Source organism: Agrobacterium sp. 5Ca39 (assembly GCF_055382365.1).
Window position 1 is genome coordinate 1234087 of the sequence record NZ_AP026436.1, and the last position, 56614, is coordinate 1290700.

The window sequence follows — 56614 nt, forward strand, 5'->3', positions numbered from 1 at the left end:
CCACCATTCCATCGCCGCAAGGTGACAAGGCCCCAAAGCCCGCCGAGCAGCAGGCCGCAAAGCCGCCGGAACAACCTGTTCCTGAGCGCGACTATGACCCGAACGACACAAAAGTGCGCGTCATCGGGCCCAAATTCCTGCCGGACCAGACCGGCAAGATCGACCTGAAGAACCCGGCGCTGAAGGGTATCCAGCCACAGCAGTGAAATCTCTTCTGCACGCGGAATGGTGCGAGCGCGTGCCCCTTGTTTCTTCTCCCCGGCGGGGAGAAGTCCGCGGCAGCGGGATGAGGGGGCAAGCTCTCCGTAAATCTCTACCGTTGCCCCCTCATCCGACCCTTCGGGCCACCTTCTCCCCGGCGGGGAGAAGAAATGCGCGGCAACGTCCCGCCCTGTTCGCAGGCCTCCGGGTCTACACCCCACCCCAGCGGTTACGAAACACAAGCTCTTCCAGCGGCACGCGCTGCCGCCAGCCCTTCACCGCCAGTTCCGGTTCGGTATAAAGCGTATCGACACGACCGAGGCACAGCCAGGCGACAATCTCGATATGATCGGGGATATCCAGAATGGCCCTGATATCGCTGTCATGGAAAATACTGACCCAGCCGACGCCGACGCCTTCGGCGCGGGCCGCGAGCCAGAGGTTCTGGATGGCGCAGACGGTGGAATAGACATCCGTGCGTGCATTATGGGTGCGACCCAGCACCACCTTGCCACCCCGTGTCGGATCGCAGGTGACGCAGATGCTGAGCGGCGCCTTGCGGATGCCTTCGAGCTTCAGGCTGCGATAAAGCGCCTGCTTTTCACCCGTAAACATCGCCGCCGCCTCTTCATTGGCGCGGCTGAAGGCCACCCATGCCGCCTGGCGCACGGCGCCATCGGTGACGAGGGTGAAGTTCCACGGCTGCATGAAACCGACCGAGGGCGCCGAATGCGCCGCCCTCAAAAGGCGCTCGATGAGATCATCCGGCAGCGGGTCCGGCAGGAACTGGTCGCGCACATCGCGGCGGGTTTCGATGGCACGATAGACGGCCTCACGCTCCTCGCCGGAAAACGGGCGGGCGGGTGAAAGCGCGTGATCGAACGGGTTGGAGTCGGGCGGCATGGCGACGGGCGGTTCGGTCTGCATCGTTTATCCCTAACAATGCGGGGCGGGCCGGTGCCGAAACCATGGGAGGTTTGCAGCGACAACTCGCTTTCCAGCAACCTGCCGCCGTCCGCGCGGTTCGGTCCATCCTGCCAGGCCGGTCTTCTGACTAAGCTTCATCCGCCCCGTTTCGCCTTCCCGAATTGCTCCAGTGGCATGAGAAAAAGAGCATCCGCCTCACAGCGTTGGGCACGTTCCGGTTTTTCACCGGATTCCCGATTCTCCCGCCGAAGGGCGGGCACCTGACGGGTGAAGCTATGGGCAAAAAAGCTTGCGAACACAAGTGCCGTGCAGGTGGTGCGGCAATGTGGCCTGCCGCACCTTACCTTCATCATTCCACCGGAAAATATCTGATATAAGCGAACTCGTCGCCATCAGGTGACCAGTTGGGAGAGTTCATCGTGCCCTGCCCGCCAAACAGCTCGAAAAGCGTTTCGACATTGCCGCCATCCATATCCATCAGCCGCACCCGCACGTCGAGATCGCGGGGATGATCGAATACGTCGCCGTCATAGGAAATGAAGACAACCTTGTCCCCTCTTGGTGACGGGTGCGGAAACCAGTCGCCATAGGAGCTGTCGGTGATGCGCTCCACGGCTGAGCCATCCACCCGCACCCGCCAGATTTGCATCCGTCCGGTGCGGCTGGAATTGAAATAGATCCACGCGCCGTCAGGCGAATAATCCGGCCCGTCATTGCGGCCCTCACCATGGGTAAGGCGTGTCTCAACGCCGCTGTCTATGTCCATGGAATAGATATCGAAAATCTGATCGCGAATGCCGCAATAGGCGAAGCTTTTCCCATCCGGTGACCAGCCGTGCCAGTAGGAAGGAAGGTTCCTTGTCATTAGCCGCGGCGCGCCGCCCGCCGATGACAGGAGATAGATGGCGCTTTTGCCGAACTCCACCTTGTCTGAAATGGCATAAAGCGAACCGTCAGGCGAAATGCCGTGGTCATTGTTGCACTGGATTGCGAAACCCGTATCGACCTTTTGTGGCGACGCATCACCGGAAAGGGACAGGCGATAAAGCAGCCCATCGCTGTTCAACAGCAGATATTGTCCATCCGGCGACCAGTTCGGCGCTTCGAAAAGATCGGGCGTCTGCCACACCACCCGCATCTGCCGGGTGCGGATGTTGAAGATTTCGATGGAGCTGCGCATTCTGCCTCCCGGGCGGGTCCGTGTTCTCATTCATAGCGCTTGGTGACGCAGACATTCCGTTTGCATCCACCATTGCCTCGATTATGATCCTAGGGCGGCAGGCACCGTCCTGCAAATTCAAACCGGAAAAAACGCCAGCGCCCCGGCACCGTCCGCGGCCCGCCCCGTTTCTCCCAGATCAGAGGTTCCGCGATGAATACCATCGCCGATCACGGCATCCGCTTCGGGCGGATTGCCGCCATGCTTCCTGTCAAGAATATCGAAAAGGCCCATGATTTTTATGTCGGCGTGCTCGGCTTCGAAAAGACCTTCGCAAACGGCAACCCTGTGGGCTTCATGATCCTCAAACAGGGCAATGCCGAGCTGCACCTGACATTGCAGCCCAGCCACAAGGCAGCGCCCTTCAATGTGGCGCATATGATGGTGAGCGATGTGGACGCGCTGCATGCGCTCTGCAAGAGCCAGGGCTTGCGCATCATCAAGGGCCTGCAGGACAAGGATTATGGTCTGAGGGCCTTTGTGTTTGAAGACCCTGACGGCAATCGTATCGATGTGGGGCAGGTTATTTGAGGTGAGCGGCGCGGAGTTTTCCGCGCCAATCAAGACGCTCCGCTGTGGATCGAGCCCATGACACTTGTTTCTTCTCCCCGAGGGGGAGAAGTCCGCGGCAGCGGGATGAGGGGGCAAGCAAGCTTCGTGATATACGGAGGGGTTGCCCCCTCATCCGACCCTTCGGGCCACCTTCTCCCCGGTGGGGAGAAGAAATATGCCGCACCGCCTCACAATGCGCTTGCCCAATTCATTAAGCAGGGACGGCGTTAAACGCGCCTTTCCAAAACGCCCTACCGATCACGAAACCGGTTGGTGATCGGATAACGCCGGTCGCGCCCAAAGTTCTTCTTGGTGATCTTAACCCCCGGAGCCGATTGCCGGCGCTTGTACTCGGCGAGGTAAAGCAGATGCTCCACCCGGTGCACGGTCGCCACATCATGGCCGCGCGCCAGAATTTCCTCGACCGACATTTCCTTCTCGACAAGGCACTCAAGAATATCGTCCAGCACGGGATAAGGCGGCAGCGAATCCTGGTCGGTCTGGTTGGGGCGCAATTCGGCCGATGGAGCCTTGGCGATAATGTTGGCGGGGATCACTTCGCCGGAAGGGCCAAGCGCGCCCGGCGGCACATGGGCGTTGCGCCAGGCGGAAATGGCATAGACCTGCATCTTGTAGAGGTCCTTGATGGGGTTGAAACCACCATTCATGTCGCCATAAAGCGTCGCGTAACCCACCGACATCTCCGACTTGTTGCCCGTCGTCACCACCATGGATCCGAACTTGTTGGAAACGGCCATCAGGATGGTGCCGCGCGTGCGGCTCTGCAGGTTTTCTTCGGTAATGCCCTCTTCCGTGCCCTCGAAAAGTTCTGACAGCGCAGACAGGAAACCTTCCACCGGCTCCACGATCGGCACGATATCGTAACGGCAGCCGAGCGCTTTCGCACAATCGGCGGCGTCCTTCAGCGATTCTTCCGAGGTATAGCGGTAAGGCAGCATGATGCAGCGTACCCGCTCCTCGCCCAGCGCATCGACGGCAAGGGCGGCGCAGATCGCCGAATCGATGCCGCCGGAAAGGCCGAGAACCACGCTCTTGAAACCGTTCTTGTTGACGTAATCGCGAAAGCCCAGCATGCAGGCGCGGTAATCCGCCTCCTCACCCTCGGGAATCTTGGAAAATGGCCCGCTTTCGCAGCGCCAGCCATCCGCTGTGCGTTTCCAGTCGGTTACAGCAAGCGTGGCTTCGAACTGGCTCATCTGGAAGGCGAGCGTCTTGTCGGCATTGAAGCCAAAGCTCGCACCGTCGAACACCAGCTCGTCCTGCCCGCCCAGCTGGTTGGCGAAAACCAGCGGCAGGCCGCTTTCGATCACCTGCCGGAGTGCCACCTGATGGCGCACGTCCAGCTTGCCGCGGTAATAGGGCGAGCCGTTCGGCACCAGCAGGATTTCGGCGCCGCTTTCGGCCAGCGTCTCGCAGACGCCCATGTCGTTCCAGATTTCCTCGCAGATCGGAATGCCGATCCTCACGCCGCGGAAGTTATAGGGCCCGGAAATCGACCCTTCGGAGAAAACACGCTTCTCATCGAATTCGCCGTAATTCGGCAGGTCGATCTTGTCGCGCAGCGCAATGATCTTGCCGCCATCGAGAAGCGCCACGGAATTGTGCCGACCCGTCTCGCCCTGTCGCGGAAAACCGATAACGATACCCGGCCCGCCATCGGCGGTTTCCGCAGCCAGTTCTTCCACCGCTTTCAGACATGCTTTCAAAAAAGCAGGTTTCAGCACCAGATCCTCGGGCGGATAGCCTGAAATGAAGAGTTCGGTGAGAAGCAGAAGATCGGCGCCCTGCGTTGCCGCATCGGCCCTTGCCTCACGCGCCTTGGCGAGATTGCCCGCCACGTCGCCAACGGTGGGATTGAACTGCCCGACGGCAATCCGGAGATGGTTCTCTATATCGTGTCTGTCGCTCATAACCCTTCAATACCGCGCCCGTGATCGCTCCGCAACGCAGCAATTCCCACTTGCATTCATTCGTGCGCTTCTCGACACAGCCGCCCTCACGCGAAGGTTATCGCGCTTATATGCACATCCCATAAAGTTCATGTCGCGTTCATCGCGCTTATGTGACAGTTACATGACACTTTTGCGACACCCGATTCACCTCCCCGGATCGGTGCTGGCGCCTGAAATACCGGAGTATGGGTTTGAGAGATTCGGCGCCAAAAACAACGGCTTCCGAAAAGGCTGGTTTTGTCTTTTCGCCTGCATGGACAAGGAGCCTTTCGAAGTTTTCAGGCACGGCCTACACGCTTGCCAACCTGACGGTCGCGTCCGTCGTGCTCGTCGTGGCGCTGGAATGGGTCGTCCGCGGCTCGCTTCAGGATGTCGGCACTTTCATCACCTCCTCCGCGCGTCCGGGCATGACAACCATTGCCGCCGTGCTCGCCCTTCTCGTCGCGCTGGATGCGATCCTCGGCCGGCGTTATCTTTCGCTGATAGCGGTCGCGCCGCTCTGCGCACTGGTGGGGCTGATCTCAGCGCAGAAACAGACCTATCTTTCCGATCCGCTTTATCCCTCAGACCTGTTGTTCGGGCGGCAGATTCTCGAACTTTTGCCAACCATGCTGAAGGCGCAGCCTTTTACGGCGATGCTGGTGGGTGTCGGCCTCAGCGCCGCAATTGCCTCCCTCGCGGCTCTCTGGCTGCTGGCGCACCGTCATTCGCCGGTATTGCGCTGGCGTGAGCGCGCCGCCGGCCTTGCGCTGGCGCTGCCGCTTCTCGCCAGCCTCGCCTCGCTGATGGACTATTCGCATTATTCCTGGGTGCGCGATCGCCTCAACATCATCCCCATGATGTGGGATCAGCAGGAAAACTACCGCCACAACGGCTTCCTGATGGCCTTCGCCTTCAATATTCCCATGGCCAATGTCTCGGCGCCGGAGGGTTACGGCGAAAACAGCATCGCCGATCTCACCTCGGAACCGGCATCTTTCGCCGCCAACAAGGGTGATTACCCTGACGTCATCATGCTGATGAGCGAATCCCTGTGGGATCCGACCCGGCTTGAAAACGTGAATCTCTCGGCCGATCCCATGCCGACCATCCGCGCCAAACAGTCCGGCAACGTGTTTTCGCCCGAGTTCGGCGGCATGACGGCAAATGTGGAATTCGAGGCATTGACCGGCTTCTCGAACGCCTTCCTGCCCTATGGCAGCATTCCCTACCAGCAATATATCCGCCGCCCGGTGCCCTCGCTCGCCAGCTTCTTCCGCGGCGAAGGTTATTCCGCCATCGCAGTTCATCCGTTCCAGGAATGGTTCTGGAACCGCAAGCAGGTCTATAAAAATTTCGGCTTCGAGGAATTCCGCTCCGAAGAGACGCTACCGGCCATGGAAAAACGCGGCAATTTTGCCTCCGACGACGCGCTGATGGAAGAGATCATGGCGACGGCGGACCGGACGCAGAACCCGCTCTTCCTCTTTGCCGTCACCCTGCAGGGACACGGCCCCTATGAGACAAACCGTTACGCCGAAAACACCATCGGCATTGAGGGCGAACTCTCGGCTTCGGCCTCGCAGGCGCTCGCCACCTATTCTCAAGGGGTGGTGGAAGCGGACGAAGCGCTGCTGAAGCTGATGCGCTGGGCAAAGAAGCGCGATCGTGAGACCATCATCGTCCTCTTCGGCGATCATCTGCCGCCGCTCGGCCAGACCTTCGTGGAAAGCGGCTATATGCCGGGCATGGTGGCAAGCCGCCGCGCACCGCTTGAGGTAATGAAGAAGGAGCACGAGACGCCGCTCGTCGTGTGGTCTTCGAAGAAGGGCGTGCGTAAGAATATCGGCACCATCAGCCCGGCGCTTTTGCCCTATCACGTGCTGAAGACCGCAGGCTTTTCCGATCCTTTCTATACCGGCACGCTGGGTGAAGTTCAGCAGGCCTTTTCCGTCATCGACCGGCACATGCTGGTGACGGCCGGTGGCGATGCCCTGCCCGACTGGTCGATCGCGCCGAACGCGGTCCCTGACGTGGTGCGCAATTATCGCCTGCTGCAATTCGACATGATGTTCGGCAAGCAATATGGAAAAGAGCGCTTTTTCCCTGGCTTCAATTGGCTGCACGAGGGCGCGCCGTCGGTGTAATGAATTTCGGCGAGGGACGCCTGAACGCATGGTGGCGGAAAACGTTTGAATTCCGCCATCATGCGGGTTTATCTCGGGAAAGCTCCGCACCGCCAATCAGAACCGGAGACACGCCCGTGTCAGATATCTCCGACTATATCGTCTCTCATTTCAAGCGCTCCTCTCGTGAAATCGGCGAGGTGGAACGGCGCATTCTCGAGCTGGCGCACCAGAAAAAGCTGGTTTCGAGCGATATTAATGCGGAATTTTCCGCCGGCGCCAGTTTCGGCGACAGACTGGCAGACAAGATTGCCAGGGTCGGCGGTTCCTGGAGTTTCATTCTCGGCTTCTGCTTTTTCCTGATTTTCTGGGCTATCATCAACACCATCGTACTGACCACCCGCGCTTTCGATCCCTACCCCTTCATCTTCCTCAATCTGCTTCTTTCCATGCTGGCGGCCATTCAGGCGCCGATCATCATGATGTCGCAGAATCGTCAGGCCGCCCGCGACCGCTTCGAGGCCGCCAAGGATTATGAGGTGAATCTGAAGGCAGAACTGGAAGTGCTTTCACTGCATGAAAAGATCGATGTGAAAGTGCTGGCCGAACTGGCTGCGCTGCGGCAGGACCTTGCAGCACTTCACCGCCACGTCACCCGCAAGGAAGACTGACACCGGAAAAATTCACCCTCGCTTTTCCCCGCTCCGCGACAGGCTGTTATATTGGTCGCAGTCCTGCCGGGTGGACGCCAGACGTGGCGGAAACCAAAGGACGGTCCTGGTGGTGGAACGCTGGCAACGTTCGTGGAAAGGACCATGTCGCAGGGTGCAGTGCACGGTCCTTGCGAGATACGGCATGGTGAAAGACCCGGCTGCGCAACGCATCCGACCCACACCAAACCAAATCAAGGCGCAGCCGGGCAATCGCCCGACCTCTCTAGCGATCACCCGTTCGGCAGTGCCGTGCGGGATGAAGCTGTTGGGGTTTTAGGGGCATGTTCAGGAAAAGTGGACAGATGAGCGTGGGACTTCACCCCCCTCTGCCCTGCCGGGCATCTCCCCCTCAAGGGGGGAGATCGATATGCGGCTAGGTTTCGACTATCTCGAAGTTTGAGAATGAGCCGTGGGAGAGCCTCTTGCCGATCTCCCCCCTTGAGGGGGAGATGCCCGGCAGGGCAGAGGGGGGTAACGCCCCACGCACTTCGCCCCGTTGTGAATCAACCTCCGGAAAATCCCCACCCAGTTACGAATCCGTCAGATTCTTGCGCTACAGATTGACGCAGGCGTTTGTTGCATTGCACTCTAGCGGGCAAGGCAAACGGGGGAATCACTCCCCATCGTCAAAATGGCATCACGACCATTTCGCGGCGACGCCATGCCGGATGCGACATCCGGTATCGAAATGCATTCTATTCCGGGGTTTTTCATGCACCAGTTCGATCTGATTGTTGTCGGCAGCGGTCCGGCGGGAAGACGGGCCGCCATTCAGGCCGCCAAGCTCGAAAAGAAGGTTCTGGTCATCGAGAAAGGCAGCCGCGTCGGCGGCGTTTCGGTGCATACCGGCACCATCCCTTCCAAGACCCTGCGCGAAACGGCGCTCAACCTCACCGGCTGGCGCGAGCGCGGTTTTTACGGTCGCTCCTACCGCGTCAAGCAGGAGATCGACGCCGAGGACCTGCGCCGCCGCCTGCTCATCACCCTGGATCACGAAGTGGAAGTGCTGGAACACCAGTTCGCCCGCAACCGCGTGCAGCACATTCGCGGCACGGCAAGCTTCGTTGACGCCAACACCATGAAGGTGGTGAAGAACGACGGTGAGATCATGAATGTCACCGGCACTTCCATTCTGTTGACCATCGGCACCCGCCCCTACCGGCCGCCGCATATTCCCTTCGATGGCGAAGCGGTGCTCGATTCGGACGAGATTCTCGAAATCAAGGAACTGCCGCGCTCCATGATCGTGGTTGGCGCCGGCGTCATCGGCATCGAATATGCCACCATCTTCAGCGCGCTCGACACGCAGGTGACGGTGGTGGAACCGCGCGAAACCATGCTCGAATTCATCGACAAGGAAATCGTCGAGGATTTCGCCTATCAGCTGCGCGACCGCAACATGAAGCTGATCTTCGGCCAAAAGGCGGAAAAGGTGGAGCGCGACGAGAGCGGAAAGTGCCTCGTCTCGCTCGGCAATGGCCGCGTTCTGAAGGCCGAGACCGTCCTCTTCGCCGCCGGCCGTGTCGGCGCCACCGATACGCTCAACCTTTCGGCCTGCGGGCTGGAAGCCGACAGCCGCGGTCGCCTGAAAGTCGATCCTGAAACCTTCCAGACGTCCGTGCCGAACATCTATGCCGCCGGCGATATCATCGGTTTCCCGAGCCTTGCCTCCACGTCCATGGAACAGGGCCGCATCGCCGCCCGCCATGCCGTTGGCGCACCGGCCGGCGAACCGCCGCAGTTCTTCCCTTACGGCATCTATGCCGTGCCAGAGATCTCCACCTGCGGCCTGACGGAAGAAGAAGTCATCGAACGCAACATTCCCTATGAATGCGGTATCGCCCATTTTCGCGAGACCTCCCGCGGCCACATCATGGGTCTCGACAGCGGCCTCCTGAAGATGATCTTCTCGCTGAAAACCCGCCGCCTGCTCGGCGTCCATATCGTCGGCGAAGGCGCCACCGAACTGGTGCATATCGGCCAGGCGGTGCTGAACCTCAAAGGCACGGTGGAATATTTCGTCGAGAATACGTTCAACTACCCGACACTGGCGGAAGCCTACAAGATTGCCGGGCTTGATGCGTGGAACCGCATGGGTGAGATCAAGAAGGATTGAGGTTGCGCGGGGGCGGCTTTTGAGACGGCGGAGTTGCCGTAATCGGCCTTCTGAGAAAGCACAGCATCCCCATCCCGTCATCCCGGCCTTGAGCCGGGATCCAGCGCGATCAAGTCTTTGATAGCGAAAGGCTCTTTCACAGCGCCGACTCGCCGTCACTGGATGCCGGGTCAAGCCCGGCATGACGGAGGAAAGGTTTTCGCCCCTAAAGAGACTTTCTCACCTGCGAACTAACCGTATACAGCCAGCCCGCCCCCTCACCACCGAATACTGTACCGCGCACTTACCCCCGGCCGGAAATGATCCGCATAACCCTGATCCAGCGTCCCGCGCACCGTCAGGTGATCGCCCAGCTTCTGTTCCACCGCGACACCGCTGCTGAACTCGTTGAAACTGTTGCGGCTCGCCCCCGTCAGCACGAAGGCCGTGCCGGTTTCCGAGCGGGACAGGCGCAGCGATTGTGAGACATCAAGCCCGTTCCATTGCTGCGCCGTGCCGTCATACCGCACGGTGAAATTGCGGTTCGCCTCGATATCCAGCTCCGGCGTAACGATGCGCTTCTGCTGCGAGGTCATGGAAACGCTGCTCGACCCTGTCAGGGCGTTGAACATGACGCCGACATCCCGCGCAAGCGAGACGCCCGGCAGCTGTTCGGCCAGCAACGTGACATTACCCCACAGCCGCACCGGCGTATCCACCACCTGCCCCGTCTTTGAGGCATTCATGCCCATTTCCAGCCCGGCCCGGATCGGGGTATCGACCGGCAGTTTCGCGCCGATGCGCGCCGTATAGGACCGATCGGAATTCTTGACCGGCTTCCAGATCAGCCCCGCCTCATCGGCATGGGCGGCCGCGGCTGCGGTGAAAAACAATAATACAAGGGCAGAACCCGTTCGAAGCGACATACTTGTCCCCTGGCAAATTAAGGGCGCACCGGGAGAACCCGGCAAGCACGGTAAAAGCTAAGGCCAATGGTTTGGCTGCGATGAAGCCACATTCAAGCGGCGCAATGCCCGAACGGCCGCTTGATACGACCAGGCAAATCATGCTGCGCAGGGTGCCAGATGAACGGGAGATGAACAAGAGCATATGCAGCAAAAAATCATGCTGCACTGCATTGTGATCGGAACAAGGATGCGGGACGCCCGGTCGCTACTCTTTTTCAATCGTTGGCGCAACGCGCGAGAATATCATCCACGACAGCATTTAGAGATCGGGATGAATCGATGACCGTGGCGTAAGCGGGAATGTCTTCTTTCGTCGCATGGAGCTGCAGAACAAATTCCCGCTCCTCCGGCTCTCCGCCAAACTCGTCCCGGGGTCTCTCGATCAACCGTCTTCGCAGGGTCTCGCTATCGAGATCGAGAACGAAGACCTCAGCGAACACATCGATAAAACGCTGAAAATTCCTTGAGCCACCGCAGAAGAATGTGAGCGTCTGGCTGTGATCGGCGGCAATCCCCCGAACCTTTTCGACATCCCATATATGATGCCGGTGACGGAAACGCATATCCGCCGCATCGCCCTCCAGAGCTGGATCAAGGGCCGCGCCCGTTTCAGGGTCGCCCTTATATGCAAGTTCGCGGTCGCCATGGATCACATGATGGCCGCGTCGCTGAAGTTCTGTTGCAACCGATGTCTTGCCGACACCGGAGACACCCTCGATCAGGTAGTTTCTGACACCCATGGCGCTTCCATTGACTCCCCCGCTTTGGCCGGTGACGCATGAACTGGTGGCCATGGATTGGAAACATAATAACCAGGGATGACATAACCATGTCGGAAGACTGTGGATCGGGTGACTGTCGCACCCCACCAAAAAAGACGGCCAAACAAAAAGGCCGCAGCTTTCGCCACGGCCCTTCCATTCAAATCAGCTTGCACTGAAGAAGATTATTCGGCGTCGCCTTCAGCGGCCTTCTTCTTGGCCGGAGCCTTCTTCTTCGGAGCGGCTTCTTCGCCTTCAGCGGCGTCGTCAGCCTTGGCAGCAGCCTTTTTCTTGGCAGGCGCCTTCTTCTTGGTTTCCGTGGCTTCTTCGCCGTCGTCAGCCAGCAGCTCTTCCTTGGAAACGGTCTTGTCCGTTACCGAGATTTCGGTGAGCAGCTTGTCGATGACCTTTTCTTCGAAGATCGGAGCGCGCAGCGAAGCGGAAGCGCCGGGGGTGTTGCGGAAGAAATCGAGGATTTCCTTCTGCTGGCCCGGGAACTGCTGCAGCTGCTGGAACAGCGCGCGCTGCATTTCCTCTTCGGTCACTTCGACGCCGGCCTTTTCGCCGATTTCGGAGAGAACGAGGCCAAGACGGACGCGGCGTTCAGCCAGCTTGCGATATTCTTCGCGGGCTTCTTCTTCGGTCGTGTCTTCGTCAGCGAAGGTCTTGCCGGACTGAGCGAGATCGGTGTTGATCTGGCGCCAGATGTTGTCGAACTCGGCGTCAACCAGGCCAGCCGGCGTGTCGAACTTGTACATCTCGTCCAGTTGGTCGAGGATCTGGCGCTTGACCTTCTGGCGGGTGACGTTGCCGTACTGGCTTTCGATCTGACCCTTGACGATTTCCTTCAGCTTTTCAGCCGATTCGAGGCCAAGCTTTTCGGCCAGTTCGTCGTTGATTTCAACCGGAGCGGCAGCAGCAACTTCCTTGACGGTGATGTCGAAGTTGGCTTCCTTGCCGGCAAGGTTCGCCGCCGGGTAATCGGCCGGGAACGTCACGGTGATGGTCTTTTCGTCGCCGGCCTTGACGCCAACCAGCTGGTCTTCGAAGCCGGGGATGAAGCGGCCCGAACCGAGAACCAGTTCAGCGTCTTCAGCAGCGCCGCCGTCGAAGGCAACGCCGTCAACCTTGCCGAGGTAGTTCATGGTGACGCGGTCGCCTTCAGCGGCCTTGCCCTTCTTGGTCTCGTAGGTGCGGGCGCTTTCGGCGATCTTGAGGATCTGCTCGTTGATTTCGTCTTCGGTCACTTCCACAACTTCGCGGGTAACCTTGATGCCGTCATTGGCCTTCAGTTCGATGGCCGGAATGATTTCGTAGGCAACGGTGAATTCGAAGTCGGATTCGGCCGACAAGATCTTTTCAGCTTCCTGCTCGTCTTCGGTCATGGAGATCGCAGGCTGCGTTGCAGACTTCTCGCCGCGGCTGGAGAGGATTTCGGACGGCTTTTCACGAACCAGCTCGTTGACGAGGTCGGCCATGATGGACTTGCCGTACATCTTCTTCAGGTGGCCAACCGGCACCTTGCCGGGACGGAAACCGTTGATGCGAACCTTGTCCTTGGCGTCGACCAGGCGCTCGTCCAGACGGGCCTTCATGTCGGCAGCCGGAATAACGACCTTGAGTTCGCGCTTCAGCCCTTCAGCGAGCGTTTCGATAACCTGCATTTTCCTAACCTTCACATCATGGCGGCGGTGCTCAGACAGCCGTTGGTTTACTTTCGAGCACTGCGCCGGAAACATCGTTCCCCGGCCGTGGCTTCCGTTATTTCTTACACAAGCGCCTGCCGGACACCGTTACGCCTGCACCGGAGAATGAAGACCAAAGGGGAGAAATGAACCCCGAAGCTCCCCGCATCCTGTAAGGATGCACTCTGGCGCAAGCGTGGCACAGCCATGCCTTGCTTGTGGTGCGGGTAGAGAGACTCGAACTCCCACGCCGAAGCGTTGGTACCTAAAACCAATGCGTCTACCAATTCCGCCATACCCGCACGTTGGGCGGCGGTATGTCACAATGTTCAGAAAGGGTCAAGCACGCCGTTCCCCTGCCTTTCGTTTCGCCCGGACTTTTCTTGCCAGCCGGGCTGGGCAGAAGGAGGCCCGGCCCGCTTTCGCGACCGGCCAACGGATTTTCGGAACACGAAAGACCGGCAAGCCTTCAGGATACAGGGACGAAAGCGGCGTAGCGCGCCATCGTCCTCCCCGATTACCGACCCCCCTATCATATGGCCGCTTCACGCTAACACGCGGCCGCATTGACATTATATATAATATGGCATTGCGGGCACATGATGGCGCCGGTACCGCCGCACGCAGCCGCCGCATGACGCACCGCCGCAAGGCTGCAGCGGATAACTCCATCAAAAGCACACAAATTGGTCACAAATTATGCATGAATCGCCGCAATCGGGGCATTTTACCGGATTGCATTGCGTTTAATGCATAGGTGGCATCTTGCTTTGTCTGTTTTTGTTTTGATTAAACCGATTATATTCGTGGTCATACAGACATCGAGTTCAGCCCCGGACCAAAGCCTCCCAAGACTGGCCGCGGCGACTGAACAGCACGAAGAGGAAGATGAAAATGAACATTGCACGCTCGCTCACCAACTGGCGCAAGTATCGTCAGACCGTAACCGAACTCGGCCGCATGACCGACCGCGAACTGAATGACCTCGGCATTGGCCGTCAGGACATCCGCCGCGTCGCCAAGACCGCCGTCGGCTTCTAATTGGACGCCCCGCCGCTCTGCGGCGGATGCGAGACGACCTACCAAAAAGGCCTGAGGCTTCCGCCTCTGGCCTTTTTTCGTTTTGGGCGGCGCCCCACCTCGAAGCAATTCTTCTGTACCGCCTGCTGCGCCGACGGATAAATGCATTGATGCCGAGTGTTGGCGTACGCGAGGATGATGTCCGAGCCTGCTCCGATTGCCCTCTCACGCCGCAGAGCCCCTTCGAAAGCCGTCTAAGGCCGCCATACCCCTCGAAGCCGCCTCAGAGGCAGGCATTTCCGCTCATATTTTGCCCATATGATACCCAAAGCCGCAAATTTAGACGACATACTGCACAAATGCATGGCAGTAGCCTAAATTCTGCACTGCACAACATGGCTTCATGTCTATATATAAACCTCAACAGCCGAGAGCACAGAGAAACCGCTGAGCCGGCAGACGAAATCAACAGAGATAGATTGAGGAAACGACCATGAACCCTATCCGCATCGCAAAGAACTGGATCTCCTACCGCCGCACGATCAACGAACTCGGCAGCCTCTCCAACCAGGCTCTGAGCGACATCGGCCTGACCCGTTACGACATCCGTAACGTAGCAGCCCGTTCGTTCCGCTAAGGCGTAAACGATCGTCCCGCTGCCCGACCTCCAGGGCGCGACGATTGAGCGACAGGTTAAGAAAGCGGCGCCTCTGGCGCCGTTTTTGATTCTGGAGTTTCCGCTGCAAGCAGCTATTTTTCGAAGATGCACTCCTGGCTTCCGCCACCATTCGGCTTTACAGGGCCGGCCGGCATTTCGGATACGGGCGCTACGCCAAAGACATCGGGTTCGAGTTCGCCGCTTGTTTCTTCTCCCCGCCGGGGAGAAGGTGGCCCGAAGGGTGGGATGAGCGAGCTAGCTCCCCTGATATCTCCAACCTCGCCCCCTCATCCCGCTGCCTGCTTCAAATGCGCGCCTGCTCCTCGATCCCGGCGGGAGCTTCGTAGCCCACTAGCCTCCATCCGCCAAAACCATTTGGCTGCCCCCGCCATGCATGCTAGTGCATCGGCAAACAATGCCGCGTCCTTTTAGGACCCGCGCGGAACACTCACTCGAATGACGGCCGCCGGACGGGAGCCTTGGCCCCGCGGCCGCCCATGGACACCGAAATGCAAGACAAGACCATCTCTCCCATTCACGTCGTCGGCGGCGGGCTGGCCGGCTCGGAAGCCGCATGGCAGATTGCGCAGAGCGGCGTTCCCGTCATCCTGCACGAAATGCGCGGTGTGCGCGGCACAGATGCGCATAAGGGCGATACGCTGGCGGAACTGGTCTGTTCCAACTCCTTCCGCTCCGACGATGCGACAGCCAATGCGGTTGGTGTCATCCATGCGGAAATGCGGCTTGCCGGCTCGCTGATCATGGCCTGCGCCGATAAACACCAGGTGCCGGCCGGCGGCGCGCTTGCCGTTGACCGCGACGGATTTTCCGAGGCCGTGACGAAAACGCTGGAGGGTCACCCACTGGTGACGATCGTCCGCGAAGAGGTGAACGGCCTGCCGCCGAAGGAATGGGGCAACACGATCATCGCGACCGGGCCTCTCACCTCGCCGGATCTCGCCGCCGCCATCCAGGCCGAGACGGGTGAGGATGCGCTCGCCTTTTTCGACGCCATCGCCCCGATCGTCCACCGCGACAGCATCAACATGGATATCTGCTGGTACCAGTCGCGTTACGACAAGGTCGGCCCTGGCGGCACGGGCAAGGACTACATCAACTGCCCCCTGGATGAGCAGCAATATAACGCCTTCATCGACGCGCTGATCGCGGGAGACACGGTCGGTTTCAAGGAATGGGAAGGCACGCCCTATTTCGATGGCTGCCTGCCGATCGAAATCATGGCCGAGCGCGGACGCGAAACGCTGCGCCATGGCCCCATGAAGCCGATGGGCCTGACTAACGCGCATAACCCTACCGTCAAGGCCTATGCCGTCGTCCAGCTGCGCCAGGACAATGCGCTCGGCACGCTCTACAACATGGTCGGTTTCCAGACGAAGCTGAAATACGGCGTTCAGGCGGATGTGTTCCGCATGATACCCGGCCTCGAAAATGCGGAATTCGCGCGCCTCGGCGGCCTGCACCGCAACACCTATATCGATTCCCCCACCCTGCTTGACCGCTCGCTGAAGCTGAAATCCCGGCCGGACCTGCGTTTCGCCGGCCAGATCACCGGTTGTGAGGGTTATGTGGAAAGCGCCTCCGTCGGCCTCCTCGCCGGCCGCTTCGCCGCCGCCGAGCAAAAGGGCGAAACCCCGAGCCTGCCGCCGGCCACCACCGCGCTAGGTTCGCTGCTCAACCACATCACCCGCGGCCACCTGTCTTCCGATGATGAACCGGGCAAACGCTCCTTCCAGCCGATGAACATCAATTTCGGCCTCTTCCCCGAACTGGAGCCGGGCTCGATCGTCAAGCCAGAAGGCGTCAAGCGTTTTCGCGGCAAGGACAAGACGATCATGAAACGTCAGCTGATCGCGGCGCGGGCGTTGAAGGATTGTGCAGCGTGGCTCGGCGAAGGCCAGACCGCCACATAAGCGCAATGAGGCTGCTCAGTCCGGTTTGGGTACAGATTTGGGTTTGGGCGTGCGCGTGAGGTTCCATTTTGCGAAATCCGATTTGCCGCTCTGGTATGGATATCGCTGGGAAAAGAACGGGTTAACAGCCGCAACATATTCGAATTTGAGCGTGATATCGGCGAGGACCGCGATCAGCGGCTTATAGCTGTACCGCCCGGAGACGACGATGATAGCTTCCTGGGCAACGAAACCGTTGGCAATCACGGTTTTCTCCCATGGCACATCTTCGGCAGAACCCATAAAATTGTGGGCGGGAAATTGCAGCCGGGCGACCTTGTCCACCAGTTTGACGCTTCTCAGCGTCAGGTCAAGTTTGCCCGTCTGGAGAATGCCGCTGCCGGAAAGGACGACGAAACTCGGAACCCCCGTGCGCACCCGTTTCTCGAATTCGGGAAATCTTGCCGCCCAGCGTGCCGAATTATCAACGACCGTCATGAACCGGTCATAACTCAGCCACCCTCGCCCTACCTCAATGACCACGGCAAGCATAAGGACGAGCAGCGGTGCCAGAAGCCCCATTTCCACCGCCGCAGCGCCAGAACGGCAACGACCGAAACTGCCAAGACGAAAAAACCATCTCGTCTTTTTCATTCGGTTACCCGTACGGCAGTGATGGCCAGGGAAATGTTGCGCAACTGATGAATGCCACCCGTGTCCGGCACGAGGAGCCGCGTCGTCGGCATCAAAAAATTCCACTTGTAACCGATTGCCAGAATGTACTGCCCGGCGGTATCGGCGGGCGGGCGAAAATCGTTCACGATTGGTGTGGGCACTTTGGCTTCGGCAATATCGTCGTCCGGGATCGGCAAGAGAGCGATCTTGAGGTTGGTTTCGTCCGTCCCGCCAATGAAATGAGAGGCAATTGCCTTGCGCAACGCAATCTCGGTCGCCGGCCGACCGTCCGCCGCCGCCTTGCGGAGATACTCGATGCCCGCATTGGACGCAAAAGAGAGATAGAGGTAATAGAGCATCAGCAGGCCGATTTCGAGCGTCCCGAAAATCAGCGCAAAAAACAGCGGCAACAGCAGCGCCGTCTCCACCGCCGTTGCCGCCTTTCGGTCGCCAAACAACCGGTAACATGCCGCATGCGTGAACCGGCATCCGCGCGGGCCGCCGCAGCTTTTATCCTGAAGCAGGGAAAGAAAAGACTTCATCTCAGTCTTCTTCCACTCGATCCACATAGATGAGCTGGAAGCCCGTGATGATGCCGCCGAAACTGTCGCTCAGTCCGGTAGCCTCGATAGTCACCCGATAGATGGAGTAGGCTTTGACCCTGAAACTGTAATCCCTCGGTGTCCAGGCAATGCTGTTTTTATCTTGAGTCAACTCCCACACCTTCTGCTGAGGTCTCAGGGTGGGGAGCCGCTGCTGTAGCGAAATCTTGATGCCGTTGGTTTTTTCCACGTCCTCGACGGCCCGGCGCCCATTATACCAAACCATGATCTTATATATTCCGGGGTGAAGCTCGACATCCTTGTAGATCGAGCTATTGGCTTCATTATTTTTTTTCTTGCCGGGCGCAGGCGGCCCCCAGTCGCTGTCGAGTTCCATGACATAACGGGTTGGCAATGAGAGCTCGGTGCCCACCTTCTTTTCGATTTCGATCTTGTCGGTGGTCTTTGACTTATCGACTTCCTTCAGAGTGCAGGCTTTGTCGTTGGCGGTAGGGGCCTCGTTGAGTTTCTTGCTCTGCATTCCGGCCGGATAACCCTGCCAATTGTGGTTACGGCGGCAGCAGGGGCTGCTCCAGTCCTGCAACTCGACACCGGGCCCGGTGCCGCCATCCCATCCAATTTCAGAATAGGGATAGACACCCCAGCAACCGCCGGGTGTTTCCTTGGTGACGCCGTTTTTCAAGATCCGCTCGACGCCGAGAGCGTTGCTCTCGAACATATTGTCAATGATGACCGCATCGTCCTCGGGGTAAGGCGGGATACCTTCGCAGGACTCATTGAGGCGATATTTCAGCTTATCGAGATTGAACATCTCCGAGAAAATCAAACTGTAACTGAACTCGGCCTTGATATTCGTCGTGGTCCAGTCCACCTTCACCTCGCGCGAGAGGACCTTCTGCTTGGTGGATTGAATCATGGCATCGAAGGCTGCGGCCACATTGTCGCGCCGGACTTCGTCGGACAATGTGTAGGTGCGAGTCGGCTTGGTGGCTCTTTCACACGCCATCGCCATGACCCGCTTTGACTGGTTGTAATAGGCCAGCGCCCTGCCACCCTCAAAAAGCAGCCCCAGCAAAATGATAAAGACCGGCAGCAGCAGCGCTGTCATAATGGCGAAGGTACCCGCGTGGTCCCCAAGGAGCGATGAAAACAGGCTCCATTTCCATGCCGCTTTTTTAATCCGCCTGCTCGTCATCAAAACACCGTTTCATGTCGCTCATCGCCATGGGAAAGGCGCGCTGTGAAAAGCGACAGGCCTTGCTTTCTGCGACGCTAAAAAATGTCCGGCTCACGCCGGTCGCTCGAAAATTGCTTGTTGGTCGCCGGCGGCGCTGCTTTTCCAGCAACTTCGCCCGACCACTGAAATACAGGGGGCAATTAACACGCAAACCGTAAATCAAAGCTCAATCGGAACTTAAAAATATGAAGCAAATTCATATGCTTAGTTTATTTATTAGTAAATTAGAGCTCGCCAATAAAATCGTATGACCGCGTAACGGCAGTGTGGGGTTTGCATTCACGGTTTCTTCCGAAAACACAAACTTGGGCTTGCCCCTTGTCCCTCCAGCCAAGCTCGGGCAAAACAGCCCCATCCAATCACGAGACAATGCCAGGAGATAAGATATGGACGTCCGCGCCGCCGTTGCCATTCAGGCAGGAAAACCGCTCGAGGTCATGACCGTTCAGCTCGAAGGTCCCCGGGCCGGCGAAGTGCTGATCGAGGTCAAGGCGACCGGCATCTGCCACACCGATGACTTCACCCTTTCCGGCGCCGATCCGGAAGGCCTGTTTCCGGCCATTCTCGGCCATGAAGGCGCCGGCATCGTCGTGGATGTCGGACCGGGCGTTACCTCGGTCAAGAAGGGCGATCATGTTATTCCGCTCTACACGCCGGAATGCCGCGAGTGTTATTCGTGCACCTCGCGCAAGACCAATCTCTGCACCTCCATCCGCGCCACGCAGGGCCAGGGCGTGATGCCGGACGGCACCTCGCGATTCTCGATCGGCAAGGACAAGATCCATCACTACATGGGCTGCTCGACCTTCTCGAACTACACGGTTCTGCCGGAAATCGCGCTCGCCAAGATCAATCCCGACGCGCCCTTCGACAAGGTCTGCTACATCGGCTGCGGTGTCACCACGGGCATCGGTGCGGTCATCAACACCGCCAAGGTCGAAATCGGCTCCACGGCCATCGTCTTCGGTCTCGGCGGCATCGGCCTCAACGTGCTGCAGGGCCTGCGTCTTGCCGGCGCGGACATGATCATCGGTGTCGACATCAACCCGGACCGCAAGGCCTGGGGCGAAAAATTCGGCATGACCCACTTCGTCAACCCGAAGGAAGTCGGCGACGATATCGTCCCCTATCTTGTCAACATGACCAAGCGCAACGGCGACCTGATCGGCGGCGCGGATTACACCTTCGACTGCACCGGCAATACCAGGGTCATGCGCCAGGCGCTGGAAGCCTCCCATCGCGGCTGGGGCAAGTCGGTCATCATCGGCGTTGCGGGTGCTGGCCAGGAAATCTCCACCCGTCCGTTCCAGCTCGTCACCGGCCGCAACTGGATGGGCACCGCATTCGGCGGCGCGCGCGGCCGCACGGATGTGCCGAAGATCGTCGACTGGTACATGGAAGGCAAGATCCAGATCGACCCGATGATCACCCACACCATGCCGCTCGAAGACATCAACAAGGGCTTCGACCTGATGCACAGGGGCGAAAGCATCCGCGGCGTCGTCGTGTACTGATCGGCCGGCAACATCAGCAGGCGCGCAGCACGCGCGCCTGCCCATTCATGCAAATGTGATCGCTCCTTCGGCCTTACAGCCAGCGCGATTAACGGGACGGTAAATCTATCGTTGTAATCCCATAACGCGCGGTGGGGTTGAAAAATCTCTTCCTCAGGCCGAGTGACGCCAGACAGCGGAGAGCGCCCCTGAAAATCGTATCGATCGATAACGGAAACCGCGCCGCCGCCATCAGTCTTCTGACGAAAGGTTTCCCTGAAAAGAGCGAGGCCTTCTGGTCCCGCGGGCTTGCGCTGATCGCCGAACATCACGAACGCCGGCAACTCGGTCCCGTCGGGCAATTGCTGATGAAAGGTGACGCCACCGCCGGTGTATTGCTGACAATCAAAAGCCGCCTGCCGGATACCGGCACTGTCGTCGTCAATCTGTCCAGCTGGTATGTCGAGCCGGCTTGCAGATGGTTCGCGCCGCGCATGCTGCAAATGGCGTCGTCTTCAAAGGATGAGGTCTTCACCGACCTCACCCCCTCGGCCGAAGCCTGCAGGCTGAATGAGAGGCTGGGCTTTCACACGGTGACGGATTGCACGCTTTTTTATCCCCTGCCGTTGAAGGCGTTGCGCCCCTCGAGCGCCCGCCTCATAACGCTTGCCTCCGCTCAACCCGGTACGCTGACCAGCGAGACGCGTGAGATGCTTGAAGATCACGCGCGCCTCGGCTGCATCGTCGCCATCATGCAGGCGGATGGCCGTCATTACCCGCTGGTCTTTCTGAAAACGGCGACCAAAAGGGCGCCCTCCGCGCGCCTCATCTATTGCGAGGACCGCGCAGTCGTACAAAGACACATTTCCGCGATCGCCCGCCATCTCCTTCGCCACGGCAGATTTGCCATGACGATGGCTGCACTCGAGGGTGAACGAAACGCGGGCGGCTTCGCTGCACATAAATCTGCGCCGATACAAGTAAAAGGCGCATGGAACCCACAATTTATTAACGAAACATACTCAGAGTTGGTGTTATTGCCACCCTAGGTATTTTAGTGGTGCTGGGGTTGTCCTGACCGAAACCTGGCCTTTACAGATAAACGGGGTTCCGGGGCGGCAGCCATGGAAAATATACGGGGAGATCGGGGAATGAACATGCTTGCAGCAAAAACGAGCGAAATAGAGATTGCTGATACCATTCACTCCTATCTTTCGGACCGTTTCCCTGCCTATGCACCTTTTTCGGCGGACACGCCACTTCTCGAGGGAGGCGTCATCGATTCGCTCGGCTTTCTGGAGCTGATGATCTTTCTTGGTGAAGGCTTCGGCATCATTCTCGACGACGAACATTTCACCCCCGACAACCTTGGCACGCCCGCCGATCTCGTCGCCTTCGTCCTCAGGGAACGGAGGAGATGACACCTCCTTACCTGCTGCACCACCTGCTGGGCGCGCGCGCGGCAAGCGACGGGCAGGCGATCGTTTATAAAGACACATCCCTGAGCTACCGGCAATTTGCCGAAGCGGCGGAACGATGCGCGGCTGCCTTGCAGCAGGCTGGGGCGCAACGCGGCGACCGGGTCGTCATTTTTCTGCCGCGAGGCACGGAAGAATGCTGGTCGATCTTCGGCGTCAGCATGGCCGGATGCGTCTTCGTGCCGGTCAATGCGCTGCTGAAGGCGCAGCAGATACGCCATATCATCGTGGATTGCGGCGCCGAACTTGTCATCAGCAATGCGACCATGCGCGACGAGCTGAGCGCGGCGCTGGAAGGTCTGGCCGGTGTCCGCGTGCTACTGGCGAACGATATCGCCGAAGGCAGCAAGACGTCAGTCAAAAGCCCGGCGGCAATCGGCGAAGACCTCGCGGCGATCCTCTATACATCCGGTTCTACCGGCTCACCCAAGGGCGTGATGCTGTCGCATCGCAATCTCCTGGCCGGCGCGCGCATCGTGCGCACCTATCTGGAGATTACCGGCAAGGATCGCATTCTTTCCCTCCTGCCCTTCAGCTTTGATTATGGCCTCAACCAGCTGCTGACGGCAGTGGAACAGGGCGCGACAACAATCATCTCCACCTTTAGGCTCGGTGACGATATCGTCCGCGACCTGCGCGACCATGCCGTGACCGGGCTTGCCGGGGTGCCGACAGTCTGGGCGATCCTGACGAGGGCGGCGCCGTCGCTTGCCAGGACGCCGCTTCCGCATCTGCGTTACATCACCAATTCTGGCGGGCGCGTGCCGCAGGAAACTGTGAAGGCGCTGCGCGAAAAGCTGCCGGACACGAAAATCTACCTGATGTACGGCCTGACCGAAGCCTTCCGCTCCACCTTCCTGCCGCCGGATGAAATCGATCGCCGCCCGACCTCGATCGGCAAAGCCATTCCCGAATGTGAGATATTCATCGTCACCGCCGAGGGACAGCGGGCAAAGCCCGGCGAACCCGGCATTCTCGTGCATCGAGGCCCGACCGTTTCGCTGGGCTACTGGAACCGGCCGGAAGACACGGCGAAAGTCCTGCGCCCGCATCCCTTCATTCCGGCGGCACTGGGCGGAGAAACCGTATGTTACTCCGGCGATCTGGCGGTGGAAGACGAAGACGGGTTCTTCAGCTTCGTTGCCCGTAACGATGCGATGATCAAGTCTTCGGGTTATCGCATCAGCCCGACCGAAGTCGAAGAAAGCCTGATGTCGACAGGCTTGTTCCAGCAGGTCGCCGTCATCGGCCTTCCGGACCCCTTTGCTGGAGAAAAGGTGCATGCCGTGGCGACTGCCGCCAATGAAAACATCGATGTTTCCGCGGCACTGAAGAAGGCCGCTGAAATGCTCGCCCCCTTCATGATCCCGCGCGCCATCGAGCTGGTCGACCGGTTGCCGGTCACCGCCAATGGCAAGGTGGACTACCGCGCGCTTGTGCGCGAACGGACGGACAATGGCGCCCACAGATAAACCCCAGAGCCACGGTCCCGCCCTTGCGGCCGCGTCATTCGATATCAGTGAAAACGATCTTGTGATCGGCGGGCTTGCCGTGCGCGATATCGTCGCCGAAACCGGAACCCCATGCTTTCTCTATGATGCTGGCGCGATGCGCCGCGCCTACCGCGATCTCCAGGCGACGCTCTCCGGTTTTGCCGATATCTATTATTCGGTGAAGGCCAATCCCCTGCCCGCCATCATCGCGCTCTTCCGGCAGGAAGGCGCCGGCGCGGAAATCGCTTCCGCTGGCGAATATCGCGCCGCTATAAAGGCTGGTGTCGCGCCCGAAAACATCATCTTTGCCGGGCCCGGCAAAAGCAGAGCCGAATTGCACGAAGTGATCACGGGCGGCATCGGCGAAATCCATATCGAAAGCGCCGAGGAAATTGCCCGCATCGAGGCAATCGGCAAACCCGTCAAGGCCTCTGTCCGCATCAATCCGGTGCCGGATGCGCAAGCCGGTGCCATGCGCATGGGCGGCAAGGCCACCGCTTTTGGTTTCGATGAGGAAGAACTGGAAAATATCCTGCCGCTTTTCCGGCATGCGGGCGTTATCGATCTCGTCGGCATCCATATCTATGGCGGCACGCAGATCCTCGATGCGGACATGCTTGTCTCGCAATGGCGACATGCCATCACAATTGCCGCCCGCATGGCGGAAATGCTCGGCAAGCCGCTTGAAACCATCGACCTCGGCGGCGGCCTCGGCATCCCCTACTTCGCCGGCGAAGCACCGCTCGATCTCGCGAAGGTAAAAGCCGCCGTCCCCGATCTGAAGGCACTGCTGAAAGCGCATCCGCTGATCGCCGACGCCCATGTCATCGTCGAGCCCGGCCGCTTCCTCGCCGGTCCGGGCGGCATCTATACGGCCGAAGTCAATTCCGTGAAGACCTCGCGCGGAACCACCTTCGTTGTGACGGATGGCGGCATGCACCACCATCTGGCCGCTTCGGGCAATCTCGGTCAGATCGTCAAGCGCAACTACCCCATCGTTGCGCCCGCCATGATGCAGGCCGACCACGCGGAGACTGCAACTGTCGTCGGCCCGCTCTGCACGCCACTCGATACGCTGGCTCGCAACGCGGCATTGCCGAGGCTCCAGGCCGGTGACCTCATCGCCATCCTGCAGTCAGGCGCCTATGGCGCAAGCGCCAGTCCCGGGGGTTTTCTAAGCCACGCGGCGGCGAAGGAAGTGCTGGCGGAAAACGGGGCGTTTGAGATGATCGGGCGATAATCACCCTCGCAGCAGCCTGTCCCCCACAGCGAATTTCGATTTCAGCAGGCACTCGTCATATTCCGCCTCAGCCACGGAATCGAAGACGATGCCGCCGCCGACATTAAAGACGGCGCGACCGTCATCGAACAGTGTCATGGTACGGATCGCCACCGAAAAGCGCATTTCACCACCAGGAGACATGAGGCCGATGGCGCCGCAATAGGCGTCGCGGGGCGTCGCTTCCAGTTCGCGCAGGATTTTCATCGCCCACATTTTTGGCGCACCGGTAACCGATCCGCAGGGAAACAGCGCGGCGAAAATGTCTTCCACCGTCATGCCAGGCAAAAGTTTCGCCCTGATATGGCTGACCATCTGGTGCACGGTAGGATAGGTCTCGATATCGAAAAGCCGTGGCACATCGAGGCTGCCGACCTCGGTGATGCGGGAAATATCGTTGCGCAAGAGATCAACGATCATCCGGTTTTCGGCGAGCGTCTTTTCATCCGCAAGCATCGCCGCGATGATCGCCCTGTCCTCCTCCGCATCCGCTCCGCGCGGCGTCGTTCCCTTCATGGGATGGGTTTCGATGAACCCCTGCCCGTCAACCGAGAAAAACAGTTCCGGCGAGCGTGACAGGATGACCGGGCCGCCGAGATCGACCAGCGCGCCATATTTCACCGGCTGGCGCTCGATCAATGACCAGAATGCCGTCAGCGGATCGCCGCTCCAGCGGGCATGGACGGGCATGGTCAGATTGCCCTGATAACAGTCGCCCCGGCGTATATGGTCGTGCAACAGTTCGAAACGCCGCCGATACTCGGGAAGTGTCCATGCCGGAACCGGATCGGCAAGAAACGCATCCGCGCCCGGAACTTCGTCAGGCCGCGCAAAGCGGCCGTCATCCGGCTGCGGGCCGGAAAAGACCCCGAAATTCAGGAACGGCACGTTGCGCGGTTCTTCCGCAAAAGGCGCAAGCTTCGGCTCGAACAGGAAACCGGCCTCATAAGACATATAGCCAGCTAAATATTTTCCGGCACGGCGCAGTTCTTCCATGCGCTTCAGCGCTGCAAAAAATGCTTCTCGCTCATCCGCGACGATGATTTCCTCCGGCTCGGTGAAGGCTGTCACCGTGCCGGTCGTGTCATCCCGGAAAAGAACGTAAGGCGCATGTGCCAAGGAAAAATCCGTAGAAGGTAAATCTAGAGACTGCAGGGCGTCGGAAAGATACCTTTCCATCGTCATCCCCGGTTCCCGGATCAAATCCGAGGATGTCCCGAGGATCTACCACCCGTTGACTTTAGCGATCTCGGCAGATCCTCGGCACGAGACCGAGGATGACGTCGAGTGTGGAGACAGGTCACGAGGCATTAAACCGGGTCTATATCGCCCCGCGCCCACATTTCGATGGTTTCCGCATAAAAATCGGCGAAACGGCCTTCCTCGATCGACTTGCGGATACCCTGCATCAGCTCCTGATAATAGGCAAGATTGTGCCAGGAGAGCAGCATGCCGCCCAGCGCCTCGTTGGCGCGTACGAGGTGATGCAGATAGGCGCGGGAGTAATCGCGCGAGGCCGGGCAGTTGGATTGTTCGTCGAGCGGGCGCATATCCTCGGCATGGCGGGCATTGCGGATATTGACCTTGCCGCGGCGCGTAAAGGCCAGACCATGACGGCCGGAACGCGTCGGCATCACGCAGTCGAACATGTCGATGCCGCGCGCCACCGATTTCAGGATATCGTCAGGCGTGCCGACGCCCATCAGGTAACGCGGCTTTTCAGTGGGCAGCACCGGCAGGGTAATATCGAGCATGCCCAGCATCACATCCTGCGGCTCACCGACGGCAAGGCCGCCGACCGCATAACCCTTGAGATCGAGCTGCTTCAGCCCTTCGGCGGAGCGAATGCGCAGGTCCGGCTGGTCGCCCCCCTGCACGATGCCGAACATGGCCTTGCCGGGCTGGTCGCCAAAGGCGACGCGGCAGCGCTCGGCCCAGCGCAGCGACATTTCCATGGCGCGCTCGATTTCCTTGCGCTCGGCCGGCAGCGCGATGCACTCATCGAGCTGCATCTGGATGTCCGAATCGAGCAGGCCCTGAATTTCGATCGAGCGTTCCGGTGACATGTGATGCAGCGAACCGTCCACATGGCTCTTGAAGGTCACGCCCTTCTCATCCAGCTTGCGCAGACCGGAAAGCGACATCACCTGAAAACCGCCGCTATCGGTGAGGATCGGGTGTGGCCAGCGGATCAGCTCATGCAGGCCGCCAAGGCGGGCGACACGCTCGGGGCCGGGCCGGAGCATCAGGTGATAGGTATTGCCGAGAATGATGTCCGCCCCCAGCTCGCGCACCTGATCAAGATACATGGCCTTGACGGTGCCGACAGTGCCGACGGGCATGAAGGCGGGCGTGCGGATGACGCCACGCGGCATGGCGACTTCGCCGAGGCGCGCGCCGCCGCTCGTGGCTTTCAGGGTGAAGGTGAATTTGTCGTGCATCAGTTTTTCCGGAACAACAGGCTGGAATCGCCATAGGAATAGAAACGGTATCCGGTTTCGATGGCGTGCTTATATGCGTCACGCATCGTTTCGAGACCGCAGAAAGCCGAAACCAGCATGAACAGCGTCGATTTCGGCAGGTGGAAATTGGTCATCAGCATATCGACCGCGCGGAAACGATAACCGGGCGTGATGAAAATGCCGGTCGCATCGGACCACGGGTGAATGATGCCATCCTCCGCAGCCGCGCTTTCAATCAGGCGCAGCGACGTCGTGCCCACGCAGACAATGCGCCCGCCCCGCGCCTTGACCGCATTCAGCCTGTCGGCTGTTTCCTGCGAGACGTGGCCGATTTCGAAATGCATCTTGTGATCGTCGGTATCATCAGCCTTGACCGGAAGGAAGGTGCCTGCCCCAACGTGAAGCGTCACGAAATGCCGCTCGATACCGGCCTTGTCGAGCGCGGCAAACAGGTCGGGCGTGAAATGCAGCCCGGCGGTAGGCGCGGCAACGGCGCCCTTCTCGCGGGCGTAGATGGTCTGGTAGTCGGTCTGGTCCTGCGCATCTTCCGGCCGTTTGGCCGCGATATAGGGCGGCAGGGGAATATGGCCGACGGAGGCAATGGCCTCGTCCAGAACGGGACCGGAGACGTCGAACAGCAGCGTGATCTCGCCCTCCTCGCCCTTCTGCTCGACGGTGGCCTCCAGATGGGCAAGGCCGCAGGCATTGTCGCGCTCATAACCGAAACGGATGCGGTCGCCCTGCTTGATGCGCTTGCCGGGACGCGCGAAAGCCTTCCAGCGGGACTGATCGGCGCGCATGTGCAGCGTGGCCGAAACGGCCGTCTCCGGCGCGCCTTCGCGCAGCCTGACACCTTCAAGCTGGGCGGGAATGACGCGGGTGTCGTTGAAAACAAGCGCATCGCCGGCCCGCAGGAAGGACGGCAGGTCGAAAACGCGATGGTCTTCCATGCGATTTTCATTCGGATCGACCACCAGCAGGCGCGCGCTGTCGCGCGGGTTCGCCGGGCGTAGGGCGATATTCTCCTCGGGCAGGTCGAAATCGAACAGGTCTACACGCATTGCAAGGGCTCTCGAAAATATCAAAACCCGCCCTCAATCGGGCGGGTGGTGGGAGTGACAAGGCTTCGTCTAACGAGACGTCATCCTCGGGCTTGATCCGGGGACCGAGGATGACGGCTGAGAGGTTGGCACCCTTGTCATCAATGTGAAACGCCCCGCAGTTTCCTGCGGAGCGGGTAAACACTTTATAAGCTATTCTCAAGCCGCCGAAGCGAGCTTCATGGACACGATCGAATCGGGGTCCTTCACCGGCTCGCCGCGCTTGACCTTGTCGATGGCTTCCATGCCCTCGATGACCTGGCCCCAGACGGTGTACTGCTTGTTGAGCCACGGGGAATCCGTGAAGCAGATGAAGAACTGCGAGTTGGCGGAGTTCGGGTTCTGCGAACGGGCCATGGAGCAGGTGCCGCGCACATGCGGGATGGCGGAGAATTCTGCCTTCAGGTCCGGCTTTTCGGAGCCGCCCATGCCGGCGCGGGCCGGGTTGAAGCTTTCGGAACCCTTCTTGCCGAATTTCACGTCGCCGGTCTGGGCCATGAAGTCTTCGATGACGCGGTGGAAAACGACGCCGTCATAAGCACCTTCCGATACCAGTTCCTTGATGCGGGCAACGTGGCCCGGAGCAACTTCCGGAAGCAGCTGGATCAAGACCTTGCCGGTCGTCGTTTCCATGATGATGGTGTTTTCCGGATCCTTGATCTCGGCCATGATTATTCTCCTCTGTTCGGGCTCTATTGCCCTGTCTTACTTCTTGCCGACAGTGACCTTGATCATCCGGTCGGGGTTGGAAACTTCGCCGTTGCTGCCCTGCCCGCGCTTGATCTTGTCCACGGCTTCCATGCCGGACACGACCTTGCCGACCACGGTGTACTGGCCGTTCAGGAACGGACCGTCGGCAAACATGATGAAGAACTGCGAATTGGCGGAATTCGGATCCTGCGAACGGGCCATGCCGACCACGCCGCGCGTGAACGGAACCTTGGAGAATTCGGCCGGAATATCCGGCAGGTCGGAGCCGCCAGTACCTGCGCGCTGGGCGCTGAAGCCCTTCTCCATGTTGCCATACTGCACGTCGCCGGTCTGCGCCATGAAGCCGTCGATGACGCGGTGGAAGGCGACGTTGTCGTAAGCGCCCTTCTTGGCCAGCGCCTCGATCTGCGCCACGTGCTTCGGCGCGACGTCGGGCATAAGCTCGATGACAACGGGGCCGTCCTTAAGCTGGACGGTGAGAAGTTCGGCGGCAGACGCAAAGGTGCTGGCGGCAAGCGCGCCCGCAAACATGGCGCCGGCAAAGGCAAATCGAACGAGTTTCATCGGATTGGCTCCAAATGTAAGGCTGAAGTCAGCGCTTCAGCTTGGCGTTAAGGGCTTCAAGCACGGCTTTCGGCACAAAGGCTTCGACATTGCCGCCCATGGCGGCGATCTGCCGAACCAATGTGGCTGTAATGGGTCGCGACGAGGTGCCGGCGGGCAGGAACACGGTCTGGATATCGGGCGCCATCTGGCGGTTCATGCCCGCCATCTGCATTTCATAATCGAGATCGGTGCCGTCACGCAGGCCGCGCAGCAGAAGTCGCGCGCCATGCTGACGGGCCGCATCGACAACCAGATTATCGAAGGAAACGACGTCCATGCGCGCCGCTTCGCCCGGCAGCTGCTCCGCAAGCGCCTGCTTTATCAGCCCTGCCCGTTCCTCGAAACTGAACATCGGCGCTTTTCCGGGATGAATGCCAACCGCGACAATGACCTTTGACGCCACGTTCAGCGCCTGGAGAAGCACATCCAGATGTCCGTTGGTCATCGGATCGAAGGATCCTGGATAAAAGGCAATCGTCATATCGCTCTCAGATGGTGGGCGCGTCTCGACGCTTCAGCATATGTGCCGCCTTTTGTCATGGAGAAGCACGCGGCGCAAGACTTTATAACCACCCCTCACAAGCGCGGCCGTGCCGTGAACCCCCGATGAACGGGCCGTTCAGTGCGGTTTCAGAGCCATTTTGTTTAAATGCACAGCATCGGGAAACCGAAACGCCTTTCGCCCGTTAAGCAACCGGAGAATCGAAAATGCTGGCCTTCATGATCGTCGTTTCGGTCATCTCGTCATTCGCAGCCGAGTATCTTTTCCTCGAATGACGGCCTCAGCCAGTTTCCTGAACGCCAGATGAACGAGCCATTCAAGGAAGTTTCACCGGGGCGATGCTAATCGATTTTTATGATTGACGCGGAACATGATCGGACATGGTGCGTTAACAAGAAACCAAAGGAACAGACAAATGTTTGTAAGAGAAAAACAGTCTACTTCGGCGAAAATCAGCGTCATCAGCACCGCCTGGACAGTTCTGGTTATCGCAATGGTAGCAACGACGTTTAGCCTTTATGAACAGAAGCCTGAAAAGCTTGGACCTGACTATCCGCAACTGACCGCCCGCTACCAGTATATGAATTATTACTGATAACGGGGAGAAACTCTCGAAACTCCGGAGACGACATCATGTTCACATTTCTGACGATGCTTCTTGCCCTGATCAGCGTAATGTTCGTGATGTCAATGATCTCTGTCGTCGCCGAGATGCGACGCGAGGACGAGGAGTTCAAGGCGATGATCCGGCGCGACCGCGCTTTCTGAGAGCGGCAGGCTGGCATAAATCCGCTTTAAAAATGATTGTTCTCAGCCGCCCTGGAGCCTCCGGGCGGTTTTGTTTTGAAAGGCCTGCGATAGCCGCCCTCGTTCCTGTGCTCGTCACGGGAATCCAGTCAGCAAATGTCTGTGCGACGGGAAGACTCTTTTCAGCCCAAGGACTTGGGCGGGCTCGATTCCTGTCACAAGCACAGGAATGAAGGTGTGGACGCCGCTGATATCCATCTGTTGCCTCCATTTCGGCGCCTCCAATCACACAACCGTTTTCAAAACCCCGTTTTTCCAAGGGAAATTCCCTTCAATTTCCGAATGGATTGATTTAAGGAACGCCGATACGTTGCGGGCCGGACAGCCGGCGACCGCGATGACGTTCCTGTGAGGTTTGCATAACGATGCTCGATTCCCTGAGAAATGCTTCTCGAACCATGGCAGCCAAGCTGCTGCTTCTCCTGCTTGTTGTTTCTTTTGGCATCTGGGGCGTTTCCGCATCGCTTGTCACCGCCAATTCCCACGCCGTCATGACGGTAGGTGACCAGACGGTCAGCCCGGAGGAATTCCGCCTCGCCTATCAGCGGCAGATTTCCGATCTCAGCCGCCAGTTCGGCACAAGGCTGACGACCGAACAGGCCAAGGCCTTCGGCATCGACCGCCAGGTCTTCAGCCAGCTTGCAGCCGGGGCATCGCTTGACGAACTCGCTTCGAAGATGAACCTCGGTCTTTCGGAAGACCGTCTTGCCAAACTCATTGCCGAAGACCCCGCCTTCAAATCGGTCAATGGCCAGTTCGACCGCAACCTCTTTACGGAGCGCCTGCGCAATTCCGGTTTCCGCGAGGACGACTACATCAAGGAACGCAGCAAGGTCGCCGTGCGCAGCCAGATCGTTGAAGCCGTCTCGGACGGTTTTGCCGCACCGCAGGTTCTCGTGGATGCCCTGAAGCAATATCGCAACGAGCAGCGCGCCGTTGATTATGTCATTCTTTCAAACGCCGTCATCCCGCCGGTCAAGGCCCCCGGCGACGACGTGCTCGCCCCTTGGTTCGAGACGAACAAGACGAAATATCGCGCGCCGGAATTCCGCAAATTCACCTATGTGAAGCTGGAACCTTCCGACATCGCGGAGCCAGCCTCGGTAACGGACGCCCAGATCGCCGATTATTATAACAGCCACAAGGACAGCTTCCGCACCGCCGGCCGCCGCACGGTCGAGCAGCTGACCTTCCCGGACAAGGAAATGGCCGCCGCCGCCGCCGAGCAGATCAGGCTCGGCAACACCACCTATGACCAGGTGGTGAAGGATCAGGGCAAGACGCCGTCCGACGTCACGCTTGGCGAATTCACAAAGGATACCATCCCCGACCAGTCGATTGCCGATGCCGCTTTTGCCATCCAGAAGGATGGGGGCGTTTCGCCAGTGGTTGAAGGTTCGTTCGGCCCGGTACTTCTGCGCGTCACGGGCATCAAGCCGGAAACCACCCGCACGCTGGAAGAGGCAAAGGAAGACATCCGCAAGGATCTCGCCACCGCTGCCGCCGCGGAAGAAATCACCAATGTGCACGACCGTTACGAGGATCTGCGCGCCGGCGGTTCTTCGCTTGCGGACGCCGCACAGCAGCTGAACCTGAAACCGGTCACCATTGCCGCCATCGACGCAGCCGGTCTCGACGAAAAGGGCGATGCGGTCGAAGGCCTGCCCTCCCCGCAGCTCGCCCAGGACGTGTTCAAGACCGAACCCGGAACCGAGGCCCTGCCGATCAATCTCGGCCGCGAAGGTTACATCTGGTTCGACGTCGAGCAGATCATCCCTGCCCGCGACCGCACGCTTGCCGAAGTCCGCGACGATGTCGTGGCCGACTGGACGGCCGAGCAGCAGCGCACCGCACTTGCCGCCAAGGCCGACGAGCTGAAGGCCCGCGTTGAAAAGGGCGAGACGCTGGAGGCTGTTGCGGGTGAGCTGAGCCTTGCAGTCGAACAGAAATCCGGCCTGCGCCGCACCAGCGAAGATGCGATTTTCGGTCGCCAGACCATCGCCGCCGTCTTCTCGGGCGCCGAAGGCGTGGTCGGCACCGCGGCCGATGCCGATGGTTCCAGCCGCATCCTCTTCAAGGTCACCTCTGTCGACACCAACGCGACGCCGGACGCGATCGCCAATGACGACCAGCAGTTTGCCGCCATTGCCCGCGCGGCCGGCGACGACATGCTGGACCAGATGGTCAACCGCCTGCAGAATGACTATGGTGTGACGATCAACCAGGCCCTCGCCGATCAGGCGATGGTCGGCTTCTAACCCGGGAGGCGACGAGATGGCCGAACTGAAGCCGCTGATCGCCAGGGTCGCGAATGGAGAAAGCCTGAACCGCGAGGATGCGCGCACGGCTTTCGACATTCTGATGTCGGGCGAAGCCACGCCGTCGCAGATCGGCGGTTTCCTGATGGCGCTGCGCGTGCGCGGTGAAACGGTCGACGAAATCGTCGGCGCCGTCTCCTCCATGCGTTCCCGGATGTTGCCGGTTTCCGCCCCCGCCAATGCCATCGATATCGTCGGCACCGGCGGTGACGGCATCGGCACCTACAACATCTCGACACTCGCCTCGATCATCGTCGCCGGCACGGGCCTGCCGGTCGCCAAGCACGGCAACCGGGCATTGAGTTCCAAATCCGGCACGGCAGACGCGCTTTCCGCACTCGGCGTGAAGCTCGATATAGGTCCCGATCTCATCGCCCGCTGCATCAGCGAGGCGGGTCTCGGCTTCATGTTCGCGCAGATGCACCATTCCGCCATGCGCCACGTTGGCCCGAGCCGCGTTGAACTCGGCACGCGCACGATCTTCAACCTGCTCGGCCCCCTCTCCAACCCGGCCGGCGCAAAACGGCAATTGCTCGGCGTGTTTTCGCCACGCTGGCTGGTGCCGCTTGCCGAAGTGCTGCGTGATCTGGGTTCGGAAAGCATCTGGGTCGTGCATGGCGACGGCATGGATGAAGTCACCACCACGGGCGTCACCCATGTGGCGGCGCTCGAAGGCGGCAATATCCGCACCTTCGAGCTGACCCCGAAAGATTTCGGCGTTGAGCCGGCGCGGATGGACGACCTCAAGGGCGGCGACGGCATTGCCAATGCGGCGGCGCTGCGCGAGGTTCTTTCAGGCAAGCGCAATGCCTATCGCGACGTATCGCTTTGCAACGCAGCCGCAGCGCTTGTCATCGCCGGCAAGGCGGAAACGCTTGGCCAGGCCATGACGATTGCCAGCGATGCCCTCGACAGCGGCAAGGCCGCCGCCGCGCTGGAGCGTCTGGTCGCCGTATCAAACGAGGAATGAGAGCGAGATCATGAGCGACATTCTCAAGAAGATCGAGACTTACAAGCTCGAAGAAATCGCCGCCGCCAAGGCGAAGGTTTCACTGGCCGATCTGAAGGCCATGGCTGCCGACCAGAGCGCGCCCCGCGGTTTTTACAGGGCGCTGAAAACAAAGCAGGCCGAGGGCAAGTTCGGCCTTATCGCCGAAATCAAGAAGGCCAGCCCCTCCAAGGGCCTCATCCGCCCCGATTTCGATCCGCCGGCGCTGGCTGCGGCCTATGAGGCTGGCGGCGCTGCATGTCTTTCTGTCCTGACAGACAGGCCGAGCTTTCAAGGCGCTCCGGAGTTCCTGACCGCCGCCCGCAACGCCTGCGCCCTGCCCGCGCTGCGCAAGGATTTCATGTTCGACACCTATCAGGTGCACGAAGCCCGCGCCTGGGGCGCGGACTGCATTCTCCTCATCATGGCCTCGCTGTCGGATGACGACGCGAAACGGCTGGAAGACGAGGCTTTCGCGCTTGGCATGGATGTGCTGATCGAAGTGCACGACGAAGAAGAAACGGAACGGGCGCTGAAGCTCGACTCGCCGCTTTTCGGCATCAACAATCGTAATCTCCGCACTTTCGAGGTTGGCCTCGAAACCAGCGAAAGGCTGGCGGGACTGGTGCCCGCCGGCAGGCTGCTGGTGGGCGAAAGCGGCATCTTCACCTTCGAGGATTGCCAGCGCCTGAAAAAAAGCGGCATCAGCACCTTCCTCGTCGGTGAAAGCCTGATGCGCAAGGACGATGTGACGGCGGCCACCAAGGCGCTGCTGACGGGCCAGTCCGGCATTCTGGCAGCGGAATAAACCCGGATGAGCGACGCCCCGAAGCTCACCCATATCGATGCGGCCGGTGAAGCGCATATGGTCGATGTTGGCGACAAGGCGGAAACCGTGCGTGTTGCGGTGGCCGAAGGCTTCGTGAAAATGAAGCCGGAAACGCTGGCGCTTATCCACGACGGCAACGCCAAGAAGGGCGATGTCATCGGCACTGCACGGCTGGCCGGCATCATGGCCGCGAAGCAGACCGCCAATCTCATTCCGCTCTGCCACCCGCTGATGCTGACCAAGGTGGCGGTGGACATCACCGAAGATGCCACCCTGCCCGGCCTCCGCGTTGAGGCCAGGGTGAAACTGTCGGGCAAGACCGGCGTGGAAATGGAAGCGCTGACCGCCGTCTCCATCGCCTGCCTGACGATCTATGACATGGCAAAGGCCGCCGACAAGGCGATGGAGATCATCAATATCCGCCTGCTTGAAAAGAGCGGCGGCAAATCCGGTGATTTCAAAGCCAGCGATTTCGGGCGACAGGAGAACTGAATGAAGCCGCTGCTGCCCGTGGATGAGGCCATCGCGCGCCTTCTGGACGCAGCGGTTCCGGTCACCGACACCGAAACGCTGCCGCTCGCCGAATGCGACGGCCGCGTTCTCTCGGTTGATCTCATCGCAAGCCTCACCCAGCCCCCCTTCGATGCCTCAGCCATGGACGGTTATGCATTGCGCAGCGCCGATGCACCGGCCATCGGCTCGGTCCTCACCGTCATCGGCCAGGCCGCCGCCGGTCATGCTTTTGCCGGCACGGTGGATGAAGGACAGGCCGTGCGCATCTTCACCGGCGCGCCCGTGCCGCAGGGTGCGGATACGATCCTCATTCAGGAGGATGCCGAAGTCCTGGAAGGCGGAAAAATCCGCACGGCCTTCGATGTCACCGCTGGGCGACATATCCGACCGCGCGGGCAGGATTTTACCAAAGGCGAAACGGTGCTGGAGGCTGGAAGGGAACTCGGCTTTGCCGATCTCACGCTGGCGGCGGCGACGAACCACGCCACGCTTACCGTCTATCGCAGGCCACGCATCGCCATCCTTGCCACCGGCGACGAGTTGCTGCCGCCTGGAAGCGTTCCGCAGCCGGCGCAGATCATCGCGTCCAACACCTTCGGCGTCGCCGCGCTGGCCCGCAAGGCCGGTGCAGAGGTACTGGATCTCGGCATTATCCCCGATGATGACGCGCTGATCCGCGCCGCCATCGGCGAGGCCGTTGCGGCGAAGGTTGATGTGCTGGTGACACTCGGCGGCGCCTCCGTCGGAGACCACGATCTGGTGCAGGCTGCATTGAAGGCGGAGGGCATGCAGCTCGATTTCTGGCGCATCGCCATGCGCCCGGGAAAACCGCTGATGGTGGGCTCCATCGGCAGCATGCAGGTTCTCGGCCTGCCCGGAAACCCCGTGGCCAGTCTCGTTTGCGGTCTGCTTTTCCTTGAACCCTTGGTCAGCCGGATTGGCCGGCACCTGCCCCCGCAACGCATCGCGACCGCAAGAACCGCGACGGCGCTGAAGGCCAACGACCACCGCCAGGATTATCTTCGCGCCCGCCTGGTTACCGGTCAAGGCGGCGTGGTCGTGGCGGAGCCTTACGCCAGACAGGATTCATCCATGATGAACATCCTCGCCCATTCCGACGTCCTGATCATACGCCCTCCCCATGCGCCGCAGGCTGACGCCGGGGCCGAATGCCCGGTCATCAAACTCAGGGCCTGAACCCGCAGCCAAACGTAGACAACACGCTTTCACGGCACTCGATGAGGCATTTGTACACCCGCCTGCTGACATCGCCCGGAACGGCGCCGCGTTCAATGCCCTCAGGCCCGCCAGACAAACTGTAACGTTGCGCCTTTGGAGACGGCCGACAAATATCGGCTTCCCCAAAACCATGTCTTGGCGAATGGAAATTCCCCGCCCCTTGAGCTTTTTTCCTCTCCACGAATCACGTTGCTGTGCCAAAATAAATCAGCTGCAAAGCGTTATCGGGATTGACAGAATAAATGCGAAACTGTCACCAAGGCGGATAGTAGAGGTCAAAAATTCCGGAAATTCCAAAAAATGAAAATTACTTATAATTATCAATTAAATAAGATAAAAATCGTACAAAACAGAATTTCCTGCAATAAAAATTAGTTCTCCATAAATTAAGCTTTCCAAAACAGCCTCCATAATAATAATCATAGTCTATAAGCAGACTCACTGGAGTTTCTTGATGAACACGGCATCCACGCCCAAGACCACGGGACCCGACATTGCCGGGCAGATTGCCCACGCCATGCGGAGCATGGGTGTTTCGCCGATCCCGCGCAACTACAGCCTTTTCTACGAAGCCTATATCGGTTCGAACCCTGCGCTGACCAAGGATCTGGCGGCGCTGGGAAACCGGGCGACACAGGACGATCTGGACGAGCTATCCGCGCGTTACGGTGATGGCGGTCCCGCGCGCTTCATCGACGATGCGCATGAAAAGCTGCGACGCGAACTGGAAGCCCTTCTGGGGACCTTACGGCGGGAACAATCCTCCATCGAGAACTACAACAGGATTCTCGGCGAGACGCGGCAGCGTATCGATGACAAGAATGCCGCCAGCAGCAATATTCTGAGAAACGCAATTGCGTTGCTGGCCGAGGCCACCGGCTCGAAGATCATCGACGGCGAAAAGGCGTTCAACGACGTCAACCGCCATGCCGAGGAAATGCACCAGGTGCGCCTGGAGCTGGATGAATACAAGCGCATCGCCAATACCGATTCGCTGACCCGCCTTTCCAACCGGCGGGCTTTCGACGACCGGCTGGCAACCGTTTATGATACCTCCATCGGCCTGCAATATACGTCGCTCGTCCTGCTCGATATCGATCACTTCAAGCGGATCAACGACACGTTCGGCCATCCGGTCGGCGACAAGATTCTGGCCACCGTCGCTTCGGTCATTCGCGCCAATGTCCGCAAGGACGGCTTCGTCGCCAGAAGCGGCGGCGAGGAATTCGCCATCATTCTCGACGGCAATACGCCGGAGGAAGTCATGGTGATGTGCGAGCGCATCCGCCTGTCGCTGGAGAGCACACCCTTCCGCAATTCGAGATCAGGCGCGGATTACGGCACGGTAACGATCTCGATCGGTTTTGCCGCTGCCGCGCAGGCCACCAATCCGACCGAACTTTACGCCCATGCGGATACGGCGCTCTACCACGCCAAGGAAACCGGCCGGAACCGCTCGGTCTTCTACGAGGACGGTATGCAAAAGAACTATACCGGCAAAAACTGGCTGATTTATCGGACTTGAGGCAAATTGCGCCGATTTGGGCGCTTTAAAAACACAGCGCTGTCCCCACCCTCATTCCTGACAAGCATAGGAATGAGGGCGAGAGGGGGAAGCCTCACCACATCGTCTTCGCCGCGCGCGCCGCCCATTCGCGATCATAGGTCTCCTGATCGAATTCCGCCTTGGCCGCCTTGAGCAGCAGACCCGGCGTCGGAAGCGACGACGGGTCGACAAAATTGTCGGGATTCCACAATTCAGACCGCATCAGCGCCCGTGCACACTGGAAATAGACTTCGTCGATCGTGACCACGATGACGGTGCGCGGATGTTTGCCATCCATCTCGAAGCTCTGCAACAACGTGGGGTCAACGGAAACCACGGCGCGGCCATTGATGCGCATGGTCGTATTCGAGCCGGGGATCAGGAACATCAGCGCCACGCGCGGATCCCGCACGATGTTGAGAAGCGAATCCACGCGGTTATTGCCGCGCCAGTCCGGCAGCAGCACGACCTTGTCATCGTCCACGCGCACCACACCGCCCTTGTCGCCGCGCGGTGAACAGTCCATGCCCTCCGGCCCCACCGTCGCCAGAGCGAGAAACGGTGACGTTTCGATCATCAGCCTGTATTCGGCCGTCAGCGCGGCTGTCACCTTGGCGATGGATGCCTCGCTCGTGCCGTCATAGATGGCCTTTAATTCCTCGACCGTGCGAATGATCGTCATGTCAGTTCCTATCCCTCGAAATCACCCTGCGACACCGCCGGGCGCAATCCCTTACTCTTCCGCCGCTTCCGCCTTTTCCCGCTCCGCCCGCTCACGCGCCGTGCGCGCGGCGACGAGATCGGCTGGCTGGGCGTTGCCACGGATCAGCGAACGGCCGGCATAAATGCCGCCGACGACCTCCATGGCGAAACGCTCCTCGTCGCGGTCGCGGAATTCCTCCACCAGACGGGCGGCGTCTTCCCGCTCCTCGCCCATGGCGCCCAGAACCTCCTCGCTGAAATTCAGCGCCGATTCCAGCGTCTCGCGAATCTGGTAATCCACGCCGGCCTTCAGCAGATCGATGGCATGGCCACGGTCATAGGCGCGAGCGAGAACCGGAACCAGCGGGAATTCATGCTTGACGATCTCCGCGATCCGGACGGCTGCTTCCTTGTCGTCGACGCAGATGAGAACAGCACGCGCCGTGCTGGCGCCGGCGGCATGGAGGATTTCCGCGCGTGAGCCATCGCCATAATAGACCTTGAAACCGAATTCCGCCGCATCGCGCACGAAGTCGGCATCCTTGTCGATCAAAGACAGCGTGTAACCGCGCGCCAGAAGCGGCTGGCTGACGATCTGGCCGAAACGTCCGAAACCAATCAGGAGAATGCTGCCCTCGACATTTTCAGGCATGTCGAGATCGTCAGTATTGGGCACCGCCGCCGGCACCAGCCGGTCGTGCAGGATGACCATCAGCGGCGTCAGGACCATGGAGATGATGATCGTCGCCGTCAGGATGGCATTGGCCTCCCGGTCGAGAATGCCGGCGCTGACAGCGGCAGAATAGAGCACGAAGGCGAATTCGCCGCCCTGCGCCATCAGCACCGCCCGTTCCAGGCTTTCACGCCTGGTGGTGCCGAGCGCCCGCGCCACGCCATAGATGAGGAAGGCCTTGAGCAGCATGTATCCGGCGACACTGACCAGCACCAATTGCCAGTTGGAGGCAATGACGGCAAGATCGATCGCCATGCCGACGCCGAGGAAGAACAGGCCGAGCAGAATGCCGCGAAACGGCTCGATATCCGCCTCCAGCTGATGGCGGAAGGAGGATTCCGACAGCAGCACGCCGGCCAGGAAAGCGCCCATCGCCATGGAAAGGCCGCTGACCTGCATCAGAAGCGCCGAACCCAGCACCACCAGCAGCGCCGCAGCCGTCATCACCTCGCGCGCACCGGAGGCCGCCAGCAGGCGGAAGAACGGGTTGAGCAGATAACGTCCGGCAAGGATGAGCGCACCGACGGCGGCAAGCGCAATGCCGACGGAAACCCAGCGCTCCGACGCCGTGACATCTTCCCCGCCCGAACCGAGGAAGGCGACGAGCGCCAGCAGCGGCACGATGGCCAGATCCTCGAACAGCAGGATGGCGATGATGCGCTGCCCTTTCAGGCTGGACATGCTGTTGCGCTCCTGCAGCATCTGCATGACGATCGCCGTCGACGTCAGCACGAAGCCCGTGCCAGCGACGAAGGACATGATGACAGGAAAGCCGAGACCGACCCCGATCAACGTCAGGCCGCCCATGCAGACCAGCACCTGCAATGCGCCGAGCCCGAAAATATCCTGCCGCATGGACCACAGCCGCGACGGCTGCATTTCAAGGCCGATGATGAACAGGAACATCACCACGCCGAGTTCCGCTATGTGCAGAATGGCCTGCGAATCGGAAAAGAAACCAAGACCGTAAGGCCCGATCACCAGGCCGGCTGCGAGATAACCCAGCACAGAGCCGAGGCCGATGCGCTTGAAGATCGGCGCGGCGACAACGCCTGCCGCCAGCAATACGACCACCTGGGCCAGATCATTTCCGTTCGCTTCTACGGCCACACGCCACCCCGTTTAAATAGTGAGACAAGAGCTTTGCCCTCGTCCGATTATCGGCAACGCGCGAGAACATTTTCTCCGTCATGCCGGACTAGATCCGGCATCCAGCCACGGCGCGTCTGCGCCGTGAAAGGACTCTCCCGCGATCAAGGACTTGATCGCGCTGGACCCCGGATCAAGTCCGGGGTGACGAAGAGCGAATGCAACAACGTTGCCAAACGCAGCAGTTCTTCGACCCCTTTGCCATCATTCTCACGAGGGCGTCTCCCTCGCTGTTTTCTCTACCGGTACCGCGGCTCCCTGCTCAAGCCCTTTTCGGCGAGCTCCCGTTCATAATCCGCAAACAGCCTGTCCCCGGTCTCACCCAGTTCCTTCAGGTATTTCCAGGTGTAGATGCCGCTGTCATGGCCATCGTCAAAAACGATGCGCACCGCATAGTTGCCTGTCGCGACCATGGAGCGGATGGCGACATCGCGTTTGCCCGGCACCGTGACCTTTTGTCCCGGCCCGTGGCCCTGCACTTCGGCCGAGGGCGAAAGCACGCGCAGCATCTCGGCCTTCAGCCGGTAAACGCTTCCATCGTCGAAGGAAACGGTCAATTCGCGCCGGTCTTTCGACACAAGCAGCTCTGTCGGCCAGGCATCACTCATTTTTCACTTCCGCAAGCTCATCACATGCGTCAGAATTACGGACTTGCCTCAGCATAGGCAAGCCACTACATCATTTGAGGGGCGCATCGCGCAATGAGGATGGAGACGTGAACAGTTTCCCCGGATCGCTTGGAAAAGCGCAGTTCCTGACGGAAAACAACGCACCGATGGTGGACCCTTTCGGCCGCGCCATCACCTATCTGCGCGTTTCCGTGACCGACCGCTGCGATTTTCGCTGTACCTATTGCATGTCCGAACACATGACCTTCCTGCCGAAGAAGGACCTTCTGACGCTCGAAGAACTCGACCGGCTCTGTTCCGTCTTCATAACGCGCGGCGTCCGCAAGCTGAGGCTGACCGGCGGTGAGCCGCTGGTGCGCAAGAACATCATGTCCCTGGTGAGGAACCTCGGGCGGCATGTCGAGAGCGGTGCGCTCGAGGAATTGACGCTGACCACCAACGGCTCACAGCTGGCGAAATTCGCAGCCGAACTCGCCGATTGCGGCGTGCGCCGCATCAATGTCTCCCTCGATACGCTCGACAGCGATAAATTCCGCCATATCACCCGCTGGGGGGATATCGACCGGGTGATGGAGGGGCTCGATGCCGCACAGGCGGCAGGCATCAAGGTGAAACTCAACGCCGTTGCGCTGAAGGACTTCAACGATGCCGAAATGCCGGAGCTGATGCGCTTCGCCCACGGCCGCGGCATGGACCTGACGGTCATCGAGACCATGCCGATGGGCGAGATCGAGGAAGACCGCACCGACCGTTATCTGCCGCTTTCAAAATTGCGCAGCGATCTCGAGCAGAGCTTCACGCTCATCGACAGCGATTACCAGACCGGCGGCCCGGCCCGTTACGTGACGGTGAAGGAAACCGGCGGCCGGCTGGGCTTCATCACGCCCATGACCCATAATTTCTGCGAAAGCTGCAATCGTGTCCGTCTCACCTGCACCGGCACGCTCTATATGTGTCTCGGCCAGGACGACGCTGCCGATCTGCGCACGGCGCTGCGCGCGTCCGACAGCGACGCCTATCTTTCCAGCGCCATCGATGAAGCCCTTCTGCGCAAGCCGAAAGGACACGATTTCATCATCGACCGCACCCACAACCGACCCGCAGTCTCCCGCCATATGAGCGTGACAGGCGGCTGAGGCCGGCTGAACGTCTTTCTCATCCACCCACCCATATAAACGGTTGAATTGCCAGCTCTGCCGTGCCACGTCTCTTTATATGGAGGAATGCGTGGTTGCGCCGTAACGGCGGCTCCAGATCGCCCGGAGGGGCGGACGGAGTAAACCGCGCATGGTCTGGGATATTTGGGAATGGCATTGACGGACAATACGCGCGGCGCGCTTTTCATGGCGCTCGCAATGGCAAGCTTCACGGCCAACGACGCGCTGACGAAGTCCGTCACCCCCTACATCAACACCGGTCAGATCATGTTCGTCCGCGGCATCATGACCGTGGTGCTGATCTATATCGCGGCCCGGCATTTCGGCGCGCTCCGGCCCCTGAAAACCCTTTTGCGCCCCATCATCATCCTGCGCTGTCTCTGCGAGGTGACCGCCGCCGTTCTTTATCTGACGGCGCTCGGCCTCATCGAATTTTCCAATGCCTCGGCCATATTGCAGTCCCTGCCGCTGGTGGTGACGCTGGGTGCGGCGTTGTTCCTGCGCGAACCTGTGGGCTGGCGGCGCTGGGTGGCGATCATCGTCGGTTTCATCGGCGTGCTCGTCATCATCCGGCCCGGCCCGGAAGGCTTTACGCCGGGCGCGCTGCTGGTTGTCGCATCGCTGGCCGTTACCGCCGCGCGTGATCTGCTGACGCGGAAAATGTATGCCGATGTGCCTTCGCTTGCGATCACCGTCATCACCGCCTTCGTCAACATGGCAGTGGGCGGCCTCTTGATCCTGCCCTTCGGCGGCTGGCAGCCTATGAACGTCACGATCGTCTCGCATCTGGCCGCCTCGGCCATTCTGGTGCTGGTCGGCTACCAGGCGATCATATTGTCGATGAGATCGGGCGAAATTTCCTTCGTCGCGCCGTTCCGGTATACCGGCCTGCTCTGGGGTTTCATGATCGGCATATTCTTCTTCAACGAGAAGATCGACAATTACACCATCATCGGCGCCATGATCATCATCGGTTCGGGCCTTTATACCTTCTACCGGGAAAGCCTGCGAAAGCGCTCGCAGATGGCCAAGCGCGCGGCCGCCACCCCCACTGCCGTGACCACCGTACGGCCGGCTTCCGTAACGAAAGCTGCCGTAACGGAAGAGGCGGGAGAATGACATGAACGGCGGCCGTTTTCTGGACAGAACCACCCCACCCCACATCATCACGCTGGTCGTCATCGCCGGTGTCGCGGCGCTGTGCATGAATGTGTTCCTGCCCTCGCTTGCGACGATGGCAGTGTATTTCGAGACCGATTACGCGGTGATGCAATTCGCCGTCTCGGGTTATCTCGCCGCCACCGCCTGCCTGCAGCTCGTCATCGGCCCGCTCTCCGACCTCTTCGGGCGCCGCCCCGTCATGCTCGCCAGCATCGCCGTCATGATCGTCGCGACGCTTGTGTGCATGCTGGCGCCCAATATCACAGTCTTCATGATCGGGCGCGTGGCGCAGGCGGCCGTCGTTTCCGGCTTCGTGCTGGCCCGCGCGATCGTGCGCGACATGGTGCCCATGGAACAGGCGGCCTCGATGATCGGCTATGTGACGATGGGCATGTCCGTGGTGCCGATGGTCGGGCCAACGGTTGGCGGCCTGCTCAATGACATCTCGGGCTGGCAATCAAGCTTCGCCCTCCTCTGCCTGCTTGGCCTCGGCATCCTGGCGCTCGCCTGGCTCGATCTCGGCGAAACCAACCACAACAGATCGGCAAGCTTCTCGCAGCAGTTCCATGCCTGGCCGGAACTTCTGCGCTCGCCGCTGTTCTGGGGTTACGCTCTGACCTCGACCTTCTCATCGGGCATGTTCTTCTCCTTTCTCGGCGGCGCGCCTTTTGTCGGCAGCGTGCTTTATGGGCTTTCGCCGGCCATGCTCGGCCTGCAATTCTTCTTCATGGCCAGCGGATACATGCTCGGCAATTTCATCTCCGGTCGTTATGCCAGCGAAATCGGCATCACCCGCATGATGCTGTCGGGCAATGTCATCGGCATTGCCGGCATCATCGCCGCCATCGCGCTGATCTCGGTCGGGGCGGAAAGCGCCTATGCGTTTTTTGTGCCGCTCGCCCTGATCGGCGTCGGCAACGGCGTGACGCTGCCCAGCGCCAATGCCGGCATGGTCAGCGTCCAGCCGCATCTGGCTGGCTCAGCCTCCGGTCTCGGCGGCGCCATGACCATTGGCGGCGGCGCGGCACTCTCGGTTCTCGCCTCCTCGGTTCTTTCAAAAGAGGATGGAACCTGGCCGCTTCTTCTGGTGATGCTGGCGACCGGCCTTGTCGCCCTCCTCACCACCTATATCGTAAGGCTGCAGGAAAAGCGGGAATGACGGCCCCTTTTGAAATACCCGGCCTGGTACTCGCCGGCGGGCTTTCGCGGCGTATGGGCAGCAACAAGGCGATGGTGCAATTGGGCGATGCGCCTCTCATGTCCCATGTCATCAGCCGCATCACGCCGCAGGTCTGCGACGTCACCATCAATGCGGCCAATGGCTGGGCGGAAAGTTTCGGCCTGCCGCTGCTGCCCGATACGCTGAACGGCCACGCCGGTCCGCTCGCGGGCGTTCTGGCCGGCATGCGCCATTTCCAGCATCGCGGCGACGCGGTCAGCCACTTTCTGACAGCGCCCGCCGACAGCCCGTTTTTCCCTGACGATCTTGTGATGCGGCTTTGCGAACACCTGTCCGACAATGCAATCGTCATTGCCGCCTCCAGCGGCCAGCTTCATCCGGTCTTTGCGTTGTGGCCGGTCGCTCTCGCCGATGATCTCGAGGCATGGCTGAAGAACGATGCCAACCGGCGCATCCGCGCTTATCTTGCCCGGCATGTCACCATTGGGGTTGCATTTGCGCCGCTGGAAACGGCAAAGGGCAGCCTCGATCCGTTCTTCAACATCAACACGCCGGATGAGCTTGCACTGGCGCGCAGCTATCTGGAGAGCATGGAAGCATGACGGCACAAAAGGTCTTCGGCATCGCCGGCTGGAAGAACTCGGGCAAAACTGGTCTTGCCGTGCGCATCGTCACCGAACTGACGGCGCGCGGCTACCGTGTCTCCACCATCAAGCACGCCCATCACGATTTCGATATCGACAAGGTCGGCGCCGATAGCTGGCGTCACCGGCAGGCCGGCGCGCACGAGGTCACGATCGTTTCCGGCACCCGCTTCGCCATCATGCATGAATTGCGCGGCGAACCGGAGCCCTCCTTCGAAGACATCCTCTCCCGCCTCGCGCCGTGCGACCTGGTGCTGATCGAAGGTTATAAATACGAGCCGGTGCCGAAAATCGAAGCGCGCCGGGTTGAGGCGGCGAAAACGGAACCGCTGGCGCCGCTCGATCCGCATATCGTCGCCATTGCCGCCGATCACGCGGTGACGGACACGGCGCTTCCGGTTTTCGATCTCGACGATACCGGCGCGATTGCCGACTTCATCGAGACGACGGTGGGTCTTGTCAGGGGTTAGACACGTAGCGGCTCGACCTGACTTGGGCTGCATCCCCAAATCCGTCATACCGGCCTTGAGCCGGTATCCAGCCAGCCCAAGTCCTTGGGCTGAGGAGACTCATTCCGCCGCGCAGGCGCGCGTCGACTGGATGCCGGATCGGGTCCGGCATGACGGAGGAGAAAACCGCGAGAAACCAATGCCCACTAAGCCCGAGGCACCCATTCCAGAACTTTTTCCGCACGCATCACCCCATAAAATGAAAAAGCCGGGCTCATCACCCGGCTTCATCATTCCTTGAGACGCAATACCTATTCAAGGAAAGTGGATGGGTTCACCGGCGTCGCATCCTTGCGAACTTCGAAGTGAACCTGCGGACGTTTGGCGCTGCCGGTCATGCCCGAGGTGGCGATGGTCTGGCCGCGCTGAACCTTCTGGCCACGCTGCACGTCGAGATTGGCAGCGTTGCCATATACCGTGACCTTGCCGTCGTCATGGCGGACAAGAACCGTGTTGCCGAGCTGCTTCAGGCCATTGCCGGCATAGATGACGACACCGTTTTCAGCGGCCTTGATCGGCGTGCCCTCGGGAACCGAAATGTTGATGCCGTCGTTGCGGCTGCCTTCGACATTGTCACCGAAATTATTGATGACCGCGCCGCGCACCGGCCAGCGATATTTGCCGATGCCGGTGGATTCCGGTGCGACCGACGCCATGTCGGCCTTTTTCTCGATATCGCTGACACTGGCGGTGGCCGGAGTTGCGGGCGCAGCCGGAGCGGCGGCGGCGGCCGGCGCCTTATAGGGCTCCGGCTTGACGGATGCGGTTTCGACGGGCTTTGCGGCTTCCTTGGCGGGAACGGAAGCGGTCTTGATGGCATCCGTCGAAGCACCCGGCATGTTGAGCGTCTGGCCGACGCGGATGCTTTCGTTGCCGAGACCGTTTGCCGCCTTGAGAGCAGCCACCGACACGCCGTTTGCACGGGCGATCTTGGCGAGGCTGTCGCCCGGCTGAACCTTGTAGCCACCAGAAGGCGGCAGCGGCTTGCCGCCCGGAGGCGTCAGTTTGCCAGCTTCAGCAGAAACCTTGTCACGGGCGGCGGCCTGCGACGGCAGCACGGCCACGTTTCCATCCGGCGCACGCAGCGGTGTCGGCTGGTCGCCATTGCGGTTGAGCGCAATATCGCCGGCGGCATCCTTGGCGGCGTTGCGGACCTGGCCGAACTTCGGAATGAGGATCGACTGGCCGGCCTGCGCGGCGGAAGCGGTCTTCAGGCCATTGACCCGCAGCAGTTCCTTTTCCGGAACGCCGTAGCGGTTGGAGAGGGTCGCAATGCTTTCGCCGGGACGCAGGGTCACGGAGGCGGCGCCATCGGTGTGCCAGCCGTTTTTGTCGGAGCGAACGGTCGCGGTGGTCAGGTTGTCAGCGGCGGGTGCGGCAGCCTGCCGTGCGGGCGCTGCCAGAGACGGCGCGGCCTTGGGCTGGGCGGACGGGAAAGGCTGGGCCATGGCTTCGTTGCGGGTCGACGGATCGCGGCTCGCCACGGCTGTCGGCGCAGACAGCTCGGAACGCTGCACCGGCGAGGCCGAGGCACGGGCCGTGGACGGCTGAACGCCACCGTAACCACCCGACTGCTGCGGATAGGAATTGCCGGCCATGTTCTGGTTGGCATAACCTCCCTGTGGCGCGGCAGAGGCGTAACCGCCATTCATGTCGCCCTGCGGAACCGGGGCCTGCCCGTAAGCACCGCCGCCCTGACGGGCAGGAATTGACGCCGTGGTCATCTGATCCGGTCCACTGGAAAAGAGGCCGCTGAACCGCGTTGCATCCGAGCTACAGCCCGTTGCGACGCTTGCCAGCAATGCCGCTGCGAACATTTTTGCGACTGATTTTCCGATTTTAGACGAATGTCTCATACGCATGACTCGATCTACACTGACGCCAACCCGCCGCATCGAGATCGATCCGGCACAAATTTCAATTCTTGCAAGGCCCATTTCCCGAGATGGGGAAAACCATGCGTCGATGTTTATGATTAAAGCGCGTTAGTGTTACCACGCCGTTAAAACGTTAAGCCGTTTGGCGCTTTTTTGACACTTCGATAACCATGACGAAGACAGGATGCGCCATGATGAAACAATTAAATCTCTTAAAATCAGATGTTTGCGAAAATTCAGAACATTAGGAGACCAAAATACAATGTCTCGAAAATTTTCATTTTGTCACAAATGACGCGCAATATGGGTGCTGAGCGGCAGGTAGGGCGCCTCGAACAGTTCTTCCTTCTCGAAGCGGCTGCCGGTCTTGGAAAAGCGCGTCATCACGCAGCGATCACCTTCAACGATGATCGGCGCGATCATCATGCCGCCGGAAACGATCTGCTCGGCAAAGAAACGGGGCATGGTGGTGAAGGCCGCCGTGGAAACGATTCGGTCAAAAGTGCCCTCACCCACCAGGCCGTTGCTGCCATCCGCCTGGCGGATGACGACGTTGCGGATTGCAAGATCATCGAGACAGTTCTGCGCCTGCTGCACCAGCGTCTTGTACCGTTCCAGCGAAAAGACGCGCTCAACCCGGCGGGCAATGATCGCCGTCATGAAACCGCTGCCGGTACCGATTTCCAGCACGCGCTGGCCGGGTTTCAGCTGCAGGCGGGCAAGGATTTTCACCGCCATGTCGGCCCCTTCCATGAAGGAACCGCAGTCGATCGGGATGGTGCGGCTGGAATAGGCGTCGGCGGCAAATTGCGGCGGCACGAATTTGGATCGTGGCGTCTGCTCAACCGCCGTCAGCAGGTCGAGATCGGAAATCCCCTCGCCCCGCAAGCGCAGAACGAGAGCTGCAAAACCTTCCTTTTCGACCATGGCAGATTTCAATCGGCGACTCCGAATCCAAGCGCTTGCGCAACCCGATCCTTCACCGTGTAATCCGTCAGGTCAAGCTTCAGCGGCGTGACGGAAATCTTGCCATGCTTTAAGGCGTGGATATCGGTGCCTTCGCGGAAGGTGCCCATGCGTTCGCCGAAACGCAGCCAGTAATAGGGAAAACCGCGGCCATCCTGGCGTTCTTCCACCGTCAGGCCGAAATCGAGCTTGCCCTGCCCCGTGACGGACACGCCCTGCACATCCTTTGGCGCGCAATTGGGAAAATTGAGATTGAGGAAGGTGCCGTCAGGCAGATCGACATCGATGAGCTTGCGAATAAGATCGGGCGCATAGGTCTCGGCCACCTCCCACGGCACGACGCGGCCTTCGGCATGGCTAAAGGCCTGGCTGAGCGCAAAAGACCGCACGCCCTGCAGCGTACCTTCAATGGCCCCGGCAATCGTGCCGGAATAGGTCACGTCATCGGCCATGTTGGCGCCGGCATTGACACCTGACAGTACGAGATCTGGCTTTTCCGGCAGAACCTCGCGAATGCCCATGATAACGCAATCAGTCGGCGTGCCGCGCAGAGCGAAATGCTTGTCGGAAACCTTGCGAAGACGCAACGGCTCGGACAGCGTCAGGGAGTGAGCAAGCCCGCTCTGGTCTGTCTCCGGCGCAACGATCCAGACGTCGTCGGAGAGCGTGCGAGCGATACGCTCCAGCACGGCCAGCCCTTCGGCGTGGATACCGTCGTCGTTTGTCAGCAAAATCCGCATGTTTTCCTCCCGCTCTTCATTTTGCTCAGGCAGAACACTCCCCGAACCGTCATCCCGGCCTTGAGCCGGGATCCAGTCGACGCGTGTCTGCGCCACGGGAATAGTCCTTTTCAGCCCAACGACTTGGGCTGGATGGATGCCGGATCAAGTCCGGCATGTCGCCATCTTTGAAATCAAGCCGCCTTTTCGATCCGCGTCAGACCGCCCATATAGGGCAGCAGCACATCAGGAATTGTGACAGAGCCATCGTCGTTCAGGTAATTTTCGAGAACGGCGATCAGGCAGCGGCCGACAGCCGTGCCGGAACCGTTCAGCGTATGCACGAACTTCGTCGCCTTGTCGTCCTTGCCGCGATAGCGCGCATTCATGCGGCGCGCCTGGAAATCGCCGCAGACCGAGCAGGACGAGATTTCGCGATAGGTATTCTGACCGGGCAGCCACACTTCCAGATCGTAGGTCTTGCGCGCGCCAAAGCCCATGTCACCGGTGCAGAGCGTCATGGTGCGGAAATGCAGGCCCAGCCGCTTCAGCACCTCCTCGGCGCATGCCGTCATGCGCTCATGCTCGGCGACAGCGCTTTCCGCATCCGTGATGGAGACGAGCTCGCACTTCCAGAACTGGTGCTGGCGCAGCATGCCGCGCGTGTCACGGCCTGCCGAACCCGCTTCCGAGCGGAAGGACGGTGTGAGTGCGGTGAAACGCAGGGGCAGCTTTTCCTGCTCGAGGATTTCGCCGGCCACGAGGTTGGTCAGGGTCACCTCCGCCGTCGGGATCAGCCAGCGGCCATCGGTGGTCTTGAACAGGTCCTCGGAGAATTTCGGCAATTGCCCGGTGCCGAACATCGCCTCGTCGCGCACCATCAGCGGCGAGGAAACTTCGGTATAGCCATGTTCCGAGGTGTGCAGGTCGATCATGAACTGGCCGAGCGCCCGCTCCAGCCGCGCGAGCTGGCTGGTGAGAACGGTGAAACGCGAACCCGAAAGTTTGGCGGCCCGCTCGAAATCCATATAACCAAGCGCTTCGCCGATTTCGAAATGTTCCCTGGCCTCGTGGTTCCAGCCGGGCTTCTGGCCGACGACGCGGGTCACCACATTGTCATGCTCGTCCTTGCCATCGGGCACATCGTCGAAGGGCATGTTCGGCAGGCGCGACAGGGCGTCGTTCAACTCGGCGGTGACCTGACGGTCCTCCTCCTCGGCGCGCGGCATCTTGTCCTTGAGGTCGGCGACCTCGGCTTTAAGTTTTTCCGCAAGCTCCATGTTCTTCTGCGCCATGGCGGCGCCGATTTCCTTGGAGGCGGCATTGCGGCGGGACTGCATGTCCTGCAGGGACTGGATGACGGAACGGCGCTTTTCATCGAGCGCGATCAGACCTGCGGCCGCAGGCTCCGCGCCACGGCGTGCGAGCGCCGCGTCAAAAGCTTCGGGGTTTTCACGTATCCATTTAATGTCGTGCATCGTCGTTCCAGACCGTTGTTGCATCACCGATGTTTTACAGCAAAACGCCGGGCAGAAGCCCGGCGCGAGGAGATGTCTTGAGCGGCGAGACCTTCGAAAACTCAGGTCTCCTCCAGCTCCGTGCTTGCGGATTCCGCAGCGCGCTTCCTCTCCACGAGTCGAGCCATGTAGATGGAAATCTCGTAGAGAATGATCGCAGGCAGTGCAAGACCGATCTGGGACATCGGATCCGGCGGGGTCAGCACGGCGGCGACCACAAAGGCCATGACAATCGCGAACTTGCGCTTCTCACGCAGCCAGTCGCTGGTCAGAAGGCCCACGCGCGCCAGAAGCGTCGTGACCACGGGCAGCTGGAACACCAGACCGAAGGACAGCACCAGCGTCATGATGAGGCTCAGATATTCCGACACCTTCGGCATCAGCGAAATCGCAACCTCGCCATCTTCTGGCAATTGCTGCATGGCGAGGAAGAACCACATGACCATGGGCGTGAAGAAGAAATAGACGAGCGCCGCTCCGATGAGGAACAGGATCGGCGATGCGACGAGGAACGGCAGGAAAGCGGCGCGCTCGTTCTTGTAGAGGCCGGGCGCCACGAATTTATAAAGCTGCGAGGCGATCACCGGAAAGGAGATGACCATCGCGCCGAACATGGCGACCTTGATCTGCGTGAAGAAGAATTCCTGCGGCGCGGTATAGATCAGCGACGACTTCGTCACATCAAGGCCAGCCCAGAGAACCGCCCACTTATAGGGAATGACAAGCAGGTTGAAGAGATGCTTGGCAACGGCAAAACAGGCGATGAAGGCAACGAAGAACGCACCCAGCGACCAAATCAGCCGTGTGCGCAGTTCCATCAGATGTTCGATAAGCGGCTGCGGCTTGTCCTCGATGTCCCCGCTCATGCTTCATCCTTTTTGGGCTTTGCAGCCTTTGTTCTCGCCGGCTTCACCGGCTTGGCATCGGCGGCCACGACAGGCTTTTCAGCCACGACTTTCCTGGCGGCCGCTTTTCTCGCGACGGCTTTTACGGTCGGCTTTGCAGCTGAAGTCTCCGTGGAATTGACAGCAACGGGTTCGGACGCCGCGACCGCTTTGGCGCGGCTGGCGCGTTTCGGCTTGGCGGCAACCGCTTCCGCCTCGACGGTCGCAATCGATTTAGCCCGGGCACGCTTCGGCTTTTCCGCCGGTACGACCGGTGCCGCAACGGGGGCGCTGGCAGTCACGGGCGGGGTATCCGGCAGCTTCATCTCAGGCTCGGGAATGCTGACGAGCGGTGCAACCGGCTCACTGGTCGCCGGTGCTGCGGTCGACGTAGCAGGCGAGGATGACAGGCCCTCAGGCGGCGTGGTCGCCTTCTGAAGATCGGACTTGATCTCGTTGCCGAGCTGGCGAAGCGGGTTCATCGCATCACGCAGCGAGTTGGTCGGGTTGAGATTGCGGACATCCGATATGGTCTGGCGCACATCGTCCATGTCGGCCTCTTTGAGGGCCTCATCGAACTGGGTACGGAAATCCCCCGCCATCTTGCGAAGGCCAGCCATGGTCTTGCCAAAGGCGCGGATCATGGGCGGCAAGTCTTTCGGCCCGACAACCACGATCAGTACGACCGCAATCACCAGCAGCTCGCTCCAGCCGATATCAAACATCAATATGCTCCCGAGACCCTAACGCGCGTCAGTCTCAAACCAAACGGCAGGGCCGCTTACTTGATCTCGTCAGCCTTGTGGTCGACGGTCTTCGTGTTGGCATCGGCCGGCGGCGGCGTCTGGTCTTCGTCAGCCATGCCCTTCTTGAAGCTCTTGATGCCCTTGGCGACATCGCCCATCAATTCCGGGATCTTGCCGCGTCCGAATAGAACGAGAACGATCACCAGCACGATGAGCCAATGCCACACACTAAAAGAACCCATAACTGAAACTCCTGAATTTCGCTTTCAGACGATGTAAGACGTTTGAAAGGCTTTTTCAAACAACAAATTGCCGCTTCAACAGGGTGTGAGCATAAAGTTTTTGCGTCGTGTCGCCCGCGCGATAACGATCTCAATCGTCGCCGTCGCCACCACCAGGCGCAAGCAGGCCCAGCTCTTCCAGATCAAGTTGCGTGATCGGGTCTTCATCCTCACGCAATTCGTCGCTCATCATCGGCAGGGGCACGCCGAAATTGGAAGGTATGCGGCCGGAAAGCAGCCCTGCTCCCTTCAGCTCCTCGAGCCCCGGCAGGTCGCGCAATTCCTCGAGGCCGAAATGGTCGAGAAACTCAACCGTGGTACCGATCGTCACCGGCCTGCCGGGTGTGCGCCTGCGGCCACGGAACCGGACCCAGCCCGCCTCCATCAAGACGTCAAGCGTGCCGCGCGAGGTCTGAACACCGCGGATTTCCTCGATTTCAGCGCGTGTCACCGGCTGATGATATGCGATAATCGCCAGGACTTCCAGCGCCGCGCGAGAGAGCTTCTTAGGTTCCTTTTCCTCGGCGCGGATGACGAAAGAAAGATCGCCGGCAGTGCGGAAAGCCCATTGCCCGCCCACCTGCACGAGATTGACGCCCCGGCCCGCATAGGCGGCTTTCAGATGCTGAAGAACGGCGTCGACATCCATGCCGCGCGGCAGGCGCTCCGCAATGAAACCCGGAGAGACAGGCTCGGCCGAGGCGAAAACCAAAGCCTCGGCGATCCGCTCGGCCTCTTTCAACTGGCGCTCGGAAAATACCGTGGGTTCTAGTCCCACCCCATCCGTCGCGATCGTCGCCTCGGCCGTCTCATCATTGTCAGTCATTGTCAGTCCTCTCGGCGACCGCCGCACGATCATCCCTCGTGCCACGGCGCATATAGATGGGCTGGAAAGCGCCCTCCTGCCGGATTTGCAGCGTACCCTCGCGCACAAGTTCCAGTGACGCGGCAAAGGCGCTGGCGATCGCCGTCACCCGCATCGCGGGATCGGGGACATATTGCAGCAGATACTGATCGAGCGCGGTCCATTCTCCGACATCGCCGAGGAGACCGGTTAAAAGCTCCCGCGCCTCGACCAGCGACCAGACCTGCCGTTTTTCAATGGTGACCTGGGTGATCGCCTGTCTCTGCCGCAGATTGGCGTAGGCGCTGAGCAGGTCATAAAGGCTCGCCTCGTAGGCCGAGCGGTTGATGTGCGGAATATGCTCCGGCGCACCACGGGCAAACACATCGCGACCGAGCTGGGCGCGGTTGACGAGGCGTTCCGCCGCCTCGCGCATCGCTTCCAGCCGCTTCAGCCGGAAGGCAAGGGTTGCGGCCATTTCCTCACCCGAGGGGCCGTCATCCTTGGATTGCTGCGGAATGAGAAGCTTGGACTTGAGGAAGGCGAGCCACGCGGCCATGACCAGATAATCGGCCGCCAACTCGATACGCACGCGCCGCGCGCTTTCCACGAATTGCAGATATTGCTCGGCAAGCGCCAGCACTGAAATGCGCGACAGGTCCACCTTCTGCGTGCGGGCAAGATGCAGCAGCAGATCGAGCGGGCCTTCGAAACCCGCGACATCGATGACCAGTCCGGCCTCACCCGTCAGCCGCTCCGGCGTCACATCCTGCCAGAGCTTGTCCATCGGCGTCGAATTGCGAGATTTGTCTGCGGCCATCGTTCCATCCGCCGGAGCTTCCGGCCTTGATCCCGAGTAAGCGGCCGCCCGACTATCAGGAAACGGCCCACATGGCGTTGAATTCGGCTCTCAGTTCCGCTTCGTCGGATGGGTCCGCAGTCGGGAAACCCGCTTCAACTGCCCGCACCCGCTCCAGCGACCGGCCGGAAAGAACGGGAACCTCTTTCACAACCTCGAGCATTTCACCCATCACGCCGTTGCAATGCAAGACTATATCGCAGCCGCCAGCAACAATATTCGCAGCTCTTTCACCCAGCGTGCCCTTCAACGCGTTCATCGAACTGTCGTCGGACATCAGCAGGCCGTCAAATCCGATCCGCCCGCGAATAATCTCCTCGATCACCTTCGGTGATGTCGTCGCCGGCCGTTCGCGGTCGACGGCGTTGAACACCAGATGCGCGCTCATCGCCATCAATTCGCGGTTCAGTGCCCGGAAGGGCACGAAGTCATGCGCATCCAGCTCATCGAGCGGCACGTCGACCACAGGCAGTTCATGATGCGAATCCACCATGCCGCGACCATGACCCGGCATATGTTTCATGACAGGCAGCATGCCGCCCGCCTTCAGCCCGTCGGCCGCCGCCTGCCCCATCTCGGCCACCATGGTCGGCGTATAGCCATAGGCACGGTTGCCGATGACATTGCTGGCGCCTTCCACCGGCACGTCGAGCACCGGCAGGCAATCGACGTTGATGCCGAATTTCATCAGGTCAAACGCGTGCAGTCGCGACATCAGCCAGGCGGCACGCAGACCGGCACCCCGGTCGCGCTCATAGATTTCACCGAGAATGCGGGCATTCGGATAAGCCTGCAGGATCGGCGGCTTGATACGCTGAACCCGTCCGCCCTCCTGATCAATCAGCACCGGCGCATCTGCCCGCCCGACGGCATCGCGCATGGCGGCGACGAGATCGGTGATCTGCTGCGGCTCGCCAATATTGCGCCCGAACAGGATGAAACCCCAGGGCTGCTCATCGCGGTAAAGGGCAATCTCGTCGGCAGTCAGCGAAAGCCCGCTGCATCCGAGGATCATAGCTTTGCAATCGGTCATGGTGTCACGCCTGTTACAGAATAGATGGGAAGAACTTTGCCTGCTCCTCGGCCAATGCCGGGGCAGCGACGTTTACCGTCCGTCACCCCGGCCTCCGAGCCGGGGTCCAGCGCGATCAAGTCCTTGATCGCGTAAGACTCGTTTCACGGCGCAGACGCGGCGTGGCTGGATGCCGGATCAAGTCCGGCATGACGGAGGTTAGCTGCTCCGTCACTGTCGTTAGACAATCAGCGCCGGGGTACTACCCCCGGCGCATCTCTATCACCGAGCCACCAGGCAGCTGCCACCGGCCGAACGGAACTTTTCGCACAGCGCCACGGCTTCGTTCTTGTCACCGGCCGGGATACGGACGCGGTAGAAGGTGCCCTTGCCGGCGATTTCGGCAGCCTTGATGTCGA

At 60.1% G+C, this 56614-nt stretch carries 55 protein-coding genes, 1 tRNA gene and 1 riboswitch (2 of these 57 running past the window's edge); of the genes, 26 read left to right on the forward strand and 30 right to left on the reverse strand.

The window, feature by feature from the left end; genetic code table 11:
- Window positions 1–206, forward strand: partial view of a DUF2865 domain-containing protein gene (locus ACZ47E_RS06050; protein ID WP_278066788.1) — the 3' end only. Its footprint begins 895 nt before the window's first position; only the last 206 of its 1101 coding nucleotides appear in the window; its start codon lies beyond the left edge, outside the window; the stop codon is at window positions 204–206.
- Window positions 207–411: 205 nt separating this feature from the next.
- Here ACZ47E_RS06050 and bluB read toward each other — a convergent pair whose 3' ends face one another.
- Window positions 412–1104, reverse strand: a complete 693-nt coding sequence (gene bluB / locus ACZ47E_RS06055) for a 5,6-dimethylbenzimidazole synthase (RefSeq protein ID WP_092651278.1) — start codon at window positions 1102–1104, stop codon at window positions 412–414.
- A gap of 120 nt (window positions 1105–1224) precedes the next feature.
- Window positions 1225–1407: riboswitch (cobalamin riboswitch) on the reverse strand.
- Window positions 1408–1477: 70 nt separating this feature from the next.
- Entirely contained in the window at window positions 1478–2308 is an 831-nt protein-coding gene (locus tag ACZ47E_RS06060; RefSeq protein WP_278066789.1) for a TolB family protein, read from the reverse strand.
- A 192-nt stretch (window positions 2309–2500) separates the two neighbouring features.
- Here ACZ47E_RS06060 and ACZ47E_RS06065 point away from each other — a divergent pair, with 192 nt between their 5' ends.
- Window positions 2501–2878: a glyoxalase superfamily protein gene (locus ACZ47E_RS06065; protein WP_108081893.1), complete on the forward strand. Its 378-nt coding sequence runs from the start codon at window positions 2501–2503 to the stop codon at window positions 2876–2878.
- A 272-nt stretch (window positions 2879–3150) separates the two neighbouring features.
- Here ACZ47E_RS06065 and ACZ47E_RS06070 read toward each other — a convergent pair whose 3' ends face one another.
- Complete coding sequence (locus tag ACZ47E_RS06070) at window positions 3151–4830, reverse strand: NAD+ synthase (RefSeq protein WP_004442045.1); 1680 nt, start codon at window positions 4828–4830, stop codon at window positions 3151–3153.
- Window positions 4831–5057: 227 nt separating this feature from the next.
- Between ACZ47E_RS06070 and ACZ47E_RS06075 the strand changes: the two genes are divergently transcribed.
- The 3 genes from ACZ47E_RS06075 to sthA all read left to right on the forward strand — a co-directional run bounded on the left by ACZ47E_RS06075 (window position 5058) and on the right by sthA (window position 9806).
- Window positions 5058–6998, forward strand: a complete 1941-nt coding sequence (locus tag ACZ47E_RS06075) for an LTA synthase family protein (RefSeq protein ID WP_278066790.1) — start codon at window positions 5058–5060, stop codon at window positions 6996–6998.
- Between the two features lie 116 nt (window positions 6999–7114).
- Window positions 7115–7648 carry a DUF1003 domain-containing protein gene (locus tag ACZ47E_RS06080; protein WP_035210951.1) on the forward strand — a complete coding sequence of 178 codons (534 nt, stop codon included), beginning with the start codon at window positions 7115–7117 and terminating at the stop codon, window positions 7646–7648.
- Window positions 7649–8402: 754 nt separating this feature from the next.
- Complete coding sequence (sthA, locus tag ACZ47E_RS06085; protein ID WP_004442050.1) at window positions 8403–9806, forward strand: Si-specific NAD(P)(+) transhydrogenase; 1404 nt, start codon at window positions 8403–8405, stop codon at window positions 9804–9806.
- A 257-nt stretch (window positions 9807–10063) separates the two neighbouring features.
- Here the strand turns inward: sthA and ACZ47E_RS06090 are convergent, their stop codons facing one another.
- From ACZ47E_RS06090 to ACZ47E_RS06105, 4 genes are all read right to left on the reverse strand, one after another.
- Window positions 10064–10711 (reverse strand): hypothetical protein, encoded by a 648-nt coding sequence (locus ACZ47E_RS06090; RefSeq protein WP_004442052.1) that lies wholly within the window; start codon window positions 10709–10711, stop codon window positions 10064–10066.
- 257 nt (window positions 10712–10968) lie between these two features.
- Window positions 10969–11493 (reverse strand): AAA family ATPase, encoded by a 525-nt coding sequence (locus tag ACZ47E_RS06095; protein WP_006700411.1) that lies wholly within the window; start codon window positions 11491–11493, stop codon window positions 10969–10971.
- 206 nt (window positions 11494–11699) lie between these two features.
- The gene (gene tig / locus ACZ47E_RS06100; protein ID WP_004442056.1) at window positions 11700–13178 is read right to left on the reverse strand and encodes a trigger factor; all 1479 of its coding nucleotides are present in this window, start codon (window positions 13176–13178) and stop codon (window positions 11700–11702) included.
- A gap of 240 nt (window positions 13179–13418) precedes the next feature.
- Window positions 13419–13501 (reverse strand) — tRNA-Leu (locus ACZ47E_RS06105).
- A gap of 592 nt (window positions 13502–14093) precedes the next feature.
- Here ACZ47E_RS06105 and ACZ47E_RS06110 point away from each other — a divergent pair.
- The 3 genes from ACZ47E_RS06110 (at window position 14094) to trmFO (ending at window position 16808) form a co-directional block, all read left to right on the forward strand.
- Window positions 14094–14240, forward strand: a complete 147-nt coding sequence (locus ACZ47E_RS06110; RefSeq protein ID WP_004442060.1) for a DUF1127 domain-containing protein — start codon at window positions 14094–14096, stop codon at window positions 14238–14240.
- 472 nt (window positions 14241–14712) lie between these two features.
- Window positions 14713–14856 (forward strand): DUF1127 domain-containing protein, encoded by a 144-nt coding sequence (locus tag ACZ47E_RS06115; protein ID WP_003495735.1) that lies wholly within the window; start codon window positions 14713–14715, stop codon window positions 14854–14856.
- A gap of 518 nt (window positions 14857–15374) precedes the next feature.
- A complete protein-coding gene (gene trmFO / locus ACZ47E_RS06120) occupies window positions 15375–16808 on the forward strand; it encodes a methylenetetrahydrofolate--tRNA-(uracil(54)-C(5))-methyltransferase (FADH(2)-oxidizing) TrmFO (protein ID WP_278066791.1) in 1434 nt (477 codons plus the stop codon).
- A gap of 15 nt (window positions 16809–16823) precedes the next feature.
- Here trmFO and ACZ47E_RS06125 read toward each other — a convergent pair whose 3' ends face one another.
- The 3 genes from ACZ47E_RS06125 to ACZ47E_RS06135 are packed head-to-tail and all read right to left on the reverse strand — an operon-like array spanning window position 16824 to window position 19220.
- Window positions 16824–17441, reverse strand: coding sequence for a TadE/TadG family type IV pilus assembly protein (locus tag ACZ47E_RS06125; protein WP_107339377.1), 618 nt, complete (start codon window positions 17439–17441; stop codon window positions 16824–16826).
- On the reverse strand, window positions 17438–18004 hold the full coding sequence (locus ACZ47E_RS06130) for a TadE/TadG family type IV pilus assembly protein (protein ID WP_035211529.1): 567 nt from the start codon (window positions 18002–18004) through the stop codon (window positions 17438–17440). Before ACZ47E_RS06130 ends, ACZ47E_RS06125 begins: the two co-directional genes overlap by 4 nt.
- 1 nt (window position 18005) lies before the next feature.
- Window positions 18006–19220, reverse strand: a complete 1215-nt coding sequence (locus ACZ47E_RS06135; RefSeq protein WP_278066792.1) for a TadE/TadG family type IV pilus assembly protein — start codon at window positions 19218–19220, stop codon at window positions 18006–18008.
- 428 nt (window positions 19221–19648) lie between these two features.
- Here ACZ47E_RS06135 and ACZ47E_RS06140 point away from each other — a divergent pair, with 428 nt between their 5' ends.
- The 5 genes from ACZ47E_RS06140 (at window position 19649) to ACZ47E_RS06160 (ending at window position 24966) form a co-directional block, all read left to right on the forward strand.
- A complete protein-coding gene (locus tag ACZ47E_RS06140; RefSeq protein ID WP_004442072.1) occupies window positions 19649–20776 on the forward strand; it encodes an S-(hydroxymethyl)glutathione dehydrogenase/class III alcohol dehydrogenase in 1128 nt (375 codons plus the stop codon).
- Between the two features lie 137 nt (window positions 20777–20913).
- The gene (locus ACZ47E_RS06145; protein ID WP_112765854.1) at window positions 20914–21804 is read left to right on the forward strand and encodes a hypothetical protein; all 891 of its coding nucleotides are present in this window, start codon (window positions 20914–20916) and stop codon (window positions 21802–21804) included.
- A gap of 108 nt (window positions 21805–21912) precedes the next feature.
- Window positions 21913–22176 (forward strand): acyl carrier protein, encoded by a 264-nt coding sequence (locus ACZ47E_RS06150; protein WP_034499138.1) that lies wholly within the window; start codon window positions 21913–21915, stop codon window positions 22174–22176.
- A complete protein-coding gene (locus tag ACZ47E_RS06155) occupies window positions 22173–23705 on the forward strand; it encodes an AMP-binding protein (protein ID WP_278066793.1) in 1533 nt (510 codons plus the stop codon). Before ACZ47E_RS06150 ends, ACZ47E_RS06155 begins: the two co-directional genes overlap by 4 nt.
- Window positions 23689–24966 (forward strand): type III PLP-dependent enzyme, encoded by a 1278-nt coding sequence (locus ACZ47E_RS06160; protein WP_278066794.1) that lies wholly within the window; start codon window positions 23689–23691, stop codon window positions 24964–24966. The genes ACZ47E_RS06155 and ACZ47E_RS06160 overlap by 17 nt, the downstream gene beginning before the upstream one ends.
- On the opposite strand, the gene ACZ47E_RS06165 is transcribed toward ACZ47E_RS06160, so the two are convergent.
- The 6 genes from ACZ47E_RS06165 to coaD all read right to left on the reverse strand — a co-directional run bounded on the left by ACZ47E_RS06165 (window position 24967) and on the right by coaD (window position 30365).
- Window positions 24967–26124, reverse strand: coding sequence for an aminodeoxychorismate synthase component I (locus ACZ47E_RS06165; RefSeq protein WP_278066795.1), 1158 nt, complete (start codon window positions 26122–26124; stop codon window positions 24967–24969).
- Between the two features lie 191 nt (window positions 26125–26315).
- Complete coding sequence (gene tgt, locus ACZ47E_RS06170; RefSeq protein WP_004442089.1) at window positions 26316–27446, reverse strand: tRNA guanosine(34) transglycosylase Tgt; 1131 nt, start codon at window positions 27444–27446, stop codon at window positions 26316–26318.
- The gene (gene queA / locus ACZ47E_RS06175; RefSeq protein ID WP_037093470.1) at window positions 27446–28528 is read right to left on the reverse strand and encodes a tRNA preQ1(34) S-adenosylmethionine ribosyltransferase-isomerase QueA; all 1083 of its coding nucleotides are present in this window, start codon (window positions 28526–28528) and stop codon (window positions 27446–27448) included. Before queA ends, tgt begins: the two co-directional genes overlap by 1 nt.
- Window positions 28529–28726: 198 nt before the next feature.
- On the reverse strand, window positions 28727–29236 hold the full coding sequence (locus ACZ47E_RS06180) for a peptidylprolyl isomerase (protein WP_037093468.1): 510 nt from the start codon (window positions 29234–29236) through the stop codon (window positions 28727–28729).
- A 36-nt stretch (window positions 29237–29272) separates the two neighbouring features.
- Entirely contained in the window at window positions 29273–29842 is a 570-nt protein-coding gene (locus ACZ47E_RS06185) for a peptidylprolyl isomerase (protein ID WP_004442095.1), read from the reverse strand.
- 28 nt (window positions 29843–29870) lie between these two features.
- A complete protein-coding gene (gene coaD / locus ACZ47E_RS06190) occupies window positions 29871–30365 on the reverse strand; it encodes a pantetheine-phosphate adenylyltransferase (protein ID WP_004442098.1) in 495 nt (164 codons plus the stop codon).
- 436 nt (window positions 30366–30801) lie between these two features.
- Between coaD and ACZ47E_RS06195 the strand changes: the two genes are divergently transcribed.
- From ACZ47E_RS06195 to ACZ47E_RS06230, 8 genes are all read left to right on the forward strand, one after another.
- Complete coding sequence (locus ACZ47E_RS06195; RefSeq protein ID WP_004442101.1) at window positions 30802–30981, forward strand: hypothetical protein; 180 nt, start codon at window positions 30802–30804, stop codon at window positions 30979–30981.
- A 38-nt stretch (window positions 30982–31019) separates the two neighbouring features.
- Window positions 31020–31154, forward strand: a complete 135-nt coding sequence (locus ACZ47E_RS06200; protein ID WP_004442104.1) for a hypothetical protein — start codon at window positions 31020–31022, stop codon at window positions 31152–31154.
- 404 nt (window positions 31155–31558) lie between these two features.
- Window positions 31559–33451 (forward strand): peptidyl-prolyl cis-trans isomerase, encoded by a 1893-nt coding sequence (locus tag ACZ47E_RS06205; protein ID WP_137068738.1) that lies wholly within the window; start codon window positions 31559–31561, stop codon window positions 33449–33451.
- Window positions 33452–33467: 16 nt separating this feature from the next.
- Window positions 33468–34481 carry an anthranilate phosphoribosyltransferase gene (trpD, locus tag ACZ47E_RS06210; RefSeq protein ID WP_006698866.1) on the forward strand — a complete coding sequence of 338 codons (1014 nt, stop codon included), beginning with the start codon at window positions 33468–33470 and terminating at the stop codon, window positions 34479–34481.
- Window positions 34482–34491: 10 nt separating this feature from the next.
- Window positions 34492–35307: an indole-3-glycerol phosphate synthase TrpC gene (trpC, locus tag ACZ47E_RS06215; protein ID WP_278066796.1), complete on the forward strand. Its 816-nt coding sequence runs from the start codon at window positions 34492–34494 to the stop codon at window positions 35305–35307.
- A gap of 6 nt (window positions 35308–35313) precedes the next feature.
- On the forward strand, window positions 35314–35820 hold the full coding sequence (moaC, locus tag ACZ47E_RS06220) for a cyclic pyranopterin monophosphate synthase MoaC (protein WP_072494431.1): 507 nt from the start codon (window positions 35314–35316) through the stop codon (window positions 35818–35820).
- Entirely contained in the window at window positions 35821–37038 is a 1218-nt protein-coding gene (locus tag ACZ47E_RS06225) for a molybdopterin molybdotransferase MoeA (protein ID WP_278066797.1), read from the forward strand.
- Between the two features lie 496 nt (window positions 37039–37534).
- Window positions 37535–38605 (forward strand): GGDEF domain-containing protein, encoded by a 1071-nt coding sequence (locus tag ACZ47E_RS06230; protein ID WP_022556260.1) that lies wholly within the window; start codon window positions 37535–37537, stop codon window positions 38603–38605.
- Window positions 38606–38699: 94 nt separating this feature from the next.
- Here ACZ47E_RS06230 and ACZ47E_RS06235 read toward each other — a convergent pair whose 3' ends face one another.
- The 3 genes from ACZ47E_RS06235 to ACZ47E_RS06245 form a co-directional block, all read right to left on the reverse strand.
- Entirely contained in the window at window positions 38700–39308 is a 609-nt protein-coding gene (locus tag ACZ47E_RS06235; protein ID WP_464016915.1) for a pyridoxamine 5'-phosphate oxidase family protein, read from the reverse strand.
- Between the two features lie 51 nt (window positions 39309–39359).
- On the reverse strand, window positions 39360–41171 hold the full coding sequence (locus ACZ47E_RS06240) for a monovalent cation:proton antiporter-2 (CPA2) family protein (RefSeq protein WP_278066799.1): 1812 nt from the start codon (window positions 41169–41171) through the stop codon (window positions 39360–39362).
- Between the two features lie 278 nt (window positions 41172–41449).
- A complete protein-coding gene (locus ACZ47E_RS06245) occupies window positions 41450–41818 on the reverse strand; it encodes a gamma-butyrobetaine hydroxylase family protein (protein WP_004442123.1) in 369 nt (122 codons plus the stop codon).
- A 107-nt stretch (window positions 41819–41925) separates the two neighbouring features.
- Here ACZ47E_RS06245 and moaA point away from each other — a divergent pair, with 107 nt between their 5' ends.
- The 5 genes from moaA (at window position 41926) to mobB (ending at window position 46451) form a co-directional block, all read left to right on the forward strand.
- On the forward strand, window positions 41926–42975 hold the full coding sequence (gene moaA, locus ACZ47E_RS06250; protein ID WP_044460021.1) for a GTP 3',8-cyclase MoaA: 1050 nt from the start codon (window positions 41926–41928) through the stop codon (window positions 42973–42975).
- 171 nt (window positions 42976–43146) lie between these two features.
- Entirely contained in the window at window positions 43147–44115 is a 969-nt protein-coding gene (locus ACZ47E_RS06255; RefSeq protein ID WP_045533712.1) for a DMT family transporter, read from the forward strand.
- 1 nt (window position 44116) lies between these two features.
- On the forward strand, window positions 44117–45316 hold the full coding sequence (locus ACZ47E_RS06260) for a multidrug effflux MFS transporter (RefSeq protein WP_022556265.1): 1200 nt from the start codon (window positions 44117–44119) through the stop codon (window positions 45314–45316).
- Entirely contained in the window at window positions 45313–45939 is a 627-nt protein-coding gene (mobA, locus tag ACZ47E_RS06265) for a molybdenum cofactor guanylyltransferase MobA (RefSeq protein WP_112765865.1), read from the forward strand. The genes ACZ47E_RS06260 and mobA overlap by 4 nt, the downstream gene beginning before the upstream one ends.
- Window positions 45936–46451, forward strand: coding sequence for a molybdopterin-guanine dinucleotide biosynthesis protein B (gene mobB / locus ACZ47E_RS06270; RefSeq protein WP_035211513.1), 516 nt, complete (start codon window positions 45936–45938; stop codon window positions 46449–46451). The genes mobA and mobB overlap by 4 nt, the downstream gene beginning before the upstream one ends.
- A 290-nt stretch (window positions 46452–46741) precedes the next feature.
- Here mobB and ACZ47E_RS06275 read toward each other — a convergent pair whose 3' ends face one another.
- The 11 genes from ACZ47E_RS06275 to ACZ47E_RS06325 all read right to left on the reverse strand — a co-directional run.
- Window positions 46742–48307 carry a peptidoglycan DD-metalloendopeptidase family protein gene (locus tag ACZ47E_RS06275; protein WP_037093448.1) on the reverse strand — a complete coding sequence of 522 codons (1566 nt, stop codon included), beginning with the start codon at window positions 48305–48307 and terminating at the stop codon, window positions 46742–46744.
- A 345-nt stretch (window positions 48308–48652) separates the two neighbouring features.
- Window positions 48653–49306, reverse strand: a complete 654-nt coding sequence (locus ACZ47E_RS06280) for a protein-L-isoaspartate(D-aspartate) O-methyltransferase (RefSeq protein WP_022556269.1) — start codon at window positions 49304–49306, stop codon at window positions 48653–48655.
- Window positions 49303–50073, reverse strand: a complete 771-nt coding sequence (gene surE / locus ACZ47E_RS06285; protein ID WP_004442133.1) for a 5'/3'-nucleotidase SurE — start codon at window positions 50071–50073, stop codon at window positions 49303–49305. Before surE ends, ACZ47E_RS06280 begins: the two co-directional genes overlap by 4 nt.
- Before the next feature lie 173 nt (window positions 50074–50246).
- Complete coding sequence (gene serS, locus ACZ47E_RS06290) at window positions 50247–51530, reverse strand: serine--tRNA ligase (protein ID WP_004442134.1); 1284 nt, start codon at window positions 51528–51530, stop codon at window positions 50247–50249.
- 101 nt (window positions 51531–51631) lie between these two features.
- Window positions 51632–52435 carry a twin-arginine translocase subunit TatC gene (gene tatC / locus ACZ47E_RS06295; RefSeq protein WP_022556270.1) on the reverse strand — a complete coding sequence of 268 codons (804 nt, stop codon included), beginning with the start codon at window positions 52433–52435 and terminating at the stop codon, window positions 51632–51634.
- Window positions 52432–53178 (reverse strand): Sec-independent protein translocase protein TatB, encoded by a 747-nt coding sequence (gene tatB, locus ACZ47E_RS06300; RefSeq protein WP_004442140.1) that lies wholly within the window; start codon window positions 53176–53178, stop codon window positions 52432–52434. Before tatB ends, tatC begins: the two co-directional genes overlap by 4 nt.
- A gap of 56 nt (window positions 53179–53234) precedes the next feature.
- Entirely contained in the window at window positions 53235–53441 is a 207-nt protein-coding gene (locus ACZ47E_RS06305; protein WP_003509722.1) for a twin-arginine translocase TatA/TatE family subunit, read from the reverse strand.
- Between the two features lie 130 nt (window positions 53442–53571).
- Complete coding sequence (gene scpB, locus ACZ47E_RS06310; protein WP_004442146.1) at window positions 53572–54306, reverse strand: SMC-Scp complex subunit ScpB; 735 nt, start codon at window positions 54304–54306, stop codon at window positions 53572–53574.
- Window positions 54299–55144, reverse strand: a complete 846-nt coding sequence (locus ACZ47E_RS06315; RefSeq protein WP_034498970.1) for a segregation and condensation protein A — start codon at window positions 55142–55144, stop codon at window positions 54299–54301. Before ACZ47E_RS06315 ends, scpB begins: the two co-directional genes overlap by 8 nt.
- A 55-nt stretch (window positions 55145–55199) precedes the next feature.
- A complete protein-coding gene (nagZ, locus tag ACZ47E_RS06320; protein WP_022556274.1) occupies window positions 55200–56216 on the reverse strand; it encodes a beta-N-acetylhexosaminidase in 1017 nt (338 codons plus the stop codon).
- Window positions 56217–56477: 261 nt separating this feature from the next.
- A protein-coding gene (locus tag ACZ47E_RS06325) for an SPOR domain-containing protein (RefSeq protein ID WP_464016916.1) crosses the window boundary here: on the reverse strand, window positions 56478–56614 show its final stretch. 2908 nt of this gene lie beyond the right edge of the window; only the last 137 of its 3045 coding nucleotides appear in the window; its start codon lies beyond the right edge, outside the window; the stop codon is at window positions 56478–56480.

What these genes read in the sequence shown, in the direction of transcription:
- bluB (WP_092651278.1), bottom strand. Translation starts at nt 1,104, where the DNA reads ATGCCGCCCGACTCCAACCCGTTCGATCACGCGCTTTCACCCGCCCGC.
- ACZ47E_RS06060 (WP_278066789.1), bottom strand. Translation starts at nt 2,308, where the DNA reads ATGCGCAGCTCCATCGAAATCTTCAACATCCGCACCCGGCAGATGCGG.
- ACZ47E_RS06065 (WP_108081893.1), top strand. Translation starts at nt 2,501, where the DNA reads ATGAATACCATCGCCGATCACGGCATCCGCTTCGGGCGGATTGCCGCC.
- ACZ47E_RS06070 (WP_004442045.1), bottom strand. Translation starts at nt 4,830, where the DNA reads ATGAGCGACAGACACGATATAGAGAACCATCTCCGGATTGCCGTCGGG.
- ACZ47E_RS06075 (WP_278066790.1), top strand. Translation starts at nt 5,058, where the DNA reads ATGGGTTTGAGAGATTCGGCGCCAAAAACAACGGCTTCCGAAAAGGCT.
- sthA (WP_004442050.1), top strand. Translation starts at nt 8,403, where the DNA reads ATGCACCAGTTCGATCTGATTGTTGTCGGCAGCGGTCCGGCGGGAAGA.
- ACZ47E_RS06090 (WP_004442052.1), bottom strand. Translation starts at nt 10,711, where the DNA reads ATGTCGCTTCGAACGGGTTCTGCCCTTGTATTATTGTTTTTCACCGCA.
- ACZ47E_RS06095 (WP_006700411.1), bottom strand. Translation starts at nt 11,493, where the DNA reads ATGGGTGTCAGAAACTACCTGATCGAGGGTGTCTCCGGTGTCGGCAAG.
- tig (WP_004442056.1), bottom strand. Translation starts at nt 13,178, where the DNA reads ATGCAGGTTATCGAAACGCTCGCTGAAGGGCTGAAGCGCGAACTCAAG.
- ACZ47E_RS06110 (WP_004442060.1), top strand. Translation starts at nt 14,094, where the DNA reads ATGAACATTGCACGCTCGCTCACCAACTGGCGCAAGTATCGTCAGACC.
- ACZ47E_RS06115 (WP_003495735.1), top strand. Translation starts at nt 14,713, where the DNA reads ATGAACCCTATCCGCATCGCAAAGAACTGGATCTCCTACCGCCGCACG.
- trmFO (WP_278066791.1), top strand. Translation starts at nt 15,375, where the DNA reads ATGGACACCGAAATGCAAGACAAGACCATCTCTCCCATTCACGTCGTC.
- ACZ47E_RS06125 (WP_107339377.1), bottom strand. Translation starts at nt 17,441, where the DNA reads ATGAAAAAGACGAGATGGTTTTTTCGTCTTGGCAGTTTCGGTCGTTGC.
- ACZ47E_RS06130 (WP_035211529.1), bottom strand. Translation starts at nt 18,004, where the DNA reads ATGAAGTCTTTTCTTTCCCTGCTTCAGGATAAAAGCTGCGGCGGCCCG.
- ACZ47E_RS06135 (WP_278066792.1), bottom strand. Translation starts at nt 19,220, where the DNA reads ATGACGAGCAGGCGGATTAAAAAAGCGGCATGGAAATGGAGCCTGTTT.
- ACZ47E_RS06140 (WP_004442072.1), top strand. Translation starts at nt 19,649, where the DNA reads ATGGACGTCCGCGCCGCCGTTGCCATTCAGGCAGGAAAACCGCTCGAG.
- ACZ47E_RS06150 (WP_034499138.1), top strand. Translation starts at nt 21,913, where the DNA reads ATGCTTGCAGCAAAAACGAGCGAAATAGAGATTGCTGATACCATTCAC.
- ACZ47E_RS06155 (WP_278066793.1), top strand. Translation starts at nt 22,173, where the DNA reads ATGACACCTCCTTACCTGCTGCACCACCTGCTGGGCGCGCGCGCGGCA.
- ACZ47E_RS06160 (WP_278066794.1), top strand. Translation starts at nt 23,689, where the DNA reads ATGGCGCCCACAGATAAACCCCAGAGCCACGGTCCCGCCCTTGCGGCC.
- tgt (WP_004442089.1), bottom strand. Translation starts at nt 27,446, where the DNA reads ATGCACGACAAATTCACCTTCACCCTGAAAGCCACGAGCGGCGGCGCG.
- queA (WP_037093470.1), bottom strand. Translation starts at nt 28,528, where the DNA reads ATGCGTGTAGACCTGTTCGATTTCGACCTGCCCGAGGAGAATATCGCC.
- ACZ47E_RS06180 (WP_037093468.1), bottom strand. Translation starts at nt 29,236, where the DNA reads ATGGCCGAGATCAAGGATCCGGAAAACACCATCATCATGGAAACGACG.
- ACZ47E_RS06185 (WP_004442095.1), bottom strand. Translation starts at nt 29,842, where the DNA reads ATGAAACTCGTTCGATTTGCCTTTGCCGGCGCCATGTTTGCGGGCGCG.
- coaD (WP_004442098.1), bottom strand. Translation starts at nt 30,365, where the DNA reads ATGACGATTGCCTTTTATCCAGGATCCTTCGATCCGATGACCAACGGA.
- ACZ47E_RS06195 (WP_004442101.1), top strand. Translation starts at nt 30,802, where the DNA reads ATGTTTGTAAGAGAAAAACAGTCTACTTCGGCGAAAATCAGCGTCATC.
- ACZ47E_RS06200 (WP_004442104.1), top strand. Translation starts at nt 31,020, where the DNA reads ATGTTCACATTTCTGACGATGCTTCTTGCCCTGATCAGCGTAATGTTC.
- ACZ47E_RS06205 (WP_137068738.1), top strand. Translation starts at nt 31,559, where the DNA reads ATGCTCGATTCCCTGAGAAATGCTTCTCGAACCATGGCAGCCAAGCTG.
- trpD (WP_006698866.1), top strand. Translation starts at nt 33,468, where the DNA reads ATGGCCGAACTGAAGCCGCTGATCGCCAGGGTCGCGAATGGAGAAAGC.
- trpC (WP_278066796.1), top strand. Translation starts at nt 34,492, where the DNA reads ATGAGCGACATTCTCAAGAAGATCGAGACTTACAAGCTCGAAGAAATC.
- moaC (WP_072494431.1), top strand. Translation starts at nt 35,314, where the DNA reads ATGAGCGACGCCCCGAAGCTCACCCATATCGATGCGGCCGGTGAAGCG.
- ACZ47E_RS06225 (WP_278066797.1), top strand. Translation starts at nt 35,821, where the DNA reads ATGAAGCCGCTGCTGCCCGTGGATGAGGCCATCGCGCGCCTTCTGGAC.
- ACZ47E_RS06230 (WP_022556260.1), top strand. Translation starts at nt 37,535, where the DNA reads ATGAACACGGCATCCACGCCCAAGACCACGGGACCCGACATTGCCGGG.
- ACZ47E_RS06235 (WP_464016915.1), bottom strand. Translation starts at nt 39,308, where the DNA reads ATGACGATCATTCGCACGGTCGAGGAATTAAAGGCCATCTATGACGGC.
- ACZ47E_RS06245 (WP_004442123.1), bottom strand. Translation starts at nt 41,818, where the DNA reads ATGAGTGATGCCTGGCCGACAGAGCTGCTTGTGTCGAAAGACCGGCGC.
- ACZ47E_RS06255 (WP_045533712.1), top strand. Translation starts at nt 43,147, where the DNA reads ATGGCATTGACGGACAATACGCGCGGCGCGCTTTTCATGGCGCTCGCA.
- ACZ47E_RS06260 (WP_022556265.1), top strand. Translation starts at nt 44,117, where the DNA reads ATGAACGGCGGCCGTTTTCTGGACAGAACCACCCCACCCCACATCATC.
- mobA (WP_112765865.1), top strand. Translation starts at nt 45,313, where the DNA reads ATGACGGCCCCTTTTGAAATACCCGGCCTGGTACTCGCCGGCGGGCTT.
- mobB (WP_035211513.1), top strand. Translation starts at nt 45,936, where the DNA reads ATGACGGCACAAAAGGTCTTCGGCATCGCCGGCTGGAAGAACTCGGGC.
- ACZ47E_RS06275 (WP_037093448.1), bottom strand. Translation starts at nt 48,307, where the DNA reads ATGTTCGCAGCGGCATTGCTGGCAAGCGTCGCAACGGGCTGTAGCTCG.
- surE (WP_004442133.1), bottom strand. Translation starts at nt 50,073, where the DNA reads ATGCGGATTTTGCTGACAAACGACGACGGTATCCACGCCGAAGGGCTG.
- serS (WP_004442134.1), bottom strand. Translation starts at nt 51,530, where the DNA reads ATGCACGACATTAAATGGATACGTGAAAACCCCGAAGCTTTTGACGCG.
- tatC (WP_022556270.1), bottom strand. Translation starts at nt 52,435, where the DNA reads ATGAGCGGGGACATCGAGGACAAGCCGCAGCCGCTTATCGAACATCTG.
- tatB (WP_004442140.1), bottom strand. Translation starts at nt 53,178, where the DNA reads ATGTTTGATATCGGCTGGAGCGAGCTGCTGGTGATTGCGGTCGTACTG.
- ACZ47E_RS06305 (WP_003509722.1), bottom strand. Translation starts at nt 53,441, where the DNA reads ATGGGTTCTTTTAGTGTGTGGCATTGGCTCATCGTGCTGGTGATCGTT.
- scpB (WP_004442146.1), bottom strand. Translation starts at nt 54,306, where the DNA reads ATGACTGACAATGATGAGACGGCCGAGGCGACGATCGCGACGGATGGG.
- ACZ47E_RS06315 (WP_034498970.1), bottom strand. Translation starts at nt 55,144, where the DNA reads ATGGCCGCAGACAAATCTCGCAATTCGACGCCGATGGACAAGCTCTGG.
- nagZ (WP_022556274.1), bottom strand. Translation starts at nt 56,216, where the DNA reads ATGACCGATTGCAAAGCTATGATCCTCGGATGCAGCGGGCTTTCGCTG.